Source organism: Terrabacter terrigena, assembly GCF_042676085.1.
Classification (GTDB): domain Bacteria; phylum Actinomycetota; class Actinomycetes; order Actinomycetales; family Dermatophilaceae; genus Terrabacter; species Terrabacter terrigena.
Window position 1 is genome coordinate 56,253 of the sequence record NZ_JBHTKH010000004.1, and the last position, 56,121, is coordinate 112,373.

The following is a 56,121-nucleotide window of genomic DNA, read 5'->3' on the forward strand; positions in this document are numbered from 1 at the left end:
CCCCGACGACCTCGTCGTCTACGGCGGCACCGGCCGCGCGGCGCGCGACTGGAAGTCGTTCGACGCCATGGTGCGCACGCTGACGACGCTCAAGCAGGACGAGACCATGCTCGTCCAGAGCGGTCGCCCGGTCGGCGTCATGCAGACCCACGAGTGGGCGCCGCGGGTGCTCATCGCGAACTCCAACCTCGTCGGCGAGTGGGCGACCTGGCCCGAGTTCCGCCGCCTCGAGCACCTCGGCCTGACGATGTACGGCCAGATGACGGCCGGGTCGTGGATCTACATCGGCACCCAGGGCATCGTCCAGGGCACATACGAGACCTTCGCCGCGGTCGCCGAGAAGCGCTTCGGCGGCACGCTCGCCGGCACGCTGACCCTCACGGGCGGCTGCGGCGGCATGGGCGGCGCCCAGCCGCTCGCCGTCACCCTCAACGACGGCGCCTGCCTCATCGTCGACGTCGACCCGGCCCGCCTGCACCGCCGCGTCGAGCACCGCTACCTCGACGAGGTCGCCGACGACCTCGACGACGCCATCGAGAAGGCCCTCGCGGCCAAGCGCGAGCGGCGCGGCTGGTCGGTCGGCGTCGTCGGCAACGCGGCCGAGGTCTTTCCCGAGCTGCTGCGACGCGGCGTCGAGATCGACATCGTCACCGACCAGACCTCGGCCCACGACCCGCTGTCGTACCTGCCCGAGGGGGTCGACCTCGCCGACTGGGCCGAGTACGCCGAGAAGAAGCCCGAGGACTTCACCGACCGCGCCCGCGCGTCGATGGCCAAGCACGTCAAGGCGATGGTCGAGTTCCAGGACGCCGGCGCCGAGGTGTTCGACTACGGCAACTCGATCCGCGACGAGGCCCGCCAGGGCGGCTACGACCGCGCCTTCGAGTTCCCGGGGTTCGTGCCGGCCTACATCCGCCCGCTCTTCTGCGAGGGCAAGGGGCCGTTCCGCTGGGCTGCGCTCTCGGGCGACCCCAAGGACATCGCCGCGACCGACCGGGCCGTGCTCGACCTCTTCCCCGACAACGACCGGCTGCACAAGTGGATTCGCGGCGCCCAGGAGCGAATCGCCTTCCAGGGCCTGCCCGCCCGCATCTGCTGGCTCGGCTACGGCGAGCGCGACAAGGCCGGTCTCGCGTTCAACGAACTGGTCCGCACCGGTGAGGTGAGCGCCCCGATCGTCATCGGCCGCGACCACCTCGACAGCGGCTCGGTGGCCTCCCCCTACCGCGAGACCGAGGCCATGGCCGACGGCTCCGACGCGATCGCCGACTGGCCGTTGCTCAACGCCCTCGTCAACACGAGCTCGGGCGCCAGCTGGGTCTCGATCCACCACGGCGGCGGCGTCGGCATCGGCCGCAGCCTCCACGCCGGCCAGGTCTCCCTCGCCGACGGCACCGACCTGGCGGCGCAGAAGCTGGCCCGCGTGCTGACGAACGACCCCGGCATGGGCGTCATCCGGCACGTCGACGCCGGCTACGACCTCGCCGACACGGTCGCGCACGAGCGCGGCGTCCGCATCCCGATGCAGGAGGGCTGAGGGGACGTATGCCGTGCAGCGCGGTCGCGCGGTCCGTCCGCGCGCGTCAGGACTCCGTGCCGTCGTCGGGGACGCTCCCTCCGCCGGCGACGGCACGGGCCGCCGCACCGGGCCGGAAGTGGCCGCTCGGCGCGTGGGAGGCGGCCGGATATGGCCTCTCGACGGTTGAGGGGGCGCTGGGGTCAGCGGGCCCTGCGCACCTCTTCGTCGGAGATGTCGGCGACGGTCGCGTCGAAGAGGCGGATGACGTCGTCGCCGCTGACCGTCAGGCCGACGCCGTGCCCTCCGCCACCGAGCGAGACGGTGCGGCCGACGAGGTGGCTGTCGGCGATGACCGGCAGAGCCGTCGCCGAGCCGAACGGCGTGATCGTGCCGCGCTCGTAGCCGGTCACGGCCTTCGCGGCGTCGGCGTCGGGCATCGAGATGCGGTTGGTGCCGAGCAGGGCCCGCACCTTGGCCCACGAGAAGGTGCGGTCGCCGGGCACGAGCACGAAGACGTGGTCGTCCTCGGCGCGGCGCACGACGAGGGTCTTGATGAGGTCGCGCGGCTCGATGCCCCGCGCTGCAGCCGCCTCCTCGAGGCTCGAGACGCGGCCGTGACGCGTCACGGTGTGCTCGATGCCCGCCGCTCGCGCCGCCTCGACGGCGGGCGTCGAGACCTGGTCGGCAGCGGTGTCGCGGTCTGCATCCATGGCAGGAGCCTAGTGACGAGGGAGAGTGGTCGACCATGACGACGAGCTTCGACCGGATGTGGGCCGAGCTGGCGCCGGTCGGGCGCGACGGCGGCACGGGCGGCTACCGCCGGTACGCGTGGACCCGCACCGACCACGACCTGCGCGACTGGTTCGCGGGGGAGTGCGCCGCCCGCGGCCTCGAGGTCGTCGAGGACCGCGCCGGCAACCAGTGGGCGTGGTGGGGCGACCCCGACGCCACGCCGGGCGTCGTCATCGGCTCGCACCTCGACTCGGTGCCCGACGGCGGCGCCTTCGACGGCCCGCTCGGGGTCGTCAGCGCCCTCGCCGCCGTCGACGCGCTCCGCGAGGCCGGCGTCGTGCCCGACGTGCCGCTCGGAGTCGTCAACTTCGTCGACGAGGAGGGCGCCCGGTTCGGCATCGCCTGCGCCGGATCGCGCATCATCACCGGGGCGCTCGACGCCGACCGAGCCCGCTCTCTCTCCGACGCCGACGGCATCACGATGGCCGAGGCGTGGCGGCGGGCCGGCCGCGACCCCGCCACCCTGGGGCGCGACGACGAGACGGTCCGCCGCATCGGCACGTTCGTCGAGCTGCACGTCGAGCAGGGCAAGGCGCTCGCGCTCGCCCCTGACGGCACCGACGACCTCCACGACCCCGCTCGGGCCGTCGCGATCGGCACCGACATCTGGCCGCACGGGCGCTGGCGCATCGACCTGCCCGGCGAGGCCAACCACGCCGGCACCACTCGCATCGAGGACCGGCACGACGCGATGATCGGGCTCGCGGGCGTCGTGCAGGCAGCCCGGTCGTACGCCGTCTCGCTGGGCTGCGTGGCCACGGTCGGCAAGGTCGTGGTCGAGCCCGGGGGCGTCAACGCGATCCCGAGCCACGTCACCGCCTGGCTCGACGCGCGCGGCCGCAGCGAGGAGGCCGTGCGCGCCACCGTCGACGCCGTCACCGCCGAGGCCGACGCCCACGGCGCCACGACGACCCTCGAGTCCTGGACCCCGACGACGACCTTCGACACCGGCCTCGTCGACCGGCTGCACGGCATCCTCCCGGAGGCCCCGCTCCTCGGAACCGGCGCCGGGCACGACGCCGGCGTGCTCGCCACGCACGGCGTGCCGAGCGCGATGCTCTTCGTGCGCAACCCCACAGGAATCTCACACTCACCCGCCGAGTCGGCGGAGGCCGCGGACTGCCACCATGGGGTCACGGCGCTCACCGCCGTCGTGACCGAGCTGTGCTCCCGGAAGGACCTCGACCCCATGGGTAGTGCCCGATGACCGCGTTCTGGTGCGAGAGCGCGTGGCTGACAGGCGGGTTCGCCCGGCGGGTGCGGCTCGTGACCCAGGACGGCCTCATCAAGGACGTCCTCGTCGACGCCGACCCGCAGCCCGACGACGTGCGGCTGCCCGGCGTGACCCTGCCGGGCATGGCCAACGCCCACAGCCACGCCTTCCACCGAGCCCTGCGCGGCCGCGTCAACGGCGGCGGTGGCAACTTCTGGAGCTGGCGCGAGCAGATGTATGCCGCCGCGGAGCAGCTCAACCCCGACACCTACTTCGCGCTCGCGCGGGCCGTCTTCGCCGAGATGGTGCAGGCCGGCATCACGGTCGTGGGGGAGTTCCACTACGTCCACCACCGCCCGGGCGGCCACCCCTACGGCGACCCGAACGCGATGGGTCTCGCCGTGCGACAGGCGGCCGACGAGGCCGGCATCCGGCTCACCCTGCTCGACACGTGCTACCTCGAGGGCGGCCTCAACGGGGGCGGCCACGTCGAGCTGCACCCGGGCCAACGCCGGTTCAGCGACGGCACCGTCGAGGCGTGGGCGGCGCGCATGTCCGAGCGTCGCGGTGAGACCGACCGGGTGCGGCTGGGCGCCGCCATCCACTCCGTCCGTGCCGTGCGACGCGAGGACCTGCCGCGGGTCGTCGAGGCCGCCGGCGACCTGCCCCTGCACGTGCACCTGTCGGAGCAGCACGGCGAGAACCTCGCCTGCCAGATGTTCTACGGCGCGAGCCCGACCCAGCTGCTCGACGAGGCGGGCGCGCTCGGCGCCCACGCCACGGCCGTCCACGCGACCCACCTCGAGGACCGCGACATCGACCTGCTCGGCGGCACGGGCACGGGGGCCTGCTTCTGCCCGACGACCGAGCGTGACCTCGCCGACGGCATCGGCCCCGCCCGCGCCCTGCACGACGCCGGCAGCCCGCTCTCGCTGGGCTCCGACCAGCACGTCGTCATCGACCCGTTCGAGGAGCTGCGGGGCCTCGAGATGCACGAGCGGCTCGTCACCAACGAGCGAGACCGCTTCTCGGCGAACGACCTGCTCCTCGCGGCGTCGTTCAACGGCTACCGGTCCCTCGGCTGGTCCGACGGCGGCCACCTGAGCAAGGGCGCGCTCGCCGACTTCGTCACGGTGCGCACCGACACGGTCAACACCGCGGGCGCGGCGCACGACCAGATCATCTACGCGTGCGTGGCCTCCGACGTGTCGACCGTCGTCGTGGGTGGCGACGTCGTCGTCAGCGACGGTCGGCACCGGATGGGCGACGTCGGCCGCCTGCTCGTCGGTGCCATCGACCGCGTCACCGGAGGGGTTCCGGCGTGAGCCTGCTCCTCACGGGCATCTCCGAGCTGACGACGAACGACCCGGCCCGCGGCGACGGCCACCGCGACCGTGCTGGCCGCGGCGACGCGATGCTCGGCATCGTCCGCGACGCGGCCCTCGTCGTCGCCGACGGTGAGATCGCCTGGGTCGGCCCCGCCGCCGAGGCGCCCGACGCCGACGAGCGACGCGACCTCGGCGGTCGTGCCGTCATCCCTGGTTTCGTCGACTCGCACACCCACCTCGTCTTCGCCGGCGACCGGTCGGCCGAGTTCGCCGCCCGCATGACGGGCACCCCCTACGACGGCGGCGGCATCGCGGTCTCGGTGGCAGCGACCCGCGCGGCGAGCGACGACGAGCTGCGCGTCCTCGTCGCGGCCCGCGTTGCCGAGATGCGCGCGCAGGGAACGACGACCGTCGAGATCAAGAGCGGCTACGGACTGACCCTCGACGACGAGCTGCGCTCACTGCGCATCGCGCGCGAGCTCACTCCGCACACGACGTTCCTCGGCGCGCACGTCGTGCCACGCGAGTACGCCACGGACCGTGCGGCATACGTCGACCTCGTCACCGGTCCGATGCTCGACGCGGTGACCGCCGACGGGCCGACGAGCCTCGCCGAGAGCATCGACGTCTTCTGTGAGCCGCACTCGGCCCACGCCTTCGACGGCGACGAGGCGCGGGCGATCCTCACAGCCGGTCGCGACGCCGGCCTGGCGCTCCGCGTCCACGGCAACCAGCTCGGCCACGGCCCAGGCGTCCGGCTCGCCTGCGAGCTCGGCGCCCGCAGCGTCGACCACTGCACCTACCTCGACGACGCCGACGTCGAGGCTCTCGCCGGGGCACGCGGCACCACCGTCGCCACGCTGCTGCCGGGCGTCGAGTTCTCGACGCGCTCGCCCTACCCCGACGCCCGGCGCCTCGTCGACGCGGGCGTCGACGTCGCACTGGCCTCGGACTGCAACCCGGGCACGTGCTACTCGTCGTCCATCCCGTTCGCCATCGCGCTGGCCGTGCGCGAGATGGGGATGACGCCGGCCGAGGCGCTGCACGCAGCCACTGCCGTCTCGGCGCGCTCGCTCGGGCTCGACCGTCGCGTCGCGCCCGGGCAGCCCGCCGAGCTCGCGGTCATCGACGCGCCGAGCCACCTGCACCTCGCCTACCGGGCCGGGGTGCCGATCGTGCGAGCGCTCGAGGTCTAGCCCGTCGTCTCGTCGGCCGGCTGCTCGACGTGCTCGCAGCGCAGCACCGAGCCGGGACCCGGATGGATGATCCCGGTGTGGCCGTCGGACCACTCGACGACGTACGGCGGCCCGCCGCCCTCGCCCTTGACCTCGCGGATCGTGCCCTCGCGGGTGCTCTGGCCGACGTGCTCCGCGGCCATCGTGATGCGGTCACCGACCCGTGCCTCCATGGCACACCTCCTCAGGGGCTCCACCCCAAGCACACCACGTCGCGGCGCCCACGGAAAGGCCTCGCTCGGCCGGACTCCGACCACGGTCTGACGACCGGCCCGCCCGGCGCTCGTAGGCTCTGGGCGTGACCGAGGGGAACGTGTACGACTGGCTGCAGCGCCGGCCGCTGCTGCTCGACGTGCCGCTGGCGCTCGTCCTGGCGCTGCTGGGGCTCGTCGTGCTCGGCGAGGGGCACGGCATCGGCTGGGCCGTCGTCGGCGTCGCGAACCTCGCGCTCCTGCTGCGCCGCAGCCACCCGGCCCTCGCCTTCGCCGTCGTCAGCGTCGCGCTCGCGCTGCGCGTGATCCCGACGAGCAACCTGCTGCCGGGCGACCTCGCCTTCCTCGTCGCGCTGTACTCGCTCGCCGCCTATGACCCCCGCCGGGGCGTACGCGTGGCCGGCCTCGGGGTCGCCGCGCTCGGCTCGGCCATCGCAGGCCTGCGGTTCAACGCCGTGAGCGGCCGGACCCCCGGCATGGGGGAGCTCGTCTTCACCTTCATGGCGTGCGCCGCCGCGTCGCTCGCGGCCTGGGCGCTGGGCGACCTCAAGCGGGCCCGGCTCCAGCGGCTCTCCGACCTGCAGGACCGCGCCGAACGGATCGAGCGTGAGCGAGAGCAGGAGCTGCGCCTCGCCGCCAAGGACGAGCGCGCCGCGATCGCGCGCGAGATGCACGACGTCGTCGCGCACGCGCTGTCGGTCATCGTCGTGCAGGCCGACGGCGCCGCGTATGCCGCCGAGCGCAGTCCCGACGACGCGCTCGCCCGGTCGGTGGGCGCGCTCGAGACCATCGGGTCGACGGCCCGCGACGCCCTCACCGAGACCCGGCGGCTCGTCGGCGTGCTGCGCGACCCCCAGTCGGGGGCCGAGCTCGCGCCGACCGGTGGCATCGACCAGCTGGGCGACCTCGTGTCGCGCGTGCGGGCGGCCGGCGTGCCGGTGACGCTGACGGTGGAGGGCGCGGAGCGTGACCGGTCCGTGGGGCTCGACCTCGCGGCCTACCGGGTCGTCCAGGAGGCGCTGACCAACGTCATCAAGCATGCCGGGCCGGGTGCCAGCGCCGTCGTCGACGTGCACCAGGCACCCGACCGGCTGCGCATCTGCGTCACCGACGACGGGCGCGGCGCCGCCAGCACGGACGACGGCCGCGGCCACGGCCTGCCCGGCATGAGCGAGCGAGTCGCCGTGCACGGTGGCACGCTGACGGCAGGGCCGGGCCGGACCGGCGGGTTCGAGGTGCTCGCGACCATGCCGACGAAGGAGCAGCCGTGACCGGCGACCCGACCAGGGTGATGCTCGTCGACGACCAGGCGCTCGTGCGCGCCGGTTTCCGGATGGTGCTCGATGCCGAGCCCGACATCGACGTCATCGCCGAGTGCGCCGACGGGCAGGCCGCGCTCGACGCGCTGCCCGGACGCGACGTCGACGTGGTGCTCATGGACATCCGGATGCCGCGGCTCGACGGCATCGAGGCGACGCGCCGCATCGTGGCGCGCGGCGAGGTGCCGAAGGTGCTCGTGCTGACGACGTTCGACCTCGACGAGTACGTCTACGCGGCCCTGCGCGCCGGCGCGGCCGGCTTCCTGCTCAAGGACGCCGGTCCGGCGGAGCTTCTCGCCGCGATCCGGGCCGTCCACACCGGCGACGCCGTGGTCGCACCCGGCCCGACCCGGCGCCTGCTCGACCGCTTCCTGCCGGTGCTCGCGACCCCCGCGCGGCCGACAGGCGCCGAGCGGCTCGACCTGCTCACCGAGCGCGAGCGCGAGGTGCTCGAGGCGGTCGGCCGCGGCCTCAACAACACCGAGATCGCCGCGGCGTTCTTCGTCGCCGAGGCCACGGTCAAGACGCACATCGGGCGCATCCTCTCCAAGCTGGGACTGCGCGACCGCGTGCAGATGGTCGTGCTCGCGTACGAGACGGGGCTCGTGCGCGTGGGCGAGGCCGGCTAGCGCTTGCCGGTGGCCTTGTCGATGGCCTTCTGGGTCGCCTTCTCGGCCTTGGCCTTGGCCTTGGAGAGCTTCCTGGCGGCCTTTTTGTCGGTGGGCTTGACCTGGTCGTCCTCGAGCGCCTTGGGCAGGTGGCCGGTCGAGTGGCGGTAGTAGGTGGCGGCCCCGCGCTCGGCGGCGACGCGGGCCGCGGACACGGCCATCGACGAGATCGCGGTGAAGAGGATGACGTCGCGGGTGCGCTCGCGCTCGTAGTCACCCTTGACCGGCACGTTGCGCCCGGTCGCGAGCTTCCAGCCCTTCTGCGCGGCGTCGGTGGCGAGCTTCGTCGCGACGAGCGTCGTGCCGACGCTGAGGATCTTCCAGACCGGGCCGCCCATCGGCGTGCGGGGCGCGGCGGCGGCCTTGGCCTTCTCCTTCGAGCGGGAGAGCTGTTTGGCGGCCTTCTTCGAGTCCTTGGAGCCCATGGCGTGACTGTACCCATGGCGGCCGGAGTAGAGTCACCCCCACAACTGAACAGCACCACCACCCATCACGACAGGGGAGCGCGAGACGCGCTGAGAGTGCGGCAGCCCAGACGGCCGAGCCGCAGACCCTCGAACCTGCTCCGGTTAGCACCGGCGAAGGAAGTCGGTATTTCTCAGGTCACCTGACGGCCCACGCCGTGCGGCGTGCCCGTCGCGGTGCCCTCCCCCAGGTATCCACCCCTACTGGAACCCGGGAGACCCATCATGACCAGCACCATCACCGCCACCGGTCCGCTGACCCGCTGGCGCACCATCGACCTGCTCACCTGCGCCTTCCTCGGTGTCGCCTTCGGCGTCGCCTACTGGGCGTGGGGCCTGGTCTACGCAGCACCGTCGGCCGCCGTCTCGGCCGGCTTCCCGCCCCTGGCCGCGCTCTTCAGCTGGCCGTGGCTCGTCGCCGGCATCGTCGGCATGCTCATCATCCGGCGCCCCGGGGCCGCGGTCTTCACCGAGCTGCTCGCTGCCGTCGTGTCGGCGCTCATCGGCACCCAGTGGGGCCTGACCACCCTCGTCTCGGGCCTCGTCCAGGGGCTCGGAGTCGAGCTCGGCTTCGCCGCCTTCGGGTATGCCGTCTACCGCTGGGCGCCGCTGCTGCTCGGCGGCTTCCTCGGCGGCGCGTTCGAGGCCGTCTACGAGTGGTACTCCTACTGGACCGACTGGACGTGGGACTACAAGATCGCCTACCTGCTGCTGCTCGGCGCCTGCGTCGCGGTGCTCGGCTCGCTGCTCTCGGTCGGCCTGACCCGCGGGCTCGCCACGGTCGGCGCCCTCAACCCGTTCCCGCCGGGCCAGGAGGTCCGCGAACAGCGTGCCGTCTGACCCGGTCGAGGTGGACCCGAAGGTGAGACCACACGTCGAACACCTCCGGCCGGGGTCGCACGTAGTGCGCTCCGGTGCCGCGGTGCACGTCGAGAACCTGACGTGGCGGCCCTTCGGGCGCTCGCGTCCGGTCCTCGACCGCCTCGACCTGACCGTCGGTCCCGGCGAGCGGGTGCTGCTCGCCGGGCCGAGCGGCTCGGGCAAGTCGACCCTGCTGCGGGCGGTGGCCGGGCTGCTGCTCACCGCCGACTCGGGCGAGCTCTCGGGTGAGGTGACCGTGGGCGGCGCTGCGCCGCAGGCGGTTCCGGGCTCGGTGGGGCTCGTGCTGCAGGACCCGGGCGCGGGCGTCGTCGCCTCGACGATCGGCCGCGACGTGGCCTTCGGTCTCGAGAACGTGCAGGTACCGGCACCCGACATGCCCACCCGGGTGCGCGCGGTTCTCGACGAGGTCGGCCTGACGATGTCGCCGCAGAGCTCTCCCGCAACGCTCAGCGGGGGCGAGTCCCAGCGGCTCGCCCTCGCCGGGGCGCTCGTCATGGAGCCGTCCGTGCTGCTCCTCGACGAGCCGACGGCGATGCTCGACGCCGACACGGCAGCGGGCGTGCGCGCCGTCGTCGCCGAGGTCGTGGCACGGCGCGGGCTCACCCTCGTCGTCGTCGAGCACCGGCTCGACGGATGGCTCGACCACGTCGACCGGCTCGTGGTGCTGGACGCCGCGGGCAGGGTCGTCGCCGACGGCGATCCCCGCCAAGTGCTGGCAGACCATGCTGACTCGCTTGCCGCACAAGGGATCTGGGTGCCCGGCGTGCCCGATCCCGAGCCGCTCGACATCGCCTTGGTGCCGGCCCGCGGCGGCGCGGCCGGACGGGTCGCGGACGGCCAGGTCGTCGCTGCCGCCATCGACGTGCGGGTCGAGCACACCACCAGGCGGCTCGGCGAGCCGTCGCGCTCCACCGTCGCCGTCGACGGCGCCGACCTCGACGCGCGCGCCGGCCGAACCGTGGCCCTCGTCGGTCCGAGCGGCGCCGGCAAGTCCTCGCTGATGTCGGCGCTCGGTGGCCTCGTGGCCCCCACCGGCGGCACCGTCGAGCTGGCCCTGCCGCTGACCCCCGCCGAGTCGGGCGACCATGGCGCCGCCCGCGACCGCGTGGCGCCGCCGCACGAGTGGGCCTCCACGCACCTGGCCCGGGCCGTCGCCTGGGTGCCGCAGCGCGCAGCGACGAGCATCATCGGCCGCACCGTGCGCGACGACGTGCTGACCACCCCGTTGGCGCTGGGTCACGACCGCGAGGCCGCCGGCCGGCGCGCCGACGCGCTGCTCTCGGCCCTGGGCCTTGCACACCTCGCCGCGGTGGACCCGCGCCAGCTCTCGGGCGGCGAGCAGCGCCGTCTCGCGATGGCCTCGGCCGTCGCCCACGGGCCGGCCCTCGTCCTCGCCGACGAGCCGACCGTCGGCCAGGACCGGCTCACGTGGGCCGCCGTCGCAGGCGTCCTCGCCGCCGCGCGCGACGAGGGCGCGGCCGTGGTCGTCACCACGCACGACCCGGGAGTCGTCGACGACGCCGACCGCGTCGTCGGCCTCGAAGCCCCGACCCAGCCGTCGCCCGAACCCGAGCCCGAGCGGCGCCCCCTGCTCGCCCGGGTCGGCTCGCTCGCGCTGCTGGCCACGGCGCTGTGCGTGCTGCCCCTGCCCGGCCTGCTCGACACCTGGCGCCAGGGGCTCGCCGTGCTGGGCGTCGAGGTGATGCTCGGACTCGTCGGACTGCTCGCCCCCGGGCGTGGCCGAGCGCCGCAGGGGCGCCTGCAGGGCGTCCTGCGGCGGCTCGCCCCGGCCGCGCTCGCGGTCCTCGGGGTCGCGTGGTCCGCCTGGCTGCTCGGCGGGCGCGACCTCGAGGTGGCGGCCGGCGCCGCGCTGCGCGTCCTCTGCCTGCTCGTGCCGTCGGCGGTCGTCGTCGGATTCCTCGACCCCGAGCAGCTGGGCGACCACCTGGCGCAGCGGCTGGGGCTGCCGGCCCGGCCGGTCGTCGCGGCGACGGCGGCACTGCAGCGCGTCCAGGCCTTCGACACGCTCTGGGCCGAGCTCATGACCACCCGTCGGGTGCGCAGCACCCGTGCCGACCGCGGCCCCGTCGCCCGCGGCCGGGAGGCGGTCGTCGTCACCGGCGGCCTGCTCGTCGGCGCGCTCGGACAGGCCACCACCCTGGCTCTCGCCATGGACGCGCGTGGTTTCGCCGGCGCCACCCGGCGCACGTGGGCCGGGCCCGCGCCGTGGCGCCTGCCCGACACGCTCGCACTCACGGCCGGGTTGCTCGTGGTCGTGGCTGCCGTCGCGGCACGGCTGACGCTGCCCTGACCCCCCGCGGGGCACAATGGGCGGCGCACACCTCGCGACAGGAAAGGGGCCACCCGTGCCCATGCCAGGCCGAACCCGGGCGCTCGCCGTCACCCGCGCCCCTCGTCCCACTGCGCGCGCGGCCCGCGCCCTGGCGCTCGGACTGGCCCTCCCGACCCTCGCGACGCTCGCTGGCTGCGGCCAGCCGACCCCCGCGTCGCCCGACGACTCCGTCGCGCCGACCGTCAGCGTCGCCGTGCAGCCGACGATCACGGCCGAGACCCCCGACGACGACGCCGCCGACCCGTCCGCGGAGCCGACCGACGGCGGACTCTTCGACGCCTCGTCGAGCCTCAGCGGCGCGACCTGCGAGCCGACCGGCGACTCGTGGAGCTTCACCGGAACGCTGACGAACTCCGACACCGAGGAGCACACGTTCACGGTGGCCGCCTTCATCGTCAAGGTCTCCGACGGCTCCGACGTCGCCAGCAAGGAGCTCGACGTCAAGCTCGCCCCGGGCGCGAGCGCCCCGGTCGCGATCCGCAACTTCCACACGGGCCCCAAGACCGGTGTCGAGTGCCTCAACGGCGTCACGGTCAAGGGCCTCTGACGGTGCGCCTCTTCCTCGTGCGCCACGGGCAGACCCACGCCAACGTCGCACGGCAGCTCGACACGGCCGTGCCCGGCCTCGACCTCACCGACGAGGGCCGCGAGCAGGCGCGGGCCCTCGCCGACCGCCTCGGTGGCGAGGACCTCGGCGCGATCTACACCTCCGATCTCGTGCGCACCCAGCAGACGGCCGCACCCCTGGCCGAGCTGCTCGGGCTCGAGATGGTCGTGCTGCCCGGGCTGCGCGAGATCCAGGCCGGCGACTGGGAGATGACGACGGACTGGCAGCCGTACGTCGACGCCGTCGTCCGCTGGCGCGACGACCCGCAGCACATGATCCCCGGCGGTGACAGCGGCGCCGGCTTCATGAGCCGCTACGACGCGGCGATCGCCCGCATCGCCTCCGACGGCCACGAGTCCGCCGTCGCCGTCAGCCACGGTGCGGCGATGCGGGTGTGGTGCAGCGCCTCGCTCGGCCTGCCCGCCGACTTCTTCGAGGAACGCCGTCTCGACAACACGCACGTGGTCACCATGGAGGGCGACCCCGCCACCGGCTGGAGCCTGCTCGCATGGGGCGACGAGCCGGTCACCCATGGCTGAGCCCGCGTCCGGCACCGGTCGGGCGTCCCGGGTCGACCGCGGCCCGACCCCCGGCGTCTGGCGCTGGGTCGGCTGTGCCGGAGCCGTCGCGCTGGCGGCTGCCTCGTGGGGCGCCGGGGCACTGCCCCGACCCAACACGGGCATCCTCTGGCCCGGCATCGCGTGGTCGACGCCCAAGGGCGGTTCCCCGCTGCTCGCGTCCGTCTGCGTGCTAGCCCTGCTCGCGCTGGTGGTCGCCTGGTGGAAGCTGCGGTCGGCGCCGGTGCCGGTGCGCTGGTGGTGGGTCACCGTCGTTCTGTGGTTCGCCCCGCTCCTCCTCGCCATGCCGCTCTACAGCCGCGACCTCTACTCGTATGCGGCCCAGGGCCTGCTCTGGGACCAGGGGCTGAACCCGTACGAGCACTCCGTCCGCGAGCTCGACTCGCCGTGGCGGGCCTCCACCGCACCCACGTGGCTCGACAGCCCGACGCCCTACGGCCCGGTGTGGCTGCTGCTCGCCCGGGCCGTCGCCTCCGTGTCGGGCGAGCTGTGGGTCGCGCTCCTGCTGCTCCGGCTGCTCGCGGTCGCCGGAGTCGTCGTGCTCGCGTGGGCCGTCCCCGACGTCGCGCGGCGCCTGGGCTGGTCGCCGGTGCGCGCGACGTGGCTCGGGGTGGCCACGCCGCTCGTCGGCGCCCACTTCGTCGGGGGTGCGCACAACGACGCGCTCATGGTCGCCGCCGTGCTGGGCGGTCTGGCGCTCGCTCTGAGGGGCCGGTTCGTCATCGCCTGCGTCGTCATCGCGCTCGGAGCCATGGTCAAGGTGACGGCGGTCATCGCCCTGCCGTTCGTGGCGATCCTGTGGGCCCACCACGTCGCGACGGCACGCACACCCGAACCGCGCGAGACGGCATACCGTTGGGGTGGGGTCGTCCGGGCGGGAGTCCTGACACTGCTCTGCGCGGGCGTGCCGATGGCGCTCGGCGGCGCCGTCACCGGGCTCGGGTTCGCGTGGCTCAACCCGACGTCGACGCCGGGCAGGAACGAGCAGTGGACGTCGTTGCCCACCGCGTCCGGCATCGCGGTGGGGGCTGTCGGGCACCTGTTCGGCCACGACGAGTGGCGTGACACGGGCATCACCGTCGCCCGCGCCGTCGCGCTCGTCGTGCTCGCGCTGCTGCTCGTCGTCGTCTGGCTCGCCGCCCTCAAGCCCGCCCACGGCGCCGACCCGGAGGCCCGGCTCCGGCCCGTGCGCGGCATCGCCTGGGCGATGCTCGCCGTCGTCGTGCTCGCCCCGGTCTTCCTCGGCTGGTACTACCTCTGGATGCTCCCGGTCTTCGCCGTGTCGCTCGGCGACCTCTGGGCCGACCGGCTCGAGCGGCCCCTGGCCGTCGTGGCGACCGCCGCCTGCTTCGCGACCCTCCCCGAGGGCTACAGCCTCGGCCTCACGACGACCGTCGTCGGGGTGCCGTTCGCGCTCGTCGTCGCGGTGCTGCTCGTCCGCCGTGGGCTGCGCACCGCGCGCCGGGCCGACTGGCGCCACCTGCTCGACCTGAACCGCCCGCTGCTGCCACGGCCCTGAGTCACGGAACGGCGACAGGTTGACGGCGGTCCTTCCGGCCCGCCACCGCGTGTCCCACACTGTCCCGGTGAGCGACTTCGGCTTCGTCGACGAGGCCCGGCCCGACCGCGCGAGACCCGCGCGGGCGAGCCCGGCCGGCCGTCCGTCGCCGCCCCCGACCCGGCGCGTCGCCAGCCCCTTCGCGGTCGCGTTCGTCGTCGTCCTCGTCGGGCTGCTCGGCTTCATCGCGTGGGCGTGGTCGGGGCGACTGCACACCGACGACGTCGCGGCCTGGAGGGCCGTGGCGGGGGAGGTCGAGGTGCTCGACCGCAGCCTGACCCCGCTGGGGCACAGTGAGATCGCGCCGTGCCGCGACTCCACCGACGGCCGCGTCACCCGCACCTACCCACCGTCGACGGGACCCCAGGCGGCCGAGCTCGTCGGCTTCCTGACGCAGAAGGGATGGAACCAGGTCGCGGCCACGCCGCCCGCCTACGCGCGGCTCACCCGCACCTTCGTCGGGCACGAGGTCAGCGTGGAGGTGGCCGCCAGGGACGGGGCCTCGCTCGTCGACTCCCTCACGGCCTCCAGCCCCGCCTCGGCCTTCGGCTGCCTGCTGCACTGACGCCGCCGGGCGACCCACGGGCGCCGTGAGACGGACGTCACCGAAGCGGCGGGCCACATGCTGGGAATTGCGCGGTCGGCGGCATACGGGAGTGCGACGCTTGTCCTCATGCGCAAGGTGACCCAGAGCAAGAAGCTGCAGAACGTCTGCTACGAGATCCGGGGTCCCGTGCTCGCCGAGGCCAAGCGGCTCGAGGAGGAGGGCCACCGCATCCTCAAGCTCAACATTGGCAACCCGGCCCCGTTCGGTTTCGAGGCGCCCGAGGACATCCTCGTCGACGTCATCCAGGAGCTGCCGACGGCGCAGGGATACAGCGACAGCAAGGGCATCCTCTCGGCTCGGCGCGCGGTCAAGCAGCACTACGAGGTCCGCGAGTTCCCGCCGCTCAACGTCGAGGACATCTACCTCGGCAACGGCGTCAGCGAGCTCATCGTCATGGCGATGCAGGGCCTGCTCGACAACGGCGACGAGGTGCTCATCCCCGCGCCCGACTACCCCCTGTGGACCGCTGCGGCGAGCCTCGCCGGCGGCACGCCGGTGCACTACGTCTGCGACGAGCAGGCCGACTGGGCCCCCGACATCGACGACATCCGCAGCAAGGTCACCGACCGCACGCGAGCCATCGTCGTGATCAACCCGAACAACCCGACCGGCGCCGTCTACCCGCGCGAGGTGCTCGAGGGCATCGCGCAGGTCGCCCGTGAGCACGAGCTGATCGTCATGGCCGACGAGATCTACGACAAGATCCTCTACGACGGCGCCACGCACACCTCGATGGCGGCGCTCGCCCCCGACCTGCTGTGCCTGACGTTCAACGGCCTCTCGAAGGCCTACCGCGTCGCCGGCTTCCGCTCCGGGTGGCTCGCCATCACCGGGCCGAAGGAGCACGCGCGCAACTACCTCGAGGGCCTCGACATCCTCGCGAACATGCGGCTGTGCGCCAACGTGCCCGCGCAGCACGCGATCCAGGTCGCGCTCGGCGGCTACCAGTCGATCAACGAGCTGATCCTGCCCGGCGGGCGCCTCCTCGAGCAGCGCAACGTCGCCTGGGAGATGCTCAACCAGATCCGGGGTGTCTCGGTGACCAAGCCGCAGGGGGCCCTCTACCTCTTCCCCCGCCTGGACCCCAAGGTCCACGACATCCAGGACGACGAGCGTTTCGCCCTCGACCTGCTGCGCGACCAGAAGATGCTCGTCGTGCAGGGCACCGGCTTCAACTGGGCGACGCCCGACCACTTCCGGCTCGTCTTCCTGCCGCGCGTGGAGGACCTCGAGGACGCCGTCGGCCGCCTCGAGAAGTTCCTCTCGACGTACTCGCAGTAGGGCTCAGCGGGAGGTGGCCCACCACTTGAACAGCAGGCCGATGGCCACGGCCCAGACGACGGTGAACGCGACCGCGACCGCGGCCGCGAGGATGGCCGGCCGTCTGCCGTTCGGCTCGCGCCGCGCGAGGCTCAGGCCCGCGAGCGCCAGCCCGAGCAGCTGCGGCAGGAAGACGAAGCCGAACACGGCGCCCGACAGCGAGACGAGCAGGGCGCCCCGGGCCAGGGGCGCCTCGGATGCTGCGGCGGCGAGCTGCGCCGACGCGGCATCGCGGGGACGATCGGTCTCGCTCACGCGTTCAGCCTAACGATGGATCCACTGACCAGAGCCGATGCGCCGCGCCCGTATGCCGTCGGGTGGCCTCGCCGGCGCACGTCCGCTCCCGCACCTCGCACGTCGGCCATCGTGGGGCTGGCCACCGCGGTGCTCGTCGTCACCTCGCTCGCTGCGTGCGGGGGGTCCGACCCGACGATCGCCGACGTCCCGTCCGACGTCGCGAGCGCCCGGCCCTCCATCACCGCGGAGGAGGCGCAGTTCGTCATCGCGGCGGAGAAGCTCGGAGCGGCGGTCACCGGAGCGAGTGTCGCCGACGACATCGAGACCGGCACGACGACGTGCTGGGCCTTGCGCAACGGCGGCGTGCAGCTGCGCGAGATCGCGGTCGACGACGACTCGAAGCCGCTCGGCAGCACCGGTGAGGCGCTGCGCACGAAGCAGCTGATGGCCGCGGGCGTGCAGGCCTTCTGCCCCGACTACGACGACCAGGTCGACCAGCTGAAGCTTCCCTGAGCCGGCGGGTGGGGGGCCCAGGAATAGCCCGACCCCGCGGTCCGGTTGGCACCCACGTGAGTCCTGCCAGAGCCCAGCTGAACATCCTCGACCTCGTGCCCGTCGTCGACGGCGGCACCGCGACCGACGCGATCGCCTCGACCGTCGACATCGCGAGGCACGCCGAGAAGTGGGGCTACCAGCGCTACTGGATGGCCGAGCACCACAACATGCGGGGTGTGGCCTCCAGCTCGACGGCCGTCCTCATCGGGCACGTCGCCGACCACACCGAGACCATCCGGGTCGGCGCCGGCGGCATCATGCTTCCCAACCACGCGCCGTACGTCGTCGCCGAGCAGTTCGGCACGCTCGCGACGATCCACCCCGGGCGCATCGACCTGGGCCTGGGCCGGGCCCCGGGCACCGACCCGTTCACGACCCGCGCCCTGCGCCGGAACGAGGCCGCAGCGATGAACTTCGCGGGCGAGGTCGAGGAGCTCATCGGCTATCTCGGCGACCCCGACCCGGACGCGAAGGTGCGAGCGATCCCCGGCGAGGGAACGCGGGTGCCGATCTGGATCCTGGGGTCGAGCCACGGCGGCGCGCAGGTCGCGGCCGCCCTCGGCCTCCCGTACTCCTTCGCCTCGCACTTCGCACCGGCCGCGCTGATGAGCGCCCTCGAGGTCTACCGGACGCGGTTCGTGCCCTCCACCCAGCCGGGCGGGCTCGACGCCCCACGCACCATGGCCGGCGTCAACGTCATGGTCGCCGACACCACCGACGAGGCCGAGCGGCTCTTCACGAGCGTGCTCCAGCGCTTCCACGGGATCGTCACCGGGCGGCGGACGGCCCTGCCCGAGCCGAGCGGCGACATCGCGGGGCTCATGGCCCAGTGGTCGCCGGCCGAGCGTCAGGCCGTCTCGGACATGACACGCGTGTCGCTCGTGGGCACCGCCGACGAGGTACGCGACGGGCTCGCCGGGTTCGTCGAGGCCACCGGCGTCGACGAGGTCATCGTCACGTGCGGCGCCCACGACCACGAGGCCCGGCTGCGCTCCTACGAGCTGCTCGCCGACGCGTGGCTCTGACCGTCCGCTCCCGACATTCTGGAAGGCTGCACCCATGAGCTCCGACGACCTGCGCCAGATCACCCTCACCCGCGACAGCCAGGGCCGCTACACCGCCCGCAACCGCCGTGGCGGGTCCATCACGACGAGCTCCGGCACCGACGAGCTCTCGCCGGTCGAGCTGCTCCTCGCCGGCATCGCCGCGTGCACCGCGGTCGACGTCGACACGGTGACGTCGCGCCGCGCCGAGCCGGACAGCTTCGAGGTCGTCGTCACGGCCGACAAGGTCAAGGACGAGCACGGCAACCACCTGCAGGACATCAACGTCAGCTTCCGGGTGCGCTTCCCCGAGGGCGAGGCCGGCGACACGGCCCGCGAGATGCTGCCCAAGCTCGTCAAGCGCTCGCACGACGAGTGGTGCACCGTGAGCCGCACCATCGAGCTCGGCACGACCGTCACCGCCACGGTCGACTGACCCGATCGAGAGAGCACTCCGTCACGACGGAATGATCTCTCGGCTGCTCTGGGCTCAGTGGTGGACGACGACCTTGTCGCCGACGCGCACCTTGAAGAAGAGCGACTTGACCAGGGCGTGGTCGCCGATGTTGACGCACCCGTGGCTCGCACTGGCGTAGCCGAGCCGCGCGAAGTTCGACGAGTAGTGCACGGCCTGGCCGCCGGAGAAGAACATCGAGTAGGGCATCGGCGTGAAGTAGAGGTTCGAGATGACGTACTCGTACATGCGCTGGACGCGGAAGGTGCCCTCGCGGGTCTCGAGGCCGGGACGCCCGAAGCGGGCCCACATGACCATGAGCGGCTTGCCGTCCACGACCCAGGTCAGGGTGCGCGTGGCCTTGTCGACGCACATCACCCGGCCGGTGCGGCAGCGGCTGTCGAGCGCGGCGAGCCTCGGCATCACCGGCGCGAGCCCGGCGCTGTAGCGGTGCTGGTCGAAGGTGCCCGGCGTGTAGGTCAGCGCGACGAGGCGCGACCACGTGCGCTGGTCGATGACGCCCGACTGCGGCAGGTTGCGCTGCTGCTGGAAGGCGAGCACCTCCCGGTCGAGTGCCGACCAGTAGACGCCTGTGATGCCGTAGGCCCACCTGCCGACGGCTCGCAGCCGCAGCTGGACCTCCTTGAGCTGGCCCGTGGAGGCGGTGCGGCCGATCGCGAGAGGGCTGGCGGTCGCCGCCTCGAGGCGGTCCCACGTGCGCTGGTCGACGACACCGCTCTGCGGGAGGTTCTGGGCGAGCTGGAAGGCCAGGACCGCGCGGTCGACGGCTGACCAGTAGACGCCGGTGACGGCGTACGCGAACCGGCCGTTGAGCTTGAGCCGCACCTGGAGGTCCTTGACGCGCAGGGCCGTGGCGGTGCGCGGCAGCGCGACCGGGCTGCTCGTGCGGGCGCGGAGGAGGTCCCACGTCGCCTGGTCGACGACACCGCTCTCGGCCAGGCCCTGGGCGCGCTGGAACCCGAGCACCGCGCGGTCGACGGCCGACCAGTAGACGCCGGTGATGGCGTACGGGAACTGCCCGACGAGCTTGAGGCGGACCTGGAGGTCCTTGACCGTGGCGACGGGTGCGGTGCGGGGGATGACGGCGGTGGGCGCCGCCGCGGCGGAGAAGGTGCCGGCCGGTGCGGGCCTTGCCGTCGTGCGGGCGGGGGCTGTTGCCGGCGCTGTGGCAGGGGCGGTGCTGGCGGGAGGCGCCGGGCTGGCGGTGGCAGTCGTCGCCCCGGTGGGCGTCGAGGTGTCGGTGCCGCTCGCAGGGCCGGTCGTCGCGCTGCTCGCGCTGGTGGTGGTCGTCGGTGCCGGCGTGCCGGTGGTGTCGTCCGCGCGCGCGGCCGGAGCGGCCACGGTGAGGGCGACCACCGCGAGGGCGGCGGCGACGGCGTTGGTGGTGCGCTTGCTGTCCATGCGGATCGTCCTCATGGTGTCCCCTGGTCCTTGACCGCGCTGCGGTGTGTGAGTCGGCGCGATCGCGCCCTTCATTGTGGCAGGGACATGCCCGTTTTGCGCGGTGTGCCTCCACCTCTCGGACGCGGCAGGCGTCCGGAAGGATGTCGTCGGGTGGCGATCAGCTGCCAGGGAGGCGTCGGACGGTGAGGACCTGCTCGGCGCGGCCGACGGGGCCGCGCTCGTCGTGCAGCGTGGTCGACGTGAGCCCGAGGCCGGTGGGCCCCATCGTCACGCGGGTGTCGAAGCCGACCCAGCCCCGCACCGGCTCGCGGAAGAGGTGGACGCTGAGGTCGACGTTGGGGAACATCCACTCGCGCGGGGAGACGCGCACCGCGATGCCGTTCGCCGTGTCGGCCAGACGCACGAGATCGGCTGTGGGAGAGCAGGTCTCGCAGTCTACAAGCGGGTGGAGCGCCCGGATCCAGGCGACCGTGCGACCCGGGCGCCGGTCGGGCGCGACCCGGAACTCGAGTCCCTCGATGTAGCCGCCGTCCCACGTGTCGGTGCCCGACCAGGGCTGCAGCCCGTCGGGGCCGGGGACCGCCTCGAGCTCGACGCCGGCGACCGGCTCGGAGTCGTGGGCCGCGAGCCGCCACGCGTGGGCGCGCACCACGGCGCGGTCGTCGACGAGCATCGTCGCCTCGACGAGCTCGATGGTGCGGCCGGGTCGGGTCGTGCGCACCTCCACGCGGCTCGGCCGGGCAGGGATCATGCCGAGGATGTCGAAGGAGATGCGCGCCAGCTGCATGCCCTCGCGCGGCTCGTGGAGGTCGATCTCGTGGGCGAGGATGCCGCTGACCGGCGCCATGTGCTGCTCGTCGTCGCGCCAGGCGCCCTGCACGTGGACGGTCGGCGCGTAGAGCCCCGGTCCGAGGCGGCGGTAGAAGGCTGCGGTGTCGCGGTCGAGCGCGCGCGGGGTGGCGGCGTCGCCCGTCCCGTCGCTGCGGATGGTGTCCCTGGTCACCCGGCCACCCTAGGCAATCTTGCCGGAGCCCTCGCCGCCGCCGTCGGAGAGGCCGAGCCCCAGGTCGACCATGCGCACCAGCCTGGGCGCGAGCTCGTCGACGGCACCGGGCGGCAGGTCGCGCAGCGGGCCCTCGAGGGCGAGCATCGCCATGCCGTGGACGGCCGACCAGGCCAGCAGCTCGGCCCCCGGGCGCTGGTCCTGCGCCATCACCCCGGCCTCGACCATGGCGTCGAGGGCCTCCGACAACAGCTGGAACGGAGTGAGCCCGCAGGCCCCGGCCGCATCCGCCGAGGCGGCCCGGCTGAGGTCGACGGGCACAGCGAACGCCGTGCGGAAGAGGCCCGGCTCGTCCATGGCGAACCGCAGGTAGCCGACGCCGACGGCACGGAAGCGGGCCCGGGCCCGGGGTCCACGCTCGAGCGCCCGCGGCACGGCATCCATGGTGGCGCTGATGACGTCGGCCGCGCGGGCCTGGGCCCGCGAGACGACGTCGCCGAGCAGGGCGTCGCGGTCGGCGAAGTGGCGGTAGGCGGCGTTGGCCGAGACCCCCACGCGGCGTGTCGCCTCGCGGAGCACGACCTTGTCGGGGCCGCCCTCGCGGGCCAGGTCGGTGCCGGCGTCGAGCAGCGCCCGGCGCAGGTCGCCGTGGTGGTAGGTCGCCCGCGGCTGCACGTCGTCCCGGGAACCCCCGGGCTCGAGGGCCTCGTCGAGGGCCCCGTCGCGGTCGGAGGCGGCGGACGTGCTCACAGGCCCATCATGCTCCGGGTGGACCAGCGCCCGTCAGGACCGTCAGAACCCGAAACACCCCGGCTGCGGACAGACGTGCGAGCCTGTCCGCATGCGGGTTCCCGAAGCAGCCCTCGAGGCGGCGCTCGACGCGCGACGCGTCGTCGTCGTCACCGGCGCGGGCATGTCGGCCGAGAGCGGGGTGCCCACGTTCCGCGACGCCCAGACCGGCCTGTGGGAGCGGTATGCCGCCGAGGACCTCGCGACGCCCGAGGCCTGGGACCGCGACCCTGCCTTCGTGTGGGCCTGGTACCTCTCACGGTTCGGCGCCGTCGCGCACGTGGAGCCGAACGCGGGACACCGTGCGGTCGCCCGGTGGGCCGCACTCGCTGACGTCCGGGTCGTCACCCAGAACGTCGACGACCTGCACGAGCGGGCCGGCAGCCGTGACGTCGTGCACCTCCACGGGTCGCTCGCGAGCTTCCGCTGCGCACGGTGCGAGACGGCATACGCGGGGACGGTCGACGTGCCCGACACGGAGGTCGACCGCGTCGACCCACCCACCTGCCCGCGGTGCGGCGGGCGGGTGCGCCCGGGTGTCGTGTGGTTCGGGGAGCTGCTGCCGCTGGACGCGTGGGAGCAGGCCGTCGCCCTCGTGGAGGCCGCAGACCTCGTGCTCGTGGTCGGCACGTCGGGCATCGTGCACCCCGCCGCCGGTCTCCCCGCAGTCGCCCGGCGTGCCGGCGCGGCCGTCGTCGAGGTCAACCCGCTCGAGACCGACGTCTCCGACGTGGCGCACGTGGTGTGGCGCGAGTCGGCCGCCATGGCCCTGCCGGCACTGGTGGACTCCCTCGCGCCGGCACTGGAGCGCCGTCGAGGGCAGGCCTAGGCGAAGAGCTCCTTGAGGCAGGCGCCGAACATCTCGGTGTGGGCGTCGACGTCGGCGGCCGTCGTGGCGGGGCTCATCAGGGCCATGTTGTGGAACGGCGTGAGCAGGATGCCGCGGTTGAGCGCATGGAGATGGAGGTACTGCTGCAGCTCGAAGTCGTCGGCGTCGTGCGCGTCCTGCCCGTCCCGTGACGGGCGGCCCGAGAAGTTGTACTCGGCCCGGGCCCCGAGCCGCGTGACGTGCCAGTCGGCCCCGACCGCGTCGATGCCGGCCTGCACGCCGTCGGCCCACGCGTCGGCGAGCGGCACCATCCACTCGAAGGCCTCGGCGGTCATGACCTGCTCGAGCGTCGCCTTCATCGCCGCCATCGAGAGTCCGTTGCCGGCGAGAGTGCCGCCGATGCCGCCCACGTCGATCTCCTCGAGCTCGACGGAGGTCGCGATGCGGTCGGCGATCTGCTGGCTGAATCCGAAGGTGCCGCAGGGGATCCCGCCACCGATCGACTTGCCGATGACGAGCATGTCGGGCTGCAGACCGTGGGCGCCGGTGTAGCCGCCCGGCCCCGCGCAGATGGTGTGGGTCTCGTCGTTGACGAGCAGCGCGCCGTACCGTGTGGCCAGCTCGCGCACGCCCTCGTTGTAGCCGGGGTCGGGCAGGACGATGCCGATGTTCGTGAGGGCCGGCTCGACGAGGATCGCGGCGACGTCGCCGTGGGCGAGGGCCTGCTCGAGCGCGGCGAGGTCGTTGAACTCGACGACGCGTGTCGTCTCGGAGGTGGGCACGGGCGCCCCGATGTTGCCGGGCCGGTTCGTCGTCGCGCCGCCCGGGCCGAGTGTGGCGAAGGCCTCGTCGACCGACCCGTGGTAGCACCAGTTGTGCACGACGACCTTGCTGCGGCCGGTGAGGTGGCGGGCGTAGCGGATCGCGTGGCGGTTGGCGTCGGTGGCCGTGAGCGTGAACTGCCAGTAGGGGAGGCCGAACCGCTCTGCCAGCCCGCTCGAGACCGCGATCGCGTCCTCCGTGGGCAGCATCGTGGTGATGCCGCGCGCGAGCTGGTGCGTCACCGCCTCGACGGTCGGCGCCGGGGAGTGGCCCATCATCGCGCCGGTGTCGCCGAGGCAGAGGTCGACATGGTCGATCCCGTCGACGCACGTGAAGTGGGCGCCGGCCGCCCCGGCGACGAAGACGGGGAAGTCCCCGGGCCACTTGACCATCCAGCTCATCGGCACGCCGCCCGGCATGTGCGCGGCGGCCTGCTCGGCCAGGGCGCGCGAGCGCGGTCGGGCCTCCAGGAAGGCCTGCCGCTCTCGGGCGTGCAGCCCGGCGAGGCGGGCTCGGTCCACGGTGCTCATGTGCGCATCCTGCCCGTGCCGGCGCCGCGACGGAAGGCCCGACACCCGCAAGCACACCTGCGGAATCCGTAGGTGTTGGAAGGGGATTCAAGTGAAAATGATGAGCCGCGGAGGCCTTGCGAGGGTGCCCCGAGATGGCATGATCCCGCCATGCCTCCCGCCTTGCCGCCCTCCAGGACCACGAGCGGCTACCGGGGACTCAGCCTCTGGCACGACACGATCGACGACATCGAGCCCCGCGCGTCACTGGGCGCCGACACCGAGGTCGACGTCGCGATCGTGGGGGCCGGCTACACCGGGCTCTGGACGGCGTACCACCTCGTGGCGACCGACCCGACGATCCGCGTCGCCGTCATCGAGAAGGAGGTCGCCGGCTTCGGCGCCTCGGGACGCAACGGCGGCTGGTGCTCCGCCCTTTTCCCGACCTCGCTCAAGCGGATGGCCGCGGAACGCGGTCGCGACGCCGCGGTGCGGATGCAGCGCCGCCTCCACCAGACGGTCGCCGACATCGGCGCGGTCACCGACGCCGAGGGCATCGACTGCCACTTCGACCAGGGCGGCTACCTGTCCGTGGCTCGCAACCCCGCGCAGCTCGAGCGGATCCGCGAGGAGGCCGCCGACCACCGCGCCTGGGGCTTCGGCGAGGAGGACCACCGGCTGCTCGACGCGCACGAGGTGACCGCCGTCGCCTCGGTCGCCGACGCCCTCGGTGGCTCGTTCACGCCGCACTGCGCCGCGATCCACCCGGCTCGGCTCGTCCGTGGGCTCGCCGACGCCGTCGAGCGACGGGGTGTCGTCATCCACGAACGCACCAGTGCCGTCGACGTCCGCAGCCGTCGGGTCGTGACGCCCCACGGCACGGTGCGCGCCGAGCACGTCGTCCTCGCCACCGAGGGCTACACCCCGACGGTCGCGGGCCGCCGCCGTGCGATCGCCCCCATCTACTCCCTCATGACGGCGACGGAGCCACTGCCCGACGAGGTGTGGGCGCAGATCGGCCTCGAGGGCCGCGCCACCTTCGCCGACAACCGGCACCTGACGATCTACGGGCAGCGCACCCGCGACGGCCGCATCGCCTTCGGCGGAAGGGGCGCGCCGTACCACTACGCCTCCAAGGTCTCGCCCCTCTACGACCGCGACGAACGCGTCCACGCGAGCCTGCGGCGGATCCTCGTCGAGCTCTTCCCGGTGCTCGACGGCGTCACCTTCACCCACTCCTGGGGCGGCAACCTCGGCGTCCCCCGTGACTGGTTCCCGTCGGTGCGCCACGACCGCCACACCGGCCTCGCCTTCGCGGGCGGCTACGTCGGCGACGGTGTCGCGACCTCCGCGCTCGCGGGGCGCACCCTCGCCGCCATGATCAGTGGCGACGACCCCGAGGAGCTCTCGACTCTCCCGTGGGCCGGGCGGACGTCGCGCGACTGGGAGCCCGAGCCGCTGCGCTGGATCGGGGTCAACGCCGTGACCGCCCTCATGACGTCGGCGGACTGGTCGGAGCGCCGCACGGGTCGGCCGTCGCGCGCCGCGTCGGCCTTCTGGACGGCGATCGGGCAGTAGGCGTCAGCGGCCGTATGCCGTGAAGGCGCCGTCTGCGAGCACCGGCACCACCTGCGACGTGTCGAGCTCGCCGGCGACGGCGACGTCGTCGGGCCAGCCCTGCTCGACGAGCTCGCGTCCGCTGGCGCACGCCTCGAGGGCCTCGTCGACGCGGTGCTCGACGGTGAGCCAGGCGGTGCCTGCCGCCTCGGCCTCGGGGCTGAGCAGCAGGGGCCCGGCTCGGTGCTCGAGCAGCCCGGCCAGGGCGGCGACGACCGAGCCCGCGCCCCAGAGGTCCTCGACCGCGGGCCGCAGCGAGGCGTCGGGCCAGCGCTCGCCGGCCGGCACCACGACGACGGCCGGCGCGGTCGCAGCCCCGACCGTCGAGTCGAGCCAGTCGACGAGCCACGCTGCCACCGCCGAGCGGTTGCGCAGCGAGGCCGCCACGACCTGGGCGCCGGCCCCGGCGAGGCGCGCGGCGATCGTCGAGCCGTTCGGGGAGGGCAGCACGAGGTCGCGCAGGGGGCCGGCGGCCCGGATCGACGACGACGAGAGGCTCACCCCGCCCCCCGCGCGGGACCGACTGCGGGGCACCGCGAGAGTCGCGCCGCGCTCCGCCGCGAAGGTCGTCGCCGAGTCGTCCTTCCAGGGGTAGGGGTGAACCGTGGTTCCGGCGTCGACGGCGACCGACACGCACGTGGTGAAGCTCAGCACGTCGACGACGACGGCACACACCGGCGACCCGGCCGCGACGGCATACGCGGTGAGCGCCCCGGCGGCCGTGGGGCCCCAGTCGAGCCGCACGACGTGCTGGTCCTGCGAGTGCCACGGCTGCATGGCAACCAACCTAGAGGGCCTCAGGCGCCGAAGGCCTGCGTCCAGTACGTGCCGTAGCGGCCGCCCGTGGCGTAGCCGACGCCGATGTCGCGGTAGGCGCAGTTCAGGATGTTCGCCCGGTGTGCGGCGCTGCCCATCCAGGCCTGCATGACCGCCATGGCGCTGACCTGGCCGGCCGCGATGTTCTCGGCGAGGGCACCCCCGGCCCAGCCCGCGGCCCGGATGCGCTGCGCGAAGGTGCGACCGTCGGGGCTCGTGTGCGAGAAGTAGGAGCGCGCGGCCATGTCGGCGCTGTGGTCCTGGGCCGCCCGAGCCAGCAGGGCGTGGGTCGCGACCGGCGCGCAGCCGGCGCGGGCGCGCTCCGCGTTGACGAGCGAGACGACCTGCTCGGCCACGGCCTCGCGGACCCGCGTGGGCAGCTGTCCGGTGGGTGGCGACACCGACGACGTGGCGGGCGTCGGCGACGTGAGCGGGCCGGGCGCCGGCGCGCTCAGCTCGCCGATGGTGCTCGTGGGCGTGCTCGTGGGCGACGGTCCCGGCCCGGCATGTCCCAGGCGCAGGTCACCTGCCGAGCGGAGGATCACGACACCGGCCAGCACGAGCAGCGCGGAGGCCGTCAGCGTCAGGATGACGGCGCGCCGTGACCCCGGATCCGCGGGGTCGGTGTGCCTGCCCATGAGCGCCTTTCGTCGACCGGCGAGCGGTACCTTACGCGTCCGGAGGGCGCGCGGGCGCGTTGGAGGACGACGGGGTGTCGGGGTCAGGCCCCGCAGACGCCTCCGCACCCGCCGGCGCCGCAGCCTCCGCCGCACCCACCGCCGGCGGCCACCGGCTCGGGCACCTCGTGCCGGGTCGCCCAGGCCGTCTCCAGGGCCTGGCTGAAGACCTCGACGGGCTGCGCGCCGGAGACGCCGTACTTGCGGTCGAGCACGAAGAACGGCACCGACTCGATGCCGAGCATCTTCGCGGTGGCCTCGTCGCTGCGCACGTGGTTGCCGAAGTCGTCGGAGTCGAGCATGTCCCGCACGGCGTCGGCCTCGAGGCCGATGTCGGTGGCGAGCCGGACGAGGGTCTCGCGGTCGCCGACAGCCAGGCCATCGGTGAAGTAGGCGCGCATGAGGCGCTCGTGGGCGGCATCGGCCAGGCCGTGCTCGGCGGCGAGGTGCACGACGCGGTGCGCGTCGAAGGTGTTGCCGTAGCGGGCCTGCTCCCAGTTGAACTGGAGCCCGAGCTCGGTGGCTGCGGCAGCCATCGACCGGTGCTGCGCCACGGCCTGCTCGCGGGTGGTGCCGTACTTGGCGGCGACGAGGTCGACCAGCGGGACGTCCGACACGGGCTCGGCGCCGCGGTCCAGCTCGAAGCTGTGCCACTGCACGTCGAGCTCGTCGGCGTGCTCGAACTGCGCGATGGCGGCCTCCAGGCGCCGCTTGCCGAGGTAGCAGAACGGGCACACGATGTCGGACCAGATGTCGATCTTCACGGACGTGAAACCTACCCGCGCACCCCGGTGTTCCCCGCATCACGCGTGACGCGGCGCACGATGGCCGAGGCGACCTGCTCGTCCCGGGTCTCGGGCAGCCAGTGCCCGGCGTCGAGCTCGACGAACTCGTAGTCGCCCGTCACGTGCTCGCGGGTCAGCTCCGCGGCCGTGCGCCCGAGGAACGGGTCGCGGCTGCCCCACACGTAGGTCGTGGGCACCTCGACCCGGTGCGCCCGCACGTGCGAACGACGGGCGGCGCGGTACCAGTTGATCGGCCCGGCGAGCGCGTCGTGGTGGGCCAGCCGTGCGGCATACCTGCCGCGGTCCTCGGCGGGCAGCCCCGAGCGCGCCATGAGCGACTCGAAGCGGGCGGACACCGCCCGCTCGGGCAGGCGCGGCACCTGGAAGGCGGCCATGTACCAGGACTTGCGCTTCTGCTCGACGCCCCGGCGCCACGCCCGGCCCATGGCGGCGGGGTGCGGCGTCGACAGCACGGTGAGCGAGGCGATGCGGTGCGGGTGGTTCGCCGCGACCAGCCAGGCGACGGCGCCGCCCCAGTCGTGCCCGACGAGGTGCACGCGCTCCCGGCCGGACGCGTCGACGAGAGCGAGCACGTCGGCCACGAGCTCCTCGAGACGGTAGGCCCCCACCTCTGCCGGCCGCGCACCCGGCGAGTAGCCGCGCTGGTCGGGTGCGAGGGTGCGCAGGCCGCTCTCGTTCAGGCGGCCGGCGACGCGGTCCCAGCTCGAGCGGTCGGTCGGGAAGCCGTGCAGCAGCACCACGACCTCACCCTCGACTGGCCCGGTGTCGGTCACCTCGAACGTGAGGCCGTGTCGGGTGAACGTCGTGGTCCGCTCGTCGGGGTGGCGCATGCTCCCATCCTGCAGGCACCTGCCGCCGGCCGGGACGGCCGCCTGCCCGGGTGTTCCCGTAGGGGGCAATCCGGAGGCGGACTCCCCATGCACCCACCTACTGTTGAGTCATGTCCCAGGGGTCCGGTCCGCGCTCACCCGGGCGCGTCGGCCGCCCGTGGTGGCACCTGTCGCGCACCGGCCTGTTCTTCGGCGCCGCGTACTTCCTGACGTCGATGTCGCCGAGCCTGCTGCCGCGCACCTGGTACTACCAGGGCCTCATCAGCGGGCTCTGCGCCGTCGCCGGCTACGCCCTCGGCGCCACCGTGTCGTGGCTGGTGCGCACCGTCGCACGGCTGATCGACCTGCGGGTCACGGTCAGCGGCGAGGCCCGGCACTGGCTGCTGGTCGCCGCTCCCGTCTTCACCGCCGTCGCCGTGCTCGGCCTCACCGTCGCCAACGTGCGTGCCCAGGCCCGCACCGCGGCGGTCGTCGGGCTGGCGCCCCTCGACCCCGGCGACTGGGCCCTCGCGCTGGCTCTCGCCACCGTCATCGCCGTCGTGTTCATCGCCATCGCGCGGGGTCTGCGCAGCGCGACGCACCACCTCGCCGAGGCCGCCGGACACGTGCTGCCCGGGGCGCTCGCGAGCGTCATCGCCGTCGTCGTCGTCGCGCTGGCGACGGCCTGGGTGACCGACAGCGTGCTGCTCCACCGCGGCATGCAGGCCTTCGCCGGCATTGCCGCACAGGTGAACTCGAGCCCGCCGAGCGGTCGCTCCGCGCCGACGTCGCCGCTGCTGTCGGGCAGCTTCGGTTCCTTCGAGCGCTACGACACGCTCGGCTACCAGGGCCAGATGTTCGTCACGAGCGCGCCGACGGCAGCGCAGATCTCGCGCGCGACCGGGCGCGGGGCCATCGACCCGATCCGTGTCTACGCGGGGCGCACCGGCGACCGCAGCGTGGCCGACGTCGCCGACGCCGTCGTGGCCGAGCTGAAGCGCACCAACGCCTTCCACCGCCGGGTCCTGGCCGTGTTCACGACGACGGGCACCGGCTGGGTCGACGACTGGTCGGCGCAGGCGGTCGAGTACCTCGCCAACGGTGACAGCGCCATCGCCGCGATGCAGTACTCCTACCTGCCGAGCGCGATGTCGATCATGACCGACCGCGACACCCCCCGCGAGGCGGGCAAGGCGCTCTTCGACAAGGTGTATGCCGTCTGGCGGGCGCTTCCCGAGGACGACCGTGCACAGCTGGTCGTCGGCGGCGAGTCGCTGGGCGCGTACGGTGGCCAGGCCGCCTTCGCCGATGCCGACGACATGATGGCCCGGGCCCAGGGCGGGGTGTGGGTGGGCACCCCGAGCTTCACGGGCATCGTCACGTCGCTGACGACGCGGCGCACCGAGGGCTCGCCCGAGATCCTCCCGGTGGTCGACGACGGCCGGCACATCCGCTTCGCCGCGAGCGGCGACCAGCTGACCCACGACTACTACGGCCGCGACTACGGCACGTGGGACTTCCCGCGCTTCGTCTACGCGCAGCACCCTTCCGACCCCGTCGTGTGGTGGAACCCTGCCCTCCTGGGGGCCGAGCCCGACTGGCTGCGTGAGCCGCGCGGGCGCGACGTCAACCCGGACGTCACGTGGATCCCGTTCGTCACCTTCTGGCAGCTGACGACCGACATGGCCGTCGGCCACGACCCACCCGACGGCTACGGTCACCGTTACGGCGCCGAGCTCGTGCCTGCGTGGGGGTCGGTGCTCGGCGGTTCGCCGACCGACGACTACTCGAGGATCGTCGACGGCATCGACGAGACGGTGAACCGGGTCGAATGAGCGTCCACCGCTTCCACGGCCGCATCGCCGGCGTCGGTTCGACCTCCGGGGTGCGCGTGGTCGTCGGGTCGTGGGACCGCACACCCCTCGGGCCGTTCGGCGACGCGATGGTCGAGACGCCTGCCGGGCACCGCCTGCTGCTCGCGCCGACGGCCGAGGTCGCCGCCTTCGTCGAGGCGACGTATGCGTTCGACGAGGTTCGCCTGGAGGCGGTCCACGTGACGCGGACGGCGGAGGGGTGGAAGGTGCGCTCGCCGTCGCTGACCCTCGACCTGTCCGTCGGTGGGCGTATGCCGCTGGGCCGGCTGCTGCGCGTCGTCCCCGCCGCCGTCGCGGCGAGTCCCGCGTGGACCACGATGGTCGACCCGATGGCGCGAGTCGCCCTGCGTGGCGTGCGAACCCGCGGCACGGCCCTCGAGGGGCGGCAGGAGTTCTACGGGGCTACCGACCTGCACCGGGTGGTCGGCATGGCCGGGAGTCTCGAGGGCGCACCGCTGGGCGGGCTCGCACCGGTCGACCCGCCCTGCCGGTTCGGCTTCTCGTCGACCCCACGCACACCGTCCGTCACGACGGTGGTGACGACGGTGGTGACGTCCGAGGCGACGGCCGACCGACCCGCCCGACGACGTGCCAGCCGCGCCTGAGGCACCGCTCGGGGACGCCGGCACACGGCATACGCGGTGTCGCGTACCGCGAGGTGTGCGGGCGGCGCCGGTCGACGCGCACCCAGCACGGGGGAGTAGGACTGTCCCATGGGCACGATGACCGACTTCCCCGACCACGACCTCACCGCCTACCGCGCCGACCCGTCGGGCGAGCCCCGCGGTGCCGTCGTCGTCATCCAGGAGATCTGGGGCCTGACCGACCACGTCAAGGACGTCACCGACCGCTTCGCCGCGGAGGGCTACGTCGCCGTCGCGCCCGACCTGCTGCGCCACGTCGGGCTCACCCCGGAGGTCGGCGCGCGCCTCTTCGACCTCGTGTCGCACGGCACCGAGGAGGAGCGCCTGGCTGCCCAGCCGCGGCTGCGGGCGGCCACGACCCCGGCCCGGCAGCCGGAGTTCGCCGCCTGGGCCGTGCCCGCGCTGACGGCGGTCGTCGACTCCCTGGTGGGCGAGCCGGGGGTCGAGGGCCGGGTCGCCGTCGTCGGCTTCTGCTTCGGCGGCACGTACGCCTTCGCCCTCGCGGCTGCCGATGCCCGGCTGCGCGCCGCGGTCCCGTTCTACGGCACGTTCCCCGAGCACGCCGACCCCGCCACGATCGGCTGTCCGGTCCTCGCCTTCTACGGGGAGGACGACCACGGGATCACCGACGGCGTCCCGGAGCTCGAGGGGCGGATGGCCGGCGCCGGGGTGGACTTCACGGCGCGCGTCTACCACGGCGTGGGGCACGCCTTCTTCAACGACGACTCGCCGTCGAGGTACAACGCCGACGTGGCCGCCGACGCCTGGGAACGCACGCTGGCCTTCCTCGAGACCCACCTCGGCGCGGACGTGGGCACGCGGCCGGGCACGCACCCCACAGCGACCTGACAGGCGATTCGTCCCACGAGCACCCCCGCGTGCAGTAAGCCTTGGGGTATGACCGACCAAGAGCGCTCCCTCGTCCTCGGCCCCATGCTGCGCTACGTCGGTGAGACGGACGCGACCGTGTGGGTCGAGACCGCAGGCCCCGCGCGCGTCGCCGTCGAGGCCGGGGGCCGTTCGTGGGGCGCCCCGACGTTCTCGGTCAAGGGTCACCACTACGCGCTCGTCGTCGTCGACGGGCTGGAGCCGGGCGGCAGCTGGGACTACACCGTGACCATCGACGGCGCCCTCGTGTGGCCCGAGCCCGACAGCCCGTTCCCGCCGTCCCGCATCCGCACCATCGACCGCACGCGCCCGACCCGGCTGCTCTTCGGGTCGTGCCGCACGACCGTCCCGCACGACCGCGAGGGCCACCGCACCAACGGCGTCGACGCCCTGCGCACCCTCGCGCTCGCCCTGTCGCGCGGCGAGGAGGAGTGGCCCGACCTCGTGGCCTTCCTCGGCGACCAGGTGTATGCCGACGAGACGTCCGAGGCGATGCGCGAGTTCATCGCGGGCCGGCGCGACATCGAGCAGCCACCGGGTGAGGAGATCAAGGACTACGAGGAGTACGCCCACCTCTACTGGCTCGCCTGGAACGACGACGCGAACCGTTGGCTGCTCTCCACCGTGCCGAGCTGCATGATCTTCGACGACCACGACATCCGCGACGACTGGAACACCTCGTGGACCTGGCACCAGGAGATCAACCGGACGGCGTGGTGGCACGAGCGGCTCATGGGCGGGCTCGCGTCCTACTGGGTCTACCAGCACATCGGCAACCTGTCCCCGGGCCAGCTGGCCGATGACGAGATCTATGCCAAGGCCCTTGCGGCAGCGGCCGACCCGGGCGACGGCGGTTCGGAGCTCGACCTCACCGACGAGGTCTTCGACCTCGCCCGGCGCTCCGACCGGCACCCGGAGGTCTACCGGTGGAGCTTTCGTCGCGACCTCGGTGACAGCCGGCTCGTCGTCGTCGACTCCCGCGCCGCCAGGGTGCTCGAGCCGCACCACCGCTCGATGCTCGACCCCGACGAGATGCAGTGGCTCGACGAGCAGCTCACCGGCGACGTCGAGCACCTGCTCATCGGCACCTCCCTGCCGTTCATGCTGCCGCCCGGCCTGCACGACTTCGAGGCGATCGACGAGGTGCTCGCCATGGGCACCCGCGGCCGGTTCATCGCCCGGCAGGCGGAGAAGGTCCGCCAGTCGGTCGACCTCGAGCACTGGGCGGCCTTCAACGACGGCTTCGTCGAGGTCTTCGAGTCGGTGATGGAGGTGGCGCGCGGCGAGCGCGGCAAGCCGCCCGCCATAGTCGTCTTCCTGTCGGGCGACGTGCACAACTCCTACGTCGCCGAGGTTGTCGACGCCCGGTCGCGGCACGGCGCCCGGTCGCGCGTCGTCCAGGCGGTCTGCTCGCCGATCCGCAACCCGATGCCGCGGGGCGTGCGCGTCATGATGTCGCTTTTCGCCCGCGGCCTCGTGCGGCCCATGCGGTTCGTCGCCGGTCACTCGAAGCACGTGCCCGACCCGGCCTACCCGTGGAGGGTCACCGACGGTCCGTGGTTCGACAACTGCCTCGCCGAGCTCACGGTCCAGGGACGGGACCTCTCCATCGTCTGGCGCGGTGGGGAGGTGCGCGACGGTGACGACGCGCACCCCGTGCTGACGACCGTGTCCAGCGTGCGCATCCCGGCGGCCGTCACGTCATGACCACGACCCCGCAGGTCGACGAGGTCGCGCGCCGGGTCGCCATCGCGCACAAGGCAGTCCGTGCGTATGCCGCCAACGACCGAGTCGCGGCAGCGCTCGTCGGTGGGTCGGTCGCGCGGGGTCTCGCCGACGCGTCCTCCGACATCGAGCTCGACGTCTACTGGACCTCCCCGCCGTCGGTCGCCGACCGGGAGGCGGCGGTCGAGGGAGTGGGGTTCGACCGCGTCTACGCGGAGGAGGACGAGCACGAGTGGGCCGATGGAATGCTCGTCGACGGCGTCAAGATCGACGTCAGCGGTTTCGTCACCTCGACCATCGACGCCTACCTCGCCGGGGCGCTCGCGGGCGACACCGACGCCGAGCTGCAGGTGCGCGTCACCGCGCTGCGCGACGGCATACCGCTGCACGGGCACGCCGTCGTCGACGCGTGGCGGGCCCGCTGCGCCGACTATCCCGAGGCGCTCGCCGTGGCGATGGTGGAGCACGGCCTCGACCTGCGCAGTCGCGAGCGCCTCGAGATGCTGGCGGCCCGTGACGACGTGCTGCTGCTGCACCGCGACCTGGTCGACGGCGTGCAGGGCGTCCTCGACGCCCTCTTCGGCCTGGGCCGCGTCTGGATGCCGCACCCGTTCCACAAGTGGCTCGACTGGGAGGAGTCGCTGCTGCCGCACCGACCGGACGGACTGGCCCGGCGCATCCGCGAGCTGCTCGTCGCACCGCCGCACGACGCCGTCCGCGCGCTCGTCGCCCTCGTCGACGAGACCTACGCCCTTGCGCGAGAGCACGTCCCGGCGGCCGACCTGACCCCGCTGCGCGAGGCCTTCGACCAGCGTCGGACCGCCTGAGCCCCCGCTGGAGGCTGCGCCGGGACCCGCGGGTCGTCATCTCGATATCTCGGTGCGCGCGCCCCGCGTGCCGGGCGCCGCGCCGAGGCACCCCGCAAAAGATCCCCGGCGCGTGGAACAAAGTCCCCGAACCAAGAGTTGAGTCCAGTGAGCGCAAGATTTGCGAGTCCGGCTTTGACAATCACGGGCCGGGCGGAGCACATTGAGCGAGGGCCAGTTCCACAGCAGCTTCCCGGACCGGTACCCCCGGATCCACCCAGACCAACAAGGAGTCACCCATGGCACGTGCCGTCGGCATCGACCTCGGTACCACCAACTCGGCCGTCTCCGTCCTCGAGGGCGGCGAGCCGAGCATCATCGCGAACGCCGAGGGCGGGCGCACGACGCCGTCCGTCGTCGCGTTCTCCAAGAACGGCGAGGTGCTCGTCGGCGAGGTCGCCAAGCGCCAGGCCGTCACCAACGTCGACCGGACGATCCGTTCCGTCAAGCGCCACATGGGCACCGACTGGAAGTCGCCCGAGATCGACGGCAAGACCTACACGGCGCAGGAGATCAGCGCCCGCATCCTCCAGAAGCTCAAGCGCGACGCCGAGTCCTACCTCGGTGAGACCGTGACCGACGCCGTCATCACCGTCCCCGCCTACTTCGACGACGCCGAGCGCCAGGCCACCAAGGAGGCCGGCGAGATCGCAGGCCTCAACGTGCTGCGCATCGTCAACGAGCCCACGGCCGCGGCGCTCGCGTACGGCCTCGACAAGGGCAAGGAGGACGAGCTCATCCTCGTCTTCGACCTCGGTGGTGGCACGTTCGACGTGTCCCTCCTCGAGGTCGGCAAGGACGCCGAGGACGGCTTCGCCACGATCCAGGTGCGCGCCACCAACGGTGACAACCACCTCGGTGGCGACGACTGGGACGACGTCGTCGTCCAGCACCTCATCACGCAGGTGAAGAACAAGACGGGCCAGGACCTCTCCAAGGACAAGATCGCGATGCAGCGCCTCCGCGACGAGGCCGAGCGCGCCAAGAAGGAGCTGTCCACCGCGACGAGCACCAACATCTCGGCGCAGTACATCTCGATGACGCCCGAGGGCCCGATCCACCTCGACGAGAACCTCACCCGCGCCCAGTTCGAGCAGATGACGAAGTCGCTCCTCGACCGCACCAAGGCGCCGTTCCACAAGGTCATCGAGGACGCCGGCATCAAGGTCGCCGACATCGACCACGTCGTGCTCGTCGGTGGGTCCACCCGTATGCCGGCCGTCACGAACCTCGTCAAGGAGCTGACCGGCGGCAAGGAGCCCAACAAGGGCGTCAACCCCGACGAGGTCGTCGCCATGGGCGCGAGCCTGCAGGCCGGTGTCCTCAAGGGCGAGCGCAAGGACGTCCTGCTCATCGACGTCACGCCCCTCTCGCTCGGCATCGAGACCAAGGGTGGCCTCTTCACCAAGCTCATCGAGCGCAACACCGCGATCCCGACGAAGCGCTCCGAGATCTTCAGCACCGCCGACGACAACCAGCCGTCGGTCCTCATCCAGGTCTTCCAGGGTGAGCGCGAGATCGCGCAGCACAACAAGTCGCTCGGTACCTTCGAGCTGACCGGCATCGCGCCGGCACCCCGCGGCGTGCCCAAGATCGAGGTCACCTTCGACATCGACGCCAACGGCATCGTCAACGTCAGTGCCAAAGACCAGGGCACCGGCAAGGAGCAGAAGATGACGATCACCGGCGGCTCGGCCCTGTCCAAGGACGAGATCGACCGCATGGTCAAGGACGCCGAGGCACACGCCGACGAGGACAGGAAGCGTCGCGAGGAGGCCGAGGTCAGGAACCAGGCCGAGCAGCTCGTCTTCTCGACCGAGAACTTCCTCAAGGAGTCGGGCGACAAGATCCCCGCCGACGTGAAGACGCCGGTCGAGGAGTCGCTCGCCGACCTCAAGGCCGCCATCGCCGAGGGCTCCGAGGCCAGCGCCGACGACATCAAGGCCAAGGTCGAGGACCTCAACACCAAGTCGCAGGCCATGGGCCAGGCGGTCTACGCGTCCGAGCAGGCCAACGCCGGCGCGGCCGGCTCCACCGACTCCCAGGACGGCTCGCACGCCGCCGGTGAGTCGGCCGGTGCCGCCGACGACGACGTGGTCGACGCCGAGGTCGTCGACGACGACGAGGCCAAGGAAGCCAAGTGACCGAGTCGACCCGGCCCGCGAGCGACGGCGAGGCGGGCGACCAGCCCGACGTGGCCGCCACCGGTGCCGCCACGGGTGCACAGGGTGCCGGCAGCGGTGACGCTGCCGGCACCCCGGCCCCCGGCAACGGCTCCCAGCAGGAGCAGGCGCAGACCGGCGACAAGCGTCACCACACGTACTACGAGGGCGGCCCCGGCGCCTCGTCGGAGCCGGGCGGCGAGGACGAGTACGACCACGCTCCGAACGGCGACGCCGAGTCTGCCGAGTCGGAGGGTGTCGCCCTCGCCGAGGAGGACACCATGGCCGCGACGCTGCTCGCCGACCTGCAGCGACTGCAGGCCGAGTACGTCAACTACAAGAAGCGCGTCGACCGCGACCGTGAGCTCATCCGCCACTCGGCGGTGGGCAGCGTCGTCGAGTCGCTGCTTCCGGTGCTCGACGACATCCACATGGCCCGCCAGGCAGGCGACCTCTCCGGAGGCCCCTTCGCGGCGATCGCCGACAAGCTCGAGGCGACGCTCGGCCGCTACGGCGTCGAGCGCCTCGGCGAGGCGGGCCAGGAGTTCGACCCGAACGTGCACGAGGCCCTCATGCACGTCGAGGCCGAGCTGCCCGAGGGTGCGACGGGCACCACCGTCGTGCAGGTGCTCCAGCCGGGCTACCGCATCGGTGACCGGCTCGTCCGTGCCGCGCGGGTGTCGGTTGCCGACCCTGCCTGAGACGTCCGCCGCCGGGCTGCACGCGCAGCCCGGCGGCATACCCGATGATGGGAGCAGCGTGAGTCCCACCGTGACGAAGGAGGTGCGCCTTGGCTAGCCAGGACTGGTTCGAGAAGGACTTCTACGGCATCCTCGGCGTGCCCCAGGACGCCGACGCGGCGACGATCAAGAAGACCTACCGCAAGCTCGCCCGCACGATGCACCCCGACCACAACGTCGGAGACGCCAAGGCGGAGGAGCGCTTCAAGGAGATCGGCGAGGCGTATGCCGTCCTGTCCGACCCCGAGCAGCGTCGCGAGTACGACGCCATCCGCGCCATGTCGCACGGCGGCGCCCGCTTCACCGCGGGTGGCCCCGGCGGCGGCGGAGCCGGTTTCGAGGACATCTTCTCCGCGTTCGGTGGTGCAGGTGGTCCCGGCGGCCAGCGGATGCGTTTCAACACCGGGGGCGCGGGCGGCCAGCCCAACCTCGAGGACATCCTCGGCCAGATGTTCGGTGGTGGGCCGGGTGCGCCCGGTGCCGGTGCCCCCGGTGCGGGCTACGGCGGCTACGGCGCGCCTGCAGGTCCTCGTCCCGGCGCCGACGTGCAGGCCAGCACGCGCATCGGCTTCCGCGAGGCCGTCGAGGGCTCGACCGTCTCGCTGAGCTCGCCCGACCTCGGGCGGATCAACGCCCGCATCCCCGCCGGCGTCAAGGACGGCCAGCGGATCCGCCTGCGCGGCAAGGGCCGCCCGGGCGACCCCGGCGCTCCGGCCGGCGACCTCATCCTCACGGTCGCGGTCGACAAGCACCCGGTCTTCGGCCGTGACGGCGACAACCTGACGATCGACCTGCCCGTGACGTTCGCCGAGGCCGCGCTCGGCGCGACCGTCGCCGTGCCGACCCTCGACGGCGGCCAGGTCAAGGTCAAGGTGGCGGCCGGCACCCCGAGCGGCCGCGTGCTGCGGCTCAAGGGCCGCGGCGTCAGGCGTGGCGACCGCACGGGCGACCTGCTCGCCAAGGTGCAGGTCGTCGTGCCGCAGCGACTGACCGACGAGGCCCGCGAGGCCGTCGAGAAGATGGCTGCGGCAGAGAGCGGGCACGACCCCCGGGCCGAGCTGTTCGAGCGCGCCCGCGCCTGACCGCATCCGCCATGGCGACGACTGACACGAGACGCTGACACGAGAAGGAGGTGGCGAGAATGGCTCGCAGGAGTGCACGGCCCGGTGGGCACGACGACGACGCACCCGTCTTCGTCATCTCCGTCGCGGCCGAGCTGGCCGGCATGCACGCGCAGACGCTGCGGCAGTACGACCGTCTCGGCCTCGTGTCGCCCTCGCGCACGCGTGGTGGGGGCCGGCGCTACAGCACGCGTGACGTCGCCCTGCTGCGCGAGGTGCAGCGCCTCTCGCAGGAGGGCGTCTCGCTCACGGGCATCCAGCGCATCCTCGACCTCGAGAACCACGTCTCCGCGCTCCGGTCACGGGTCGACGAGCTGACCGCCGAGCTCACCACCGCCCGTGCGGCTCTGGCCGCCGGAGCGTCGGGCTCTCGCGTCTTCGCGGTCGGACCCCGAGGCGAGGTCGTGGCGGTCCGGCCCGGCCAGCGCCCGCCACGCACCCCGGCGTCGCAGGCACTGGTGGTCTGGCGACCCGACCGCTAGCGAGGCCGCCGCGACGGCAGTGCCGTGTGCAACACTGTGCCAGCCTCGAGCAGACGGGGCATCGGTACCGCTGTATGCCGCCGGAGGCAGTCCCGTGTTCCATGTTCCGGAGGTCGTGTGACCCCTCCACACCCCGATGGTGACGCCGCCCTGAACGGTGGTCCCGGGGACGCCCTCGGCGCACCCGTCCCACGCTCGGCCGAGATGCAGGACCTCTTCGCCCGCACGGACTGGGCGACCACCCCGCTGGGCCCGGTCGAGACGTGGCCCGACAACCTGCGCTCCATCGTCGACATCTGCCTGTCGTCGGGCTTCCCCATGCTCGTGTGCTGGGGGCCCGAGCTCGCGATGGTCTACAACGACGGCTACCGCACCCTGCTCGGCCGGAGCAAGCACCCCGCGGCCCTCGGCCGCCCCGTGGCCCAGGTGTGGCCCGAGGTCTGGGACGTCATCGGGCCGATGTTCGACGGCGTGCTGAGCGGTGGCCCGGCGACCTGGGTCGAGGACGAGCTGCTCGTCGTCGACCGTTTCGGCTTCCTCGAGGAGGCCTACTTCACGTGGTCCTACGGCGCCATCCACGACGCCGACGGCACCGTCGCCGGCATCCTCAACGTGGCCGTCGAGACGACCGACAAGGTGCTCGCGGTCCGCCGCGCCACGGCAGCCCTCGAGCTGTTCGAGTCCCTCACCAGCGCCCCCGCGCCGGAGCACCGTGACCAGGTGCGCGACCGCGCCCTCGAGGTGCTGCGCGCCCACACCCCAGACCATCTCGAGGCCGACCTCGTCTGGGTCGAGGACGACCGGCCCGGGCACGGCATCCATCCGTCCGGCCACGCCGAGCAGGGCGTGCACGTGGTGCCCGTGCTCGAGCCGGGGCTCACCGAGCCCCGCGCGCTGCTGCTGCTGAGGGCCAATCCGCGAAGGCCCTGGGACGCGCAGCTCCAGGCGTACGCCGAGCTGTGCGCCTCGCACGTCGCGACGGCGCTGAGCGTCGTCCGCCGACGCAACGACGACCGTGACCGTGCGGAGGCGCTCAGCGAGCTCGACACGGCCAAGTCCGACTTCTTCGCCAACGTCAGCCACGAGCTGCGCACGCCGCTCGCCCTCATCGCCGGGCCGGTGCAGGACGCCCTCGCCGAGGACGGGCTCGACGACGACACGCGTCGCCGTTTCGAGATGATCGCCCGCAACACGGATCGTCTGACGGGGCTCGTCGACCGCATCCTCGACCTCACCCGCGTCGAGGCCGGCGCCGTCGAGCCGCACTGGGTCGCCGTCGACGTCACCTCGGTGACGAGCGGCATCGCGGCCAACTTCCGTCCTGCCATCGAGCGGATGGGGCTCGAGCTCGTCGTCGAGTGCGACGACCTCGGGCGCGTGGCGCACGTCGACCTCGACATGTTCGAGCGCATCGTGCTCAACCTGCTGTCCAACGCGCTCAAGTTCACCCCTCATGGCCGCATCGGGCTGACCCTCACGGGCGACGCCGACGGCTACCAGGTCTCGGTGAGCGACACCGGCATCGGGATCCCCGCGAAGGACCGCGACCACGTCTTCGACCGGTTCCGCCAGCTGGCCGGCAGCGACGAACGCCGGTCGCGTGAGGGGGCCGGCATCGGCCTGTCCATCGTCCGTCAGCTCGTCGGCCTGCTCGGCGGCACCATCTCGCTCGCCAGCCAGGAGGGCCGGGGGAGCACCTTCACGGTCCGCCTGCCGTGGGGGGAGCCCCCGACACGGTCGGCCAGCCGGCCCTCGATCACCCCGCGGACGGCAGCGTCGTTCATCAGCGAGGCCGAGGCGTGGGACGTGCCCGCCCGGCGCGACGACCGCGCCGAGACCACCGACCGGCGCCAGCAGCCGGCCGCCGCGGGCGAGCCTGCGGTCACGGGCCGCCCGACGCTGCTCGTCGTCGAGGACAACCCGGACATGCGCTGGCACGTCACCCGGCACCTGCGCGCCGACTACGACGTCGTGACGTCCCGTGACGGCGTCGAGGCCCTGGCGCAGATGCGGGACCGCCGACCTGACATCGTCCTGGCCGACGTCATGATGCCGCGCATGGACGGCCTCACCCTCGTGCGTGAGATCCGCGACGACCCCGCCCTGCGCGACCTGCCCGTCATCCTTCTCTCGGCCCGCGCGGGCGTCGAGGCGAGCACGATCGGCCTGACCATGGGCGCCGACGACTACGTCGTCAAGCCCTTCGATCAGGCCGAGCTGCGGGCGCGGCTGGCCGCCAACCTCGTTCGCTCACGGTCGCGCTCGCGCGACGCGGCCTGGCTCCGGGCGATCCTCGGGGCCATCCAGGAGCCGCTCGTCGTGGCCGACGCCGAGGGCACCGTGGTCGAGCTCAACGACGCCTTCACCCGCGACTACGGCTGGTCGCTGTCCGACGGCCCGTTCTCGCCGCCCTACCCGTGGTGGGTGCCCGCCGACGAGGACCCCGCCGAGCACGAGGCGCACGTACGTCGCGTCGAGCTGCTGCAGACGGGCCGGCCCTTCCTCGACGAGCACTACCGCATCCGCCGGCGGGGCGGTGGCGAGGCCTGGGTGCACACGCGGGCCGCGAGCGTCCCCGAGACGCCCGACCACGGCGGCTTCGTCCTCGGGGTGGCCCGCGACGAGACCCGTGAGCGCGAGGCCCGGATGCGCCGCGAGCTCGCCGGTCGGGTCGCCGTGGAGCTCGCTGCCGCTGAGAGCCTCGACCAGGCCCTGTCGACCGCCGTCACCGGTTTCACCGTGCTCTTCGACGGCGAGGTCACGCTGCGCGTCGCCGACGACAAGGGCGACGTCGTCGTGCTGTCACCTCGCGGGCGCGTCCAGCCGTCGGAGCTCGACGACGTCGTGCGCGAGGGGCTCGAGTCGACGCCGCACGCCCACGACGACCTCGTCGGCGACAAGCGCGAGGGACTGCTGCTCCTGCCCACGTCGCAGGACTCCGAGTGCCGCGCGTGGGTCCAGTTCGACGAGCCGCGCATCGTGGGCAGCGACGAGCTGATCGTCGGCGACCTGCTCGCCCAGACGCTGGGCCAGGCGGTCGACCGGGTCGTCACCCTTCGGCAGCGGTCGGAGAAGGAGCAGCAGCTCGAGCAGGCCATCGAGAGCCACCGGCTCATCGGGCATGCTGTCGGCGTTCTCATCGAGCGCCACCGCATCACGGCCAAGCAGGGCTTCGAGATGCTCCGGCAGGCGTCGCTCGACCGCAACATCAAGCTGCGCGAGATCGCCGCCCGGGTCGTCGAGAGTGGTCAGGACCCCGACTCCGCCTGAGTCAATGTGGCATGGGCCGCGCGGCCCGCTCGCCGTGCGCCCTTGTGCCACGGGCCGATCGGGCCGTGTCGCGTTTTGGCGCGCGTGCAGCCTGGTGCAAGACTGTGCCTGCCTCCAAGTTCGCGGGCCTTCCCGACGCGTACCTTGGAGGCCCCCGTGAGCACCCTGCACCCGGCGACGCCGTCCGCCGACGGCCCGAGCGCCGCCCGTTCGGCCGCCGAGCGGATCACCGAGGCGGCCCGACGGCTGGTGCGCTCCGAGGACCTCGAGGAGGCCCTGTCGGTCGCTGCTGCGTCGATCGGCGAGGTGCTCGGGGGCGAGGCGGTGCTGCGCGTGAGCACGAGCCAGCACGACCTGTATGCCGGTGCCTCCGGTCCGGTGCCGCTCTCGGCCCTCGGGCCGGCGCTGCGTGGGGCGCTCGAGGCATCCCGATCGGACGACAGCCTCGTCGTGCTCGTGTCGACGGGCGAGCACGCCCTGTGCCGGGTCTGCGTGCCGGTCGTCACGGCACCGTCCCGGGGGCCGGTGGAGCTGACCTTCGCCGAGCTGTTGCTGCACTCCCTCGTGCAGGCCGTCGACCGCATCGTCACGGTCGACCGGTTCCGGCAGAGCGAGGCGAACCTCGAGCGGGCCGTGGAGAGCCACCGACTCGTCGGCCAGGCGATGGGCATCCTCATCGAGCGTCACCGCATCGTGTCCGAGGAGGCCTTCGACATCCTGCGACGCACGTCGCAGGACCACAACGTCAAGCTGCGCGAGGTGGCCCAGCGCGTCATCGAGAGCGGGTCCGAGCCGAGCGACGTCGTCTGACAAGGCCGGGCGCCGGGGACGGGGGTGGGCTCGGTGGGCTCGGTGGGCTCGGTGCGCCGTACACGGACTTGAGTGGAATACACTCAACTTGCCACCAGTTGTCTCCAGTGATTCCCATCCCCGCACGAGGAGAACGCATGGACCTTCAGCTGACCAACAAGGCTCAGGAGGCCTTCGCCCAGGCGGCGACCACCGCGACCGGCAAGCACCACCCGAACATCGAGCCGGCCCACCTGCTGCTCGCGTTGGCAGCCCAGAGCGGCACCACCACCCCGGCCCTGCTCACCGCGGGCGGTTCGAGCGTCGGTGACGCGACGACCGCCGCCGAGCGGGCCATGGCGGCGATGCCCCAGGTCACCGGCGGCACCCAGCAGCCGCAGCTCTCGCCAACCGCCGCGCGCGTGCTCCAGCAGGCGCAGCAGTACATGACCGCGATGGGCGACTCCTACGTCTCCACCGACCACCTGCTGCTCGCGCTCGCGCGCACCGGCCAGTTCGGTCTCGACGCCGACGCCGTCGAGAAGGCGATCCCCGAGCTTCGCGGCGGTCGCCCCGTTACGTCCGTCAACCCCGAGGGCACGTTCGAGGCGCTCGCCAAGTACGGCACCGACCTCACGGCCCGGGCGCGCGAGGGCAAGCTCGACCCGGTCATCGGCCGCGACGCCGAGATCCGGCGCGTCGTGCAGGTGCTGAGCCGCCGCACGAAGAACAACCCCGTGCTCATCGGCGAACCCGGCGTGGGCAAGACCGCCGTCGTCGAGGGCCTGGCCCAGCGCATCGTCGAGGGCGATGTCCCCGAGAGCCTGCGGGACAAGACGCTCTACTCCCTCGACCTCGGCTCGATGCTCGCCGGCGCCAAGTACCGCGGTGAGTTCGAGGAGCGCCTCAAGGCGGTGCTCGAGGAGATCCAGGGCAGCGACGGCCAGATCGTGACGTTCATCGACGAGATCCACACGGTCGTCGGCGCGGGCGCCGGCGGCGAGGGCGCCATGGACGCCGGCAACATGCTCAAGCCCATGCTCGCCCGGGGAGAGCTGCGCCTCGTCGGCGCGACGACGCTCGACGAGTACCGCAAGCACATCGAGAAGGACGCCGCGCTCGAGCGCCGCTTCCAGCAGGTCTTCGTCGGCGAGCCGTCCGTCGAGGACACCATCGCCATCCTCCGCGGTCTCAAGGAGCGCTACGAGGCCCACCACAAGGTGACCATCGCCGACTCCGCCCTGGTCGCGGCGGCCTCCCTCAGCGACCGCTTCATCAGCGGCCGTCAGCTGCCCGACAAGGCCATCGACCTCATCGACGAGGCGGCCTCGCGCCTGCGCATGGAGATCGACTCGAGCCCCGTCGAGATCGACGAGCTGCGCCGCGCCGTCGACCGCCTCAAGATGGAGGAGTTCGCGCTCGAGCAGGAGACCGACCCCGCCTCGCGCGAGCGACTCGAGCGCCTGCGCAAGGACCTCGCCGACCGCAGCGAGGAGCTCGCCGCGCTCAACGCGCGGTGGGACGCCGAGAAGTCGGGCCTCAACGCCGTCGGCGACCTCAAGGCCCGCATCGACGACCTGCGCACGCAGGCCGACCGCCTGCAGCGCGAAGGTGACCTCGGCGCCGCCTCCAAGATCCTCTACGGCGACATCCCGACGCTCGAGAAGGAGCTCGCCACCGCCCAGGAGCGCGAGGCCGCGGCCACCGCCTCGGACGAGGCGCCCATGGTCAAGGAGGAGGTCGGCGCCGACGACATCGCCGACGTCATCTCCGCCTGGACCGGCATCCCCGCGGGCCGGCTGCTGGAGGGCGAGTCCGAGAAGCTGCTGCACATGGAGCAGCACATCGGGGCGCGCCTCATCGGCCAGACCGAAGCGGTCCGCGCGGTGTCCGACGCCGTGCGTCGCACGCGGGCCGGCGTGTCCGACCCCGACCGGCCGACGGGCAGCTTCCTCTTCCTCGGGCCCACCGGTGTCGGCAAGACCGAGCTGGCCAAGAGCCTCGCCGACTTCCTCTTCGACGACGAGCGCGCCATGGTGCGCATCGACATGTCGGAATACTCCGAGCGCCACTCGGTCGCGCGCCTCATCGGCGCCCCGCCCGGCTACGTCGGCTACGAGGAGGGCGGCCAGCTCACCGAGGCGGTGCGCCGCCGGCCCTACTCGGTGATCCTGCTCGACGAGGTCGAGAAGGCCCACCCCGAGACCTTCGACATCCTGCTCCAGGTGCTCGACGACGGCCGACTGACGGACGGCCAGGGCCGCACCGTCGACTTCCGCAACGTCATCCTCGTGCTGACGAGCAACCTCGGCTCGCAGTACCTCGTCGACCCGATCCTCTCGCCGGAGGAGAAGCGCAACGAGGTCATGGCGGTCGTGCGCACAGCCTTCAAGCCGGAGTTCCTCAACCGCCTCGACGAGGTCGTCGTCTTCGACGCGCTGTCGCAGGACGACCTCGCGCACATCGTCGACCTGCAGGTGCGAGCCCTCGCCGCACGGCTCGGCGACCGGCGCATCGAACTCGAGGTCACCGACGCGGCCCGGCGCTGGCTCGCCGAGCGCGGCTACGACCCCGCCTACGGCGCGCGGCCCCTGCGCCGGCTCGTCCAGCGCGAGATCGGAGACCGTCTGGCGCGCGGCCTGCTCTCCGGCGAGCTGCGTGACGGCTCCACGGTCACCGTCGGAGTCGACGAGACCGGCCAGGAGCTCACGCTCGGCTGAACACCTCTGCGTCCCAGCCGAACTCGCGTGCCGCCGCCACGTTCTCCGCGCGGTCGTCGGTGAACCAGACCGCGTTCCGGGCCAGCCCGCGCCCGACGTCGGCCTCGATCGCGCGGTGCGCGGCGGCATACGCGAGCGGGTCGGGCTTGCCGACGCCGAAGTCGGCGGTGTTGAGCAACCCGTCGAAGAGCCGTGACAGCCCGAGCAGCTCGAGCTCCGCGGGCACGTTGTCGGTGCCGTTGGTGAACACGTAGGTGCGGTGGCCCGCCGACCGGAGGGTCTCGAGCCGCTCGACGGTCTCGCCGATGGCGGTGCCCCGGTTGGCGCGCCAGCTCTCCATGTGGTCGCGCACCCGGTGGGGCTCGTCGGTGGCGTCCTCGAGGGCCGCGCAGATCGCGGAGAACCAGTCGTCGAACGTCTGTCGACCCGTGATCGTCGGCAGCAGCAGGTCGCTGTGGAACGCGGTCGCCGCCACGTGGCCGCTGGGCAGGCTGAGCGCGGCCTCGATGGCCGCGCTCGGGTCGCCCGGCGCGAAGTCGCGCACGACACCGTCCAGGTCGAAGACGTATGCCGTGTGACCGGTCACGCGGTCGTGTCGCGGTGCGCGCGTCGGTCGTCGGCGCGGTCGTCGGCGCGGTCGTCGGCGCGGTCGTCGGCGCGGTCGTCCTTGCGGTCGTCCCTGCGGTCGTCGTCGGCCCAGGAGGCGGTGCCGTCCGCGACGCTGCCCTCGGCCCGGCCGGTGACGACGTCGGCCCGTGACGGGCTCTCGCGTTCGCGCCACTCGGCCTCGCGGCGGGAGAGCTCGGCCTCGCGCGTGTCGAGACCCTCGTGCCGTGCGGCGAGCTCGCTCTCACGGCGGCGCAGGTCGTCGTCGCGCAGGCCGGCCTCCTCGATGCGCCGCTGGTGCTCGAGGCGTGCGGTCTCGGCGCTCTCCTCGACCTCGTTGATCCGCGCCGATGTGCGGTCTTCCCGGCGCGCACGCACACGGCGGCGGGCGGACGCGGACAGCAGGGCCCAGCCGAGGGCGAAGAGCAGCACCGCGACGGCGCCGTAGAGCACGAGCTCGAACGGTGAGGCGTCGCGCGAGAACCCGAACGCCGTGACCGTGACGGGACCGGCTGCGCCACGGGTCGCCAGATAGGCGACGACGCCGGCTCCGGCGCCGGCCAGCAGCAGGATGACTCCGAGCAGGGCCATGGGTGGTGCTCCTTCGTCAAGGGGCGGGGTTGTCCCGCCGTGAACGTCCCCCGACAGTAGCCATACCCACATTCGCCCGTCGGTCCGAGAGCGGGTGCGTGCGCTCGGTTAGCCTGACCTCCATGCGCACCACCACGCGAAAGCTCGCCGCCGCCGTCCTCTCGGCGCTGTGCGCCGTCACGGTAGCGTCCTGCTCGAGCGACGGCGAGCCGGCTCCCGGGCAGACCCAGCTCTCACCGGCGCAGCGGCTCGCGGCGGCCAAGGCCAAGGTCGACGCCGCGACGTCCGTCCACCTCAGGCTCGACAGCGCGAACGTGCCGCAGGGGGCGAGCGGCGTCGTCTCGGCCGACGGCTGGGGCAAGCACCCGCCGGCATTCAAGGGCACGTTCAAGGTGACGCTCAAGGGCGTGCAGGCCGACGCCGAGATCACCTCCGTCGACGGCAAGGTCTACGCGAAGCTGCCGCTCATCCCCGGCACCAACGAGATCGACCCGAAGCAGTTCGGCCTTCCCGACCCCGCGGTGCTCTTCTCTCCCGACAAGGGACTGACCACCCTGCTCACCGCGACCACGTCCCCCGCCGCCGGTGGGCAGGTGCGCCAGGGCCCGGAGGTGCTGACCACGATCAAGGGCTCCGTGCCGGGCAAGGCCGTCACCGACCTGTTCATGGTCGGCGACAGCAACGGGTCGTTCACGGCGACCTACGGCCTCACCGACGCCCAGGAGCTGCGCCAGGTCGCCATCGCCGGCCCGTTCTTCGGCGCGGGGTCGGCGTCGACCTACACCCTCACGCTCGACCAGTACGGCCAGCCCGTCACGATCACCAAGCCCTGACGCGGTGACGCAGCCCGTCGGCACCCACCGGCTCGCCCTCCTCACGGCGGCGTCCGCGGCCGTGGCCCTCGCGGCGGCCGACACCTACGTCGTGGTGCTGGCGCTGACCGACATGATGGCCGGGGTGGGCATCGGCATCGACGCCCTCCAACGCGCCACCCCGATCATCTCCGGCTTCCTGCTGGGCTACATCGCGGTGCTGCCGCTCATCGGACGGCTCTCCGACCTGCTCGACCGCCGCCGCATCCTGCTCGGCTGCCTCCTCGTCTTCGTCGTCGGATCCGCGGTGACGGCGCTCGCGGTCGAGATGCCGGTCCTGGTGACGGGCCGGGTGCTGCAGGGCGTCGGCGGTGGTGGCCTCGTGCCCGCCACGCTCGCCCTGGTGGCCGACCTGTGGCCGCCCGACCGTCGCGGCACTCCGCTCGGTGTCGTCGGGGCGGTCCAGGAGCTCGGCTCGGTGCTCGGGCCGGTGATCGGCGCGATCGTGCTCGCGTGGTCGGGCTGGCGGGCGATCTTCTGGCTCAACGTCGTCGCCGCGCTCATCCTGTATGCCGTCATCCGCCTCCTCGGGTCGCGGGACCCCTCCCACAGGCGGTCACCCGGTTCGGGGACGACTGCAGGGTCGGGTCCGGGAAGGCGCGGAGGCGGCCTCGACCGTGTCCGCACGCGCGTGGCCTCCGTGCTCGCGGTGCTCGGCACCGGCGTGACCGGGCTGGCGCTCGCCGCCCCCGGGTCTCTCGTCACCGACGTCACGCTCGGGGCGCCCTTCGTGCCGTTCGCGGGCCAGTCGCGGCTGTCGACCCCGATCGGAGCCACCGGTCTCGGCCTGCTCGTCGTCGTGGCCGTGCTCACCGCGCCGCGGTGGTGGGCCGTGCTGCGCCGTGCCGACCTCTTCGGGGCCCTGCTCGTGGCCGTCGCCCTCGGCAGCCTGGTGCTGACGTTCGCGTCCTCCGACCCCGAGAAGGAGGTCGTCGGTCCGCTCGGCTACACCCTGCTGCCGGTGGGGGCGCTCGCCCTCGTCGTCCTCGCGTGGTGGCACCGCACGGCCGCCGCCCCCATCGTGCCGCGGGGCGTCGTCGGCGGCCGGGGTCTGCGCTCCCTCGGGGTCAGCCTCCTCGTCGGTGCGGCCCTCGTGGCCGTCGTCGTGGACGTGCCGTTGCTGGCCCGGCTCACCGACAGCTACGACGAGACGGGTGCCGCCCTCGTGCTCGTCCGGTTCCTGCTCGCCGTGCCGGTCGGCGCGCTCCTCGGCGGCTGGTCGCTGCGCCGGCTCGGCGACGGGTCCGCCTCCGGTGCGGGGCTCCTGCTCGCCGGCGCCGGCCTGCTCGCCATGTCGCGGTGGACGCTCGACTCGGTCGGTGACACCGTGCCGGCCACCGTGGTCCTCGTCGTCGTGGGCCTCGGCATGGGACTGGCCCTCGCGCCGGTCAACAACGCGGCGCTGGCCGACTCACCGTCCGACGCGCACGGTGTGGCGAGCTCGCTCGTCGTCGTGGCCCGCATGGTCGGCATGGTCGTCGGGCTAGCCCTGCTCACCTCGATCGGTCTCAGTCGCTACTACGACGCGGTGCGGCGGCTGCCCGATCCGCTCGACACCGATGCCCTCATCGGCGCGGGCGTCGTCCAGGTCCAGACGGTCTTCCTCGGTGGCGCCGTCGCGGCCCTCGCCGGAGCCGCCCTCGCCGTCACCCTCGGGGTGCGCCGGCGGGAGCAGCGCGAGGTGCCGCACGACGCCGACAGCCCCCGCTTCGTCGGCCTCTGAACCCGGACGTCCGCGCGGATCCTGCTCCTGGGCGAGATCTGGCGCGCGTCTCTGCGCGTCGGGGTCAGGCCGTCGCGCGCCGGGCCTCGAGGTCGGCGAGCAGCTCGCGCACCTCGTCGGCGACCACGTCGGTCGCCTCCCACGGGAGCATGTGACCGGCCGTGGGCAGCTCGGTGAAGGTCGCGTGGGGCAGCGCCACGCGCAGGGCTCGGGCCCGCCCGACCGGCATGAGGGGGTCCAGCCGGCCCGCGACGATCCCCACCCGGACCTTTTCGAGCGCCGCGAAGCCGGCCCGCTGGTCGGTCACGAGCAGAGCCCCGTAGAACGCGCCGAAGGTCGTGGGCTTCGTCGAGGCGACCTGGGCGCGCGCGGTCTCGACCGCTGCCGGGTCGGCGTGCTCGCCGAAGAGGTTGCCGACGAGGGCCCGGATGCGGCCGTTCCCGCCCGGCGGCAGCGGCATCCCGCGGGCGGCGAGCCGCATGACGGCCGCCTCTCCGACCCGATCGCCGAGGGCGACACCCGACGAGGCCGTCCCGACGAGGAGGGCGGCGCGTACGCGGGAGCCGAACAGGTCGGGACGCTGCTCGGCCAGGGCCATGACCGTCATGCCGCCCATCGAGTGCCCGGCGAGCACGACGGGCGACGCCGCCGGCACGACGGCCCGGAGCACGACGTCGAGGTCGCGGCCGGTGTGCTCGACCGAGACCGACGCGATCTCGGAACGGCGCAGCCCGATCGTGGAGCGCCCGTGCCCGCGCTGGTCCCAGGCCACGACGCGCACCGGCTGGTCGGCGAGCGCGTCGACGACCGGCAGCCAGCTCTCGTGGTTGACGGCCCAGCCGTGCGCGAGCACGAGCGTCGGCGAGTCGGGAGCCAGGTCCGGGTGGGCCCAGGTGTGGACCGAGAGCACGGCGCCGTCCGGGGTGACGATGCCGCGGAGGTCGTGACGCCTCACGCGGTGTCCCCCTCGACCTCGAAGACGACGGGCGCGTGGTCGGAGGCGCCCTTGCCCTTGCGCTCCTCGCGGTCGATCGCGGCACCGACCACCCGGCGGGCGAGCGCGGGGGAGCAGAGGGCGAAGTCGATGCGCATGCCCTGGCGCTTCTGGAACCGCAGCTGCGTGTAGTCCCAGTACGTGAAGGTGCCGGGCTCGTCGGTGTGCGGACGCACCACGTCGGTGAAACCCGCGTCGACGACGGCCTGGAACGCCGCCCGCTCCCGCGGTGAGGTGTGGGTGCGACCCTCGTAGTAGGGCACGCTCCACACGTCGGCGTCGGTGGGGGCGATGTTCCAGTCGCCGAGCAGGGCGACCTGCGCCTCGGGGTCGTCGGCGAGCCAGCCGCGAGCGGCTGCGGCGAGGGCGTCCAGCCAGCCGAGCTTGTAGTCGAGGTGGGGGTCGTCGAGCGCGCGGCCGTTCGGGACGTAGAGCGACCACACGCGTACGCCGGCGCAGAGGGCGCCGATCGCGCGCGCCTCGGCTGCCACGGGCTCACCCCACCCCGGCATCCCGTCGAAGCCGACCCGGACGTCGTCGATGCCGACACGGGAGGCGATGGCGACGCCGTTCCACTGGCTCAGGCCGTGGTGGGCCACCTGGTAGCCGAGGGCCTCGAACCGGTCGAACGGGAACTGGTCCTCGCGGGCCTTGGTCTCCTGGATCGCGAGAACGTCGACGTCGGTGCGCTCGAGCCAGGCGGCGACGCGGTCGATGCGGGAGCGGATGGAGTTGACGTTCCAGGTGGCGATTCGCACAGTCGGCCACCATAGACGGCGCCGCCGACCGGATGTGCCTAGGGTGAGGCGCATGCCTCTGGACCCGGCGACGCCAGCCCGCACGCGACCCACGGCCCTCGTGACGGGGGCCAGCGCCGGTATCGGGCGCGAGTTCGCCCGCCAGCTGGCCGCCCGTCGGCACGACCTGGTGCTCGTCGCCCGTGACGTGGCCAGGCTCGAGGAGCTCGCCGGCGAGCTGCGCCGCGACCACGGCGTCGACGTCGAGGTGCTCGCCGCCGACCTGTCCGACCGCGACGCACTGCAGCGGGTGGCCGACCGTCTCGCCGACCCGAGCCGGCCCGTCGACCTGCTCGTGAACAACGCGGGCTACGGGCTCAAGGGGCGCTTCCTGCGCAACCCGGTCGCCGTCGAGGAGGCGGCGTTCGACGTGCTCACCCGTGCCGTGCTCGTGCTCTCGCACGCAGGCGCGACGGGCATGGTCGAGCGTGGGCACGGCGCGGTCGTCAACGTCTCGTCGGTCGCAGGCTACGTCGCGTCGGGCACCTACTCGGCCGCGAAGTCCTGGGTGACGGTCTTCACGGAGGGACTGTCCACGGAGCTGGCCGGCACCGGCGTCACGGCCACCGCGCTCTGTCCCGGCTTCACGAACACCGAGTTCCAGCAGCGCGCCGGCATCGCCAAGCCGGGGCCCGGGTTCATCTGGCTCGACGCGCCGGACCTCGTGAGCACGTGCCTCGCCGACGTGGCGAAGGGCCGCGTCGTCTCGGTCCCCGGCTGGCAGTACAAGACGGCGGTCGGGCTGCTGAAGGTGCTGCCGCGCCCCCTGCTCCGTCGCGGCCTGCGCCCGCAGGGGCCCGGCGGGCGCGCACGCCGGCGCCGCTGAGCCGGGCTGCGTGCGATGGACGCCGACGAGATCCGCCGGGCCTTCCTCGAGCTCATGGCCGAGGCCGGCCACGTCGTGCTCCCGCGCGCGACCCTCGTGCCGCGCGACGACCCGACGACGCTGTTCATCGGCAGCGGGATGCAACCGCTCCTGCCCTACCTCCTGGGCGCCGACCACCCTGCCGGCACGCGGCTCGCCGACAGCCAGACCTGCCTGCGCGTGCAGGACATCGAGGAGGTCGGAGACAACCGGCACACGACGTTCTTCGAGATGCTCGGCAACTGGAGCCTGGGCGACTACTTCAAGGACGAGCAGATCCCGCAGTTCTGGCGCTTCCTCACCGAGCGGGTCGGCCTCGACCCCAGCCGGCTCTACGTCTCGTGCTTCATCGGCGACGCGGCGAACGGCATACCCAAGGACGACGAGTCGGCGACGACCTGGGCCGGCCTCTTCGCCGAGGCAGGGCTGACGGCCGGGCGGGTCGAGGTCGACACGGAGGAGCAGGCAGCCAGGGTCGGCATCGGCGACGCTCGGATCGCCTTCTACGGCAAGAAGAACTGGTGGTGCCGTGAGGGTGGTCCCGAGGACATGCCGGTCGGCGAGCCTGGCGGCCCCGACACCGAGGTCTTCTATCTCTTCCCCGACGTCGAGCACGACCCGGCCTACGGCGTGCACTGCCACCACAACTGCGACTGCGGCCGCTTCATCGAGCTCGGCAACTCGGTCTTCATGGAGTACGTCCGCACCGATTCGGGCTTCGCACCGCTGCCGCGACGCAACGTCGACTACGGCGGCGGCCTGTCGCGCATCGCCGCGGCCGCGGCCGACACGAGCGACATCTTCCGCATCAGCCTGCTCCGGCCCCTGGTCGAGCGGCTCGAGGAGGTGTCGGGGAGGGCGTACGCCGACGAGACCATCGCGATGCGGGTCATCGCCGACCACCTCTGTGGCGCGACCTTCCTCGCCGTCGACGGCGTGCGCCCAGCCAACAAGGCGCACGGCTACGTGCTGAGGCGGCTCGTGCGCCGCGCCGTGCGCTTTGCTCTCGACCTGGGTCTCGAGGACGACCTCGCGGTGCTGCTCGTCCCGACCGTCGCGGCCGTCTACGAGCGGGCCTACCCCGAGGTGGCCGAGCGTGTCGACGACGTCGTCGCCGTCCTGTCGCGCGAGGAGCGCGCCTTCCGCCGGACCCTGCGCCGCGGCATGAGCCACCTCGAGACCCACCGCCACTCGGGGGTGACCGGGGCCGACCTCTTCGTGCTGCACGACACCTACGGGTTCCCGGTCGAGCTCTCGACCGAGGAGGCGCGCCGCAGGGGCATCGCCGTCAGCGACACCTGGCGTGCGGAGTTCGAGGCCCGGATGGCGGCGCAGCGGGAACGCTGGCAGCGCGGCCGCCCCCGGACGCCGGTCCGGCCGACGAGCCCCCCCACTAGCATCGTGGGCGTGACCGCCACGAACACGACCGACGTCGCCGCTGCCCGTGCCCGCCTGCTCGAGATCATCAAGGACAAGGCGATCGTCCACGGACGCGTCACCCTCAGCTCCGGCAAGGAGGCCGACTACTACGTCGACCTGCGCCGGATCTCCCTCGACGCCGAGGCCGCGCCGCTCGTCGGCGTCGTCATGCGCGACTTGACGAAGGACCTCACGTATGCCGCCGTCGGTGGCCTGACGCTCGGGGCCGACCCCGTCGCGACGTCGATGCTGCACGCGGCGGCCGCCGCGGGTGAGCGTCTCGACGCGTTCGTCGTGCGCAAGGCCGGCAAGGCCCACGGCCTGCAGCAGCGCATCGAGGGCCCGTCGATCAAGGGGCGGCAGGTTCTCGTCGTCGAGGACACGACCACCACCGGCGCCTCGCCGCTCGCGGCGGTCGAGGCGGCCCGCGAGGACGGCGCCGAGGTCGTCGCGGTGGCGACGATCGCCGACCGCGCCACGGGCGCCGGAGAGAAGATCACCGCCGAGGCCGGCGTGGAGTACCGCTACGCCTTCTCGCTCGAGGAGCTCGGGCTGGCGTAGCCGCCCCGCAGTACCGCGAGGCTCGACGGGGGAGTGACGACGGACGCCGTACCGGAGGTGGGGCGGGGCAGCGTGGTGGCGGCATAGGTGTTGTCGGGCTGCCACACGCGCAGCGTGTCGCCCATCACCAGCGCGGGCCCGGCCCCGACCACGACGAAGGCGCCGTCGGGAAGACCGCCCCACGCGTACGCGTGCAGCCGGCGGGTGCGCGTCGCCGGCTCCCAGCGCTCGTCGTGGAGCAGCCGGTCGAGGTCGGCTGCCGAGAGGTGCGCACGACCGTGCGCCGCCGCGACGAGGTCGCGGAAGCGCGTGTAGTCGGCGCGACGGCACTCGGCGCACGGCCGGTGTCCCGCGGCGAGAGCGAGCGGCTCGTCGAGGAGGAAGAGCGGCGTGTAGTGGTGCGGGTGCCACTGAGCCGCACGTCGACCGCGGAACTCGAGCACGCACGTGATCCACGCCCGACCGACGTGGTGCCTGCGGACGTCGCGGGTGCCCGCACCGTCGTGCAGCCGGCCGCGGTTGCCCATGAGAGTGCCTCGTCCGGAGGCGGCCACGACCTCGCCGAGGGGCGTGACCCGGTTGCGCGCGGGGCCTGCCCGGGCCGCCCCGCCTCCGGTCACTCGAGCACCTCGAGGACGACGTCGGCAGGGTCGCCCTCGTCGAGGCCCTCGGCGCGACGAACCGCCTTCTTGACGGGCAAGACGTAGGCCCCCCTGGTCGAGTCGGGGAAGACGGACGTGGTCCACGTCGTGCCGCCGACCGTCGCGCGCACGCGCACCGAGCCGAAGCCGCGTGGTGGCCGCGGCACCTCACGGATGCTGGCCGAGGCGTCGTCGCCGACGGTGACGAAGAACCAGCCGGACTGCGCCTCCCACCGCCACAGGTCGGCCGTGAACCGCAGCGTCGTCATGCGAACACGCTACGGCGGGCCGCCGACACTGACTGGCCGGAACCGCACGACAGCCACCGGCGTCGCACCCGCGGGCCCGTCCGACCACGCTGCGCGAGCACCCGCCCGCACTAGGATCGGCACACTGACCGCCACTCACGGGAGAACCCATGATCATCGTCTGGATCCTGCTCGGCCTCGTCGTGCTGCTCGCCGTCGTGGGCGTCGTCATGTACAACGGCCTCATCGGCCTGCGCAACAAGGTCGAGGAGGGCTGGCGCCAGATCGACGTCGAGCTGAAGCGCCGCCACGACCTCATCCCCAACCTCGTCGAGACCGTCAAGGGCTACGCCGCCCACGAGCGCGGCACCCTCGAGGAGGTCATGCAGGCCCGGTCCGCCGCGATGTCCGGCGCGTCGACGCCCGCCGCCGCGGCCCAGGCCGAGGGCCAGCTGAGCCAGGCGCTCGGTCGCCTCA

Annotated in this window: 53 protein-coding genes, 1 pseudogene and 1 riboswitch (2 of these 55 running past the window's edge); of the genes and pseudogenes, 36 read left to right on the forward strand and 18 right to left on the reverse strand. The window is 73.1% G+C overall.

The features are described 5' to 3' along the window. Positions 1-1,537: the 3' portion of a urocanate hydratase gene (hutU, locus tag ACFQ2V_RS07785; RefSeq protein ID WP_386052105.1), read on the forward strand. The gene continues 119 nt to the left of window position 1, outside the view; the window shows 1,537 of its 1,656 coding nt (coding positions 120-1,656); the start codon falls outside the window, past its left edge; its stop codon occupies positions 1,535-1,537. Positions 1,538-1,719: 182 nt separating this feature from the next. Here the strand turns inward: hutU and ACFQ2V_RS07790 are convergent, their stop codons facing one another. After that, a complete protein-coding gene (locus ACFQ2V_RS07790) occupies positions 1,720-2,229 on the reverse strand; it encodes an aminoacyl-tRNA deacylase (protein WP_386052106.1) in 510 nt (169 codons plus the stop codon). Positions 2,230-2,264: 35 nt separating this feature from the next. On the opposite strand from ACFQ2V_RS07790, the gene ACFQ2V_RS07795 reads away from it, so the two are divergent. The 3 genes from ACFQ2V_RS07795 to hutI are packed head-to-tail and all read left to right on the forward strand — an operon-like array spanning position 2,265 to position 6,048. Further along, positions 2,265-3,518, forward strand: coding sequence for an allantoate amidohydrolase (locus tag ACFQ2V_RS07795; RefSeq protein ID WP_386052107.1), 1,254 nt, complete (start codon positions 2,265-2,267; stop codon positions 3,516-3,518). Next, on the forward strand, positions 3,515-4,849 hold the full coding sequence (locus ACFQ2V_RS07800; RefSeq protein WP_386052108.1) for a formimidoylglutamate deiminase: 1,335 nt from the start codon (positions 3,515-3,517) through the stop codon (positions 4,847-4,849). The genes ACFQ2V_RS07795 and ACFQ2V_RS07800 overlap by 4 nt, the downstream gene beginning before the upstream one ends. Continuing rightward, on the forward strand, positions 4,846-6,048 hold the full coding sequence (hutI, locus tag ACFQ2V_RS07805; RefSeq protein ID WP_386052109.1) for an imidazolonepropionase: 1,203 nt from the start codon (positions 4,846-4,848) through the stop codon (positions 6,046-6,048). The genes ACFQ2V_RS07800 and hutI overlap by 4 nt, the downstream gene beginning before the upstream one ends. Here the strand turns inward: hutI and ACFQ2V_RS07810 are convergent. Next, positions 6,045-6,260 carry a DUF1918 domain-containing protein gene (locus tag ACFQ2V_RS07810; protein ID WP_386052110.1) on the reverse strand — a complete coding sequence of 72 codons (216 nt, stop codon included), beginning with the start codon at positions 6,258-6,260 and terminating at the stop codon, positions 6,045-6,047. The genes hutI and ACFQ2V_RS07810 overlap by 4 nt on opposite strands. Positions 6,261-6,385: 125 nt before the next feature. Here ACFQ2V_RS07810 and ACFQ2V_RS07815 point away from each other — a divergent pair, with 125 nt between their 5' ends. Both ACFQ2V_RS07815 and ACFQ2V_RS07820 read left to right on the forward strand, forming a co-directional pair. After that, positions 6,386-7,570 carry a sensor histidine kinase gene (locus ACFQ2V_RS07815; RefSeq protein ID WP_386052111.1) on the forward strand — a complete coding sequence of 395 codons (1,185 nt, stop codon included), beginning with the start codon at positions 6,386-6,388 and terminating at the stop codon, positions 7,568-7,570. 20 nt (positions 7,571-7,590) lie between these two features. Next, positions 7,591-8,247: a response regulator gene (locus ACFQ2V_RS07820; protein WP_386052359.1), complete on the forward strand. Its 657-nt coding sequence runs from the start codon at positions 7,591-7,593 to the stop codon at positions 8,245-8,247. Here ACFQ2V_RS07820 and ACFQ2V_RS07825 read toward each other — a convergent pair. Next, positions 8,244-8,711: a DUF4235 domain-containing protein gene (locus ACFQ2V_RS07825; protein ID WP_386052112.1), complete on the reverse strand. Its 468-nt coding sequence runs from the start codon at positions 8,709-8,711 to the stop codon at positions 8,244-8,246. The genes ACFQ2V_RS07820 and ACFQ2V_RS07825 overlap by 4 nt on opposite strands. Positions 8,712-8,773: 62 nt before the next feature. Next, positions 8,774-8,890: riboswitch (TPP riboswitch) on the forward strand. An 85-nt stretch (positions 8,891-8,975) separates the two neighbouring features. On the opposite strand from ACFQ2V_RS07825, the gene ACFQ2V_RS07830 reads away from it, so the two are divergent. From ACFQ2V_RS07830 to ACFQ2V_RS07860, 7 genes are all read left to right on the forward strand, one after another. Then, on the forward strand, positions 8,976-9,590 hold the full coding sequence (locus ACFQ2V_RS07830; protein WP_386052113.1) for an ECF transporter S component: 615 nt from the start codon (positions 8,976-8,978) through the stop codon (positions 9,588-9,590). A gap of 82 nt (positions 9,591-9,672) precedes the next feature. Further along, on the forward strand, positions 9,673-11,943 hold the full coding sequence (locus ACFQ2V_RS07835) for an ATP-binding cassette domain-containing protein (RefSeq protein ID WP_386052114.1): 2,271 nt from the start codon (positions 9,673-9,675) through the stop codon (positions 11,941-11,943). 55 nt (positions 11,944-11,998) lie between these two features. Next, positions 11,999-12,532: a hypothetical protein gene (locus ACFQ2V_RS07840; protein ID WP_386052115.1), complete on the forward strand. Its 534-nt coding sequence runs from the start codon at positions 11,999-12,001 to the stop codon at positions 12,530-12,532. A 2-nt stretch (positions 12,533-12,534) separates the two neighbouring features. Continuing rightward, a complete protein-coding gene (locus tag ACFQ2V_RS07845; RefSeq protein ID WP_386052116.1) occupies positions 12,535-13,131 on the forward strand; it encodes a histidine phosphatase family protein in 597 nt (198 codons plus the stop codon). Continuing rightward, entirely contained in the window at positions 13,124-14,689 is a 1,566-nt protein-coding gene (mptB, locus tag ACFQ2V_RS07850) for a polyprenol phosphomannose-dependent alpha 1,6 mannosyltransferase MptB (RefSeq protein ID WP_386052117.1), read from the forward strand. The genes ACFQ2V_RS07845 and mptB overlap by 8 nt, the downstream gene beginning before the upstream one ends. Before the next feature lie 67 nt (positions 14,690-14,756). After that, positions 14,757-15,293, forward strand: coding sequence for a hypothetical protein (locus ACFQ2V_RS07855; RefSeq protein ID WP_386052118.1), 537 nt, complete (start codon positions 14,757-14,759; stop codon positions 15,291-15,293). A 108-nt stretch (positions 15,294-15,401) separates the two neighbouring features. Beyond that, positions 15,402-16,616 carry a pyridoxal phosphate-dependent aminotransferase gene (locus ACFQ2V_RS07860; protein WP_386052119.1) on the forward strand — a complete coding sequence of 405 codons (1,215 nt, stop codon included), beginning with the start codon at positions 15,402-15,404 and terminating at the stop codon, positions 16,614-16,616. A gap of 3 nt (positions 16,617-16,619) precedes the next feature. Here the strand turns inward: ACFQ2V_RS07860 and ACFQ2V_RS07865 are convergent, their stop codons facing one another. Beyond that, on the reverse strand, positions 16,620-16,910 hold the full coding sequence (locus tag ACFQ2V_RS07865) for a hypothetical protein (protein ID WP_386052120.1): 291 nt from the start codon (positions 16,908-16,910) through the stop codon (positions 16,620-16,622). Between the two features lie 15 nt (positions 16,911-16,925). Between ACFQ2V_RS07865 and ACFQ2V_RS07870 the strand changes: the two genes are divergently transcribed. From ACFQ2V_RS07870 to ACFQ2V_RS07880, 3 genes are read left to right on the forward strand one after another with little or no spacing between them, the layout of a single operon-like run. Continuing rightward, on the forward strand, positions 16,926-17,405 hold the full coding sequence (locus tag ACFQ2V_RS07870; protein WP_386052121.1) for a hypothetical protein: 480 nt from the start codon (positions 16,926-16,928) through the stop codon (positions 17,403-17,405). 56 nt (positions 17,406-17,461) lie between these two features. Next, positions 17,462-18,472, forward strand: a complete 1,011-nt coding sequence (locus ACFQ2V_RS07875; RefSeq protein WP_386052122.1) for an LLM class flavin-dependent oxidoreductase — start codon at positions 17,462-17,464, stop codon at positions 18,470-18,472. A 34-nt stretch (positions 18,473-18,506) separates the two neighbouring features. Then, positions 18,507-18,926: an OsmC family protein gene (locus tag ACFQ2V_RS07880; RefSeq protein ID WP_386052123.1), complete on the forward strand. Its 420-nt coding sequence runs from the start codon at positions 18,507-18,509 to the stop codon at positions 18,924-18,926. Positions 18,927-18,980: 54 nt separating this feature from the next. On the opposite strand, the gene ACFQ2V_RS07885 is transcribed toward ACFQ2V_RS07880, so the two are convergent. From ACFQ2V_RS07885 to ACFQ2V_RS07895, 3 genes are all read right to left on the reverse strand, one after another. Beyond that, positions 18,981-20,381: a L,D-transpeptidase family protein gene (locus tag ACFQ2V_RS07885; RefSeq protein WP_386052124.1), complete on the reverse strand. Its 1,401-nt coding sequence runs from the start codon at positions 20,379-20,381 to the stop codon at positions 18,981-18,983. A gap of 145 nt (positions 20,382-20,526) precedes the next feature. Continuing rightward, the gene (locus ACFQ2V_RS07890) at positions 20,527-21,372 is read right to left on the reverse strand and encodes a thioesterase family protein (protein WP_386052125.1); all 846 of its coding nucleotides are present in this window, start codon (positions 21,370-21,372) and stop codon (positions 20,527-20,529) included. 9 nt (positions 21,373-21,381) lie between these two features. Then, positions 21,382-22,122, reverse strand: coding sequence for a TetR/AcrR family transcriptional regulator (locus ACFQ2V_RS07895; RefSeq protein WP_386052126.1), 741 nt, complete (start codon positions 22,120-22,122; stop codon positions 21,382-21,384). 91 nt (positions 22,123-22,213) lie between these two features. Here ACFQ2V_RS07895 and ACFQ2V_RS07900 point away from each other — a divergent pair, with 91 nt between their 5' ends. Beyond that, positions 22,214-22,990, forward strand: a complete 777-nt coding sequence (locus ACFQ2V_RS07900; protein WP_386052127.1) for an NAD-dependent deacylase — start codon at positions 22,214-22,216, stop codon at positions 22,988-22,990. Here ACFQ2V_RS07900 and ACFQ2V_RS07905 read toward each other — a convergent pair. Continuing rightward, positions 22,987-24,342: an aspartate aminotransferase family protein gene (locus ACFQ2V_RS07905; RefSeq protein WP_386052128.1), complete on the reverse strand. Its 1,356-nt coding sequence runs from the start codon at positions 24,340-24,342 to the stop codon at positions 22,987-22,989. The two genes, ACFQ2V_RS07900 and ACFQ2V_RS07905, sit on opposite strands and share 4 nt — an antisense overlap. A 150-nt stretch (positions 24,343-24,492) precedes the next feature. On the opposite strand from ACFQ2V_RS07905, the gene ACFQ2V_RS07910 reads away from it, so the two are divergent. After that, positions 24,493-25,899, forward strand: coding sequence for an NAD(P)/FAD-dependent oxidoreductase (locus ACFQ2V_RS07910; protein ID WP_386052129.1), 1,407 nt, complete (start codon positions 24,493-24,495; stop codon positions 25,897-25,899). Positions 25,900-25,902: 3 nt separating this feature from the next. Here ACFQ2V_RS07910 and ACFQ2V_RS07915 read toward each other — a convergent pair whose 3' ends face one another. The 4 genes from ACFQ2V_RS07915 to ACFQ2V_RS07930 all read right to left on the reverse strand — a co-directional run bounded on the left by ACFQ2V_RS07915 (position 25,903) and on the right by ACFQ2V_RS07930 (position 29,067). After that, positions 25,903-26,715, reverse strand: coding sequence for a 2-phosphosulfolactate phosphatase (locus tag ACFQ2V_RS07915; protein WP_386052130.1), 813 nt, complete (start codon positions 26,713-26,715; stop codon positions 25,903-25,905). Between the two features lie 20 nt (positions 26,716-26,735). Beyond that, complete coding sequence (locus ACFQ2V_RS07920) at positions 26,736-27,392, reverse strand: CAP domain-containing protein (RefSeq protein WP_386052131.1); 657 nt, start codon at positions 27,390-27,392, stop codon at positions 26,736-26,738. Positions 27,393-27,475: 83 nt separating this feature from the next. Next, positions 27,476-28,195, reverse strand: coding sequence for a DsbA family oxidoreductase (locus ACFQ2V_RS07925; protein ID WP_386052132.1), 720 nt, complete (start codon positions 28,193-28,195; stop codon positions 27,476-27,478). An 11-nt stretch (positions 28,196-28,206) separates the two neighbouring features. After that, the gene (locus ACFQ2V_RS07930) at positions 28,207-29,067 is read right to left on the reverse strand and encodes an alpha/beta fold hydrolase (RefSeq protein ID WP_386052133.1); all 861 of its coding nucleotides are present in this window, start codon (positions 29,065-29,067) and stop codon (positions 28,207-28,209) included. A 110-nt stretch (positions 29,068-29,177) separates the two neighbouring features. Here ACFQ2V_RS07930 and ACFQ2V_RS07935 point away from each other — a divergent pair, with 110 nt between their 5' ends. From ACFQ2V_RS07935 to clpB, 12 genes are all read left to right on the forward strand, one after another. After that, entirely contained in the window at positions 29,178-30,881 is a 1,704-nt protein-coding gene (locus ACFQ2V_RS07935) for an alpha/beta hydrolase (protein ID WP_386052134.1), read from the forward strand. Beyond that, the gene (locus ACFQ2V_RS07940; protein WP_386052135.1) at positions 30,878-31,525 is read left to right on the forward strand and encodes a hypothetical protein; all 648 of its coding nucleotides are present in this window, start codon (positions 30,878-30,880) and stop codon (positions 31,523-31,525) included. The genes ACFQ2V_RS07935 and ACFQ2V_RS07940 overlap by 4 nt, the downstream gene beginning before the upstream one ends. A gap of 108 nt (positions 31,526-31,633) precedes the next feature. After that, a complete protein-coding gene (locus ACFQ2V_RS07945) occupies positions 31,634-32,413 on the forward strand; it encodes a dienelactone hydrolase family protein (RefSeq protein WP_386052136.1) in 780 nt (259 codons plus the stop codon). Positions 32,414-32,461: 48 nt separating this feature from the next. Next, on the forward strand, positions 32,462-34,159 hold the full coding sequence (locus tag ACFQ2V_RS07950) for an alkaline phosphatase D family protein (protein ID WP_386052137.1): 1,698 nt from the start codon (positions 32,462-32,464) through the stop codon (positions 34,157-34,159). Further along, positions 34,156-35,004, forward strand: a complete 849-nt coding sequence (locus ACFQ2V_RS07955) for a hypothetical protein (protein WP_386052138.1) — start codon at positions 34,156-34,158, stop codon at positions 35,002-35,004. The genes ACFQ2V_RS07950 and ACFQ2V_RS07955 overlap by 4 nt, the downstream gene beginning before the upstream one ends. A gap of 278 nt (positions 35,005-35,282) precedes the next feature. Then, positions 35,283-37,187, forward strand: a complete 1,905-nt coding sequence (dnaK, locus tag ACFQ2V_RS07960) for a molecular chaperone DnaK (RefSeq protein WP_386052139.1) — start codon at positions 35,283-35,285, stop codon at positions 37,185-37,187. After that, positions 37,184-37,906 carry a nucleotide exchange factor GrpE gene (locus ACFQ2V_RS07965; protein ID WP_386052140.1) on the forward strand — a complete coding sequence of 241 codons (723 nt, stop codon included), beginning with the start codon at positions 37,184-37,186 and terminating at the stop codon, positions 37,904-37,906. The genes dnaK and ACFQ2V_RS07965 overlap by 4 nt, the downstream gene beginning before the upstream one ends. Positions 37,907-37,995: 89 nt before the next feature. Then, positions 37,996-39,027, forward strand: coding sequence for a DnaJ C-terminal domain-containing protein (locus tag ACFQ2V_RS07970; protein WP_386052141.1), 1,032 nt, complete (start codon positions 37,996-37,998; stop codon positions 39,025-39,027). 59 nt (positions 39,028-39,086) lie between these two features. Continuing rightward, a complete protein-coding gene (locus ACFQ2V_RS07975; protein WP_386052142.1) occupies positions 39,087-39,548 on the forward strand; it encodes a heat shock protein transcriptional repressor HspR in 462 nt (153 codons plus the stop codon). 117 nt (positions 39,549-39,665) lie between these two features. Beyond that, a complete protein-coding gene (locus ACFQ2V_RS07980; protein WP_386052143.1) occupies positions 39,666-42,818 on the forward strand; it encodes an ATP-binding protein in 3,153 nt (1,050 codons plus the stop codon). A gap of 156 nt (positions 42,819-42,974) precedes the next feature. After that, positions 42,975-43,628, forward strand: a complete 654-nt coding sequence (locus tag ACFQ2V_RS07985) for an ANTAR domain-containing protein (protein ID WP_386052144.1) — start codon at positions 42,975-42,977, stop codon at positions 43,626-43,628. Positions 43,629-43,765: 137 nt separating this feature from the next. After that, positions 43,766-46,327, forward strand: coding sequence for an ATP-dependent chaperone ClpB (gene clpB, locus ACFQ2V_RS07990; protein WP_386052145.1), 2,562 nt, complete (start codon positions 43,766-43,768; stop codon positions 46,325-46,327). On the opposite strand, the gene ACFQ2V_RS07995 is transcribed toward clpB, so the two are convergent. Beyond that, positions 46,314-46,913 carry an HAD family hydrolase gene (locus tag ACFQ2V_RS07995; RefSeq protein WP_386052146.1) on the reverse strand — a complete coding sequence of 200 codons (600 nt, stop codon included), beginning with the start codon at positions 46,911-46,913 and terminating at the stop codon, positions 46,314-46,316. The genes clpB and ACFQ2V_RS07995 overlap by 14 nt on opposite strands. After that, a complete protein-coding gene (locus ACFQ2V_RS08000; protein ID WP_386052147.1) occupies positions 46,910-47,524 on the reverse strand; it encodes a hypothetical protein in 615 nt (204 codons plus the stop codon). Before ACFQ2V_RS08000 ends, ACFQ2V_RS07995 begins: the two co-directional genes overlap by 4 nt. A gap of 122 nt (positions 47,525-47,646) precedes the next feature. On the opposite strand from ACFQ2V_RS08000, the gene ACFQ2V_RS08005 reads away from it, so the two are divergent. Then, on the forward strand, positions 47,647-48,357 hold the full coding sequence (locus tag ACFQ2V_RS08005; RefSeq protein WP_386052148.1) for an LppX_LprAFG lipoprotein: 711 nt from the start codon (positions 47,647-47,649) through the stop codon (positions 48,355-48,357). A gap of 4 nt (positions 48,358-48,361) precedes the next feature. Next, entirely contained in the window at positions 48,362-50,119 is a 1,758-nt protein-coding gene (locus ACFQ2V_RS08010; RefSeq protein WP_386052149.1) for an MFS transporter, read from the forward strand. Positions 50,120-50,183: 64 nt separating this feature from the next. Here the strand turns inward: ACFQ2V_RS08010 and ACFQ2V_RS08015 are convergent, their stop codons facing one another. Together ACFQ2V_RS08015 and ACFQ2V_RS08020 are read right to left on the reverse strand one after the other, a co-directional pair. Beyond that, positions 50,184-51,074 (reverse strand): alpha/beta fold hydrolase, encoded by an 891-nt coding sequence (locus tag ACFQ2V_RS08015; RefSeq protein WP_386052150.1) that lies wholly within the window; start codon positions 51,072-51,074, stop codon positions 50,184-50,186. Next, positions 51,071-51,871: an exodeoxyribonuclease III gene (locus ACFQ2V_RS08020; protein ID WP_386052151.1), complete on the reverse strand. Its 801-nt coding sequence runs from the start codon at positions 51,869-51,871 to the stop codon at positions 51,071-51,073. Before ACFQ2V_RS08020 ends, ACFQ2V_RS08015 begins: the two co-directional genes overlap by 4 nt. Positions 51,872-51,923: 52 nt before the next feature. On the opposite strand from ACFQ2V_RS08020, the gene ACFQ2V_RS08025 reads away from it, so the two are divergent. The 3 genes and pseudogenes from ACFQ2V_RS08025 (at position 51,924) to pyrE (ending at position 54,755) form a co-directional block, all read left to right on the forward strand. Beyond that, the gene (locus ACFQ2V_RS08025) at positions 51,924-52,736 is read left to right on the forward strand and encodes an SDR family NAD(P)-dependent oxidoreductase (RefSeq protein WP_386052152.1); all 813 of its coding nucleotides are present in this window, start codon (positions 51,924-51,926) and stop codon (positions 52,734-52,736) included. Between the two features lie 15 nt (positions 52,737-52,751). After that, positions 52,752-54,125: pseudogene (locus tag ACFQ2V_RS08030) on the forward strand (alanine--tRNA ligase-related protein); the annotation flags it as partial. After that, positions 54,099-54,755, forward strand: a complete 657-nt coding sequence (gene pyrE, locus ACFQ2V_RS08035; protein WP_386052360.1) for an orotate phosphoribosyltransferase — start codon at positions 54,099-54,101, stop codon at positions 54,753-54,755. The pseudogene ACFQ2V_RS08030 and the gene pyrE, both read left to right, overlap by 27 nt. Here the strand turns inward: pyrE and ACFQ2V_RS08040 are convergent. Both ACFQ2V_RS08040 and ACFQ2V_RS08045 read right to left on the reverse strand, forming a co-directional pair. Then, entirely contained in the window at positions 54,719-55,375 is a 657-nt protein-coding gene (locus tag ACFQ2V_RS08040) for a hypothetical protein (protein ID WP_386052153.1), read from the reverse strand. The genes pyrE and ACFQ2V_RS08040 overlap by 37 nt on opposite strands. After that, positions 55,372-55,665 carry a DUF1905 domain-containing protein gene (locus tag ACFQ2V_RS08045; protein WP_386052154.1) on the reverse strand — a complete coding sequence of 98 codons (294 nt, stop codon included), beginning with the start codon at positions 55,663-55,665 and terminating at the stop codon, positions 55,372-55,374. Before ACFQ2V_RS08045 ends, ACFQ2V_RS08040 begins: the two co-directional genes overlap by 4 nt. Positions 55,666-55,814: 149 nt before the next feature. On the opposite strand from ACFQ2V_RS08045, the gene ACFQ2V_RS08050 reads away from it, so the two are divergent. After that, positions 55,815-56,121, forward strand: partial view of a LemA family protein gene (locus tag ACFQ2V_RS08050; RefSeq protein ID WP_386052155.1) — the start only. 434 nt of this gene lie beyond the right edge of the window; only the first 307 of its 741 coding nucleotides appear in the window; it begins with the start codon at positions 55,815-55,817; the stop codon falls past the right edge of the window.

What these genes read in the sequence shown, in the direction of transcription:
- ACFQ2V_RS07900 (WP_386052127.1), top strand. Translation starts at nt 22,214, where the DNA reads ATGCGGGTTCCCGAAGCAGCCCTCGAGGCGGCGCTCGACGCGCGACGC.
- ACFQ2V_RS07935 (WP_386052134.1), top strand. Translation starts at nt 29,178, where the DNA reads ATGTCCCAGGGGTCCGGTCCGCGCTCACCCGGGCGCGTCGGCCGCCCG.
- ACFQ2V_RS07880 (WP_386052123.1), top strand. Translation starts at nt 18,507, where the DNA reads ATGAGCTCCGACGACCTGCGCCAGATCACCCTCACCCGCGACAGCCAG.
- ACFQ2V_RS07830 (WP_386052113.1), top strand. Translation starts at nt 8,976, where the DNA reads ATGACCAGCACCATCACCGCCACCGGTCCGCTGACCCGCTGGCGCACC.
- ACFQ2V_RS07870 (WP_386052121.1), top strand. Translation starts at nt 16,926, where the DNA reads ATGGATCCACTGACCAGAGCCGATGCGCCGCGCCCGTATGCCGTCGGG.
- clpB (WP_386052145.1), top strand. Translation starts at nt 43,766, where the DNA reads ATGGACCTTCAGCTGACCAACAAGGCTCAGGAGGCCTTCGCCCAGGCG.
- ACFQ2V_RS07905 (WP_386052128.1), bottom strand. Translation starts at nt 24,342, where the DNA reads ATGAGCACCGTGGACCGAGCCCGCCTCGCCGGGCTGCACGCCCGAGAG.
- ACFQ2V_RS07790 (WP_386052106.1), bottom strand. Translation starts at nt 2,229, where the DNA reads ATGGATGCAGACCGCGACACCGCTGCCGACCAGGTCTCGACGCCCGCC.
- ACFQ2V_RS08000 (WP_386052147.1), bottom strand. Translation starts at nt 47,524, where the DNA reads ATGGCCCTGCTCGGAGTCATCCTGCTGCTGGCCGGCGCCGGAGCCGGC.
- ACFQ2V_RS07975 (WP_386052142.1), top strand. Translation starts at nt 39,087, where the DNA reads ATGGCTCGCAGGAGTGCACGGCCCGGTGGGCACGACGACGACGCACCC.
- ACFQ2V_RS07920 (WP_386052131.1), bottom strand. Translation starts at nt 27,392, where the DNA reads ATGGGCAGGCACACCGACCCCGCGGATCCGGGGTCACGGCGCGCCGTC.
- ACFQ2V_RS07820 (WP_386052359.1), top strand. Translation starts at nt 7,591, where the DNA reads ATGCTCGTCGACGACCAGGCGCTCGTGCGCGCCGGTTTCCGGATGGTG.
- ACFQ2V_RS07945 (WP_386052136.1), top strand. Translation starts at nt 31,634, where the DNA reads ATGGGCACGATGACCGACTTCCCCGACCACGACCTCACCGCCTACCGC.
- ACFQ2V_RS07910 (WP_386052129.1), top strand. Translation starts at nt 24,493, where the DNA reads ATGCCTCCCGCCTTGCCGCCCTCCAGGACCACGAGCGGCTACCGGGGA.
- ACFQ2V_RS07810 (WP_386052110.1), bottom strand. Translation starts at nt 6,260, where the DNA reads ATGGAGGCACGGGTCGGTGACCGCATCACGATGGCCGCGGAGCACGTC.
- ACFQ2V_RS07825 (WP_386052112.1), bottom strand. Translation starts at nt 8,711, where the DNA reads ATGGGCTCCAAGGACTCGAAGAAGGCCGCCAAACAGCTCTCCCGCTCG.
- ACFQ2V_RS07915 (WP_386052130.1), bottom strand. Translation starts at nt 26,715, where the DNA reads ATGCAGCCGTGGCACTCGCAGGACCAGCACGTCGTGCGGCTCGACTGG.
- ACFQ2V_RS08025 (WP_386052152.1), top strand. Translation starts at nt 51,924, where the DNA reads ATGCCTCTGGACCCGGCGACGCCAGCCCGCACGCGACCCACGGCCCTC.
- pyrE (WP_386052360.1), top strand. Translation starts at nt 54,099, where the DNA reads ATGGCGGCGCAGCGGGAACGCTGGCAGCGCGGCCGCCCCCGGACGCCG.
- ACFQ2V_RS07795 (WP_386052107.1), top strand. Translation starts at nt 2,265, where the DNA reads ATGACGACGAGCTTCGACCGGATGTGGGCCGAGCTGGCGCCGGTCGGG.
- ACFQ2V_RS07950 (WP_386052137.1), top strand. Translation starts at nt 32,462, where the DNA reads ATGACCGACCAAGAGCGCTCCCTCGTCCTCGGCCCCATGCTGCGCTAC.
- dnaK (WP_386052139.1), top strand. Translation starts at nt 35,283, where the DNA reads ATGGCACGTGCCGTCGGCATCGACCTCGGTACCACCAACTCGGCCGTC.
- ACFQ2V_RS07955 (WP_386052138.1), top strand. Translation starts at nt 34,156, where the DNA reads ATGACCACGACCCCGCAGGTCGACGAGGTCGCGCGCCGGGTCGCCATC.
- ACFQ2V_RS08005 (WP_386052148.1), top strand. Translation starts at nt 47,647, where the DNA reads ATGCGCACCACCACGCGAAAGCTCGCCGCCGCCGTCCTCTCGGCGCTG.
- mptB (WP_386052117.1), top strand. Translation starts at nt 13,124, where the DNA reads ATGGCTGAGCCCGCGTCCGGCACCGGTCGGGCGTCCCGGGTCGACCGC.
- ACFQ2V_RS07860 (WP_386052119.1), top strand. Translation starts at nt 15,402, where the DNA reads ATGCGCAAGGTGACCCAGAGCAAGAAGCTGCAGAACGTCTGCTACGAG.
- ACFQ2V_RS07940 (WP_386052135.1), top strand. Translation starts at nt 30,878, where the DNA reads ATGAGCGTCCACCGCTTCCACGGCCGCATCGCCGGCGTCGGTTCGACC.
- ACFQ2V_RS08045 (WP_386052154.1), bottom strand. Translation starts at nt 55,665, where the DNA reads ATGACGACGCTGCGGTTCACGGCCGACCTGTGGCGGTGGGAGGCGCAG.
- ACFQ2V_RS07885 (WP_386052124.1), bottom strand. Translation starts at nt 20,381, where the DNA reads ATGAGGACGATCCGCATGGACAGCAAGCGCACCACCAACGCCGTCGCC.
- ACFQ2V_RS07800 (WP_386052108.1), top strand. Translation starts at nt 3,515, where the DNA reads ATGACCGCGTTCTGGTGCGAGAGCGCGTGGCTGACAGGCGGGTTCGCC.
- ACFQ2V_RS07930 (WP_386052133.1), bottom strand. Translation starts at nt 29,067, where the DNA reads ATGCGCCACCCCGACGAGCGGACCACGACGTTCACCCGACACGGCCTC.